Origin of the sequence: Rhizobium sp. CCGE531 (assembly GCF_003627795.1) — a bacterium.
Classification (GTDB): Bacteria; Pseudomonadota; Alphaproteobacteria; order Rhizobiales; family Rhizobiaceae; genus Rhizobium.
On the sequence record NZ_CP032688.1, the window covers coordinates 229989 to 287659 of the forward strand.

Consider the following 57671-nt stretch of genomic DNA (forward strand, 5'->3'; position numbering starts at 1 on the left):
CTTACGCCCGGCACCTTGTTCGCCGAAATGCAGACGCCGATCCCGGTGCCGCACAACAGGATGGCCTTGTCGTAGGTGCCGTCGAGCACGCCGTTGGCGACCCTGTCGGAGAGGTTCGCATAGAAATCGTCGAGACCGGCGTCCGTTCGGGAGACTTCGAATACCTCGAAACGGTCCTTGAGATAATCGGCGATGACCTTGGCGAGGCCTTCGCCCGCGCTGTCGCCTGCTACTGCAACTTTCATCTTCATCACTCCTCAGATTTTGGCCGCGCACTTTGTCAGGATGTCGAGGTAGCCCTCGATCTTCCAGGCCGAGCGGCCGATGAACAGCCCATCGACATGAGGGCAGGATATGAGCTCTTCGCAGTTGCCCGCGTTGACCGAACCGCCGTAGAGGCAGGGAATGCGCCGGCCGAGCACGGCTTCCGCGAACGCTATGATCTCGGCCTGGCGGGCGTCGGCGTAGTCCGCTGTCGCGGGGATCCCATTGACGCCAATGGCCCAAACAGGCTCGTAGGCAAGCAGTATCGGTTTGTCCTTCTGGTCGGTGGAAAGGCTTCCCAACGCGCCGCGAACCTGGCGCTCGAGAACGTCGTGGGCTCGCCCGGCCTCGCGTTCGGGAAGTGTCTCCCCTATGCAGATGAGCGGGATCAAGCCGTGGCGAACCGCCGCCTCGACTTTCAGCCCTACCGTCACGTCCGTCTCGCCGAAATGTTCACGCCTCTCGGAGTGACCAAGTTCGACGATGTCGACGTTGCAGTCCTTGAGCATCAGGGGGGAAATCTCGCCCGTCCAGGCGCCCTCATCGTCCCAGTGCATGTTCTGCGCGCCGACCTTCACCGACGTGCCCGCCAACGTGGTCTTCACTTCTCGGACAACAGTGAAAGGAGGGATGACAAAGCGCTGGATGCGCGGATGGGACGTGATGTCTGCGGCCCTGAGACCGTGTGCAAATTGCGCGGCATCGGCAAGCGTCTTATTCATCTTCCAGCTGGTGCCAATCCAGAGGGTTTTCTTCTCGGTCATGTCTCACTTCACCACGTTTGCGTTCGAATTGCTGTGGCCGACCTAGAGCGAGCCGGCTCGATACCGCTTCGCCATTTCCGCGAGCGGCACAACGTTAATGGAGCTTGCGCGCCCTGCCGTTCCGAAAGCTTCGAATCTTTCGCGGCACAGCTTTGAAAGCGCCGTCATCGCAGGCTTCAAGTACTTGCGGGGGTCGAATTCTGTCGGATCTTCGGCCAGCACTCGGCGCACCTGCCCCGTCATTGCCATGCGGCAATCCGTGTCGATGTTGACCTTTCGTACGCCATGCCGAATGCCGCGCAAGATTTCCTCCAACGGCACGCCCCAGGTCGGCTTCATCCGCCCGCCGAAGCGATTGAAGATCTCCTGCAACTCCTCCGGCACGCTTGACGAACCGTGCATGACGAGATGGGTATTCGGAAGTTTCCGGTGGATCGCCTCGATAACATCCATTGCCAGCACGTTACCGTCCGGCCGGCGTGAGAACTTGTAGGCGCCATGGCTGGTGCCCATCGCGACGGCAAGCGCATCCACCTTGGTCTCCGCGACAAACTTCGCGGCCTCCTCCGGATCGGTCAGAAGCTGATGCGGATCGAGCTTGCCTTCGACACCGTGACCGTCTTCCGCCTCGCCCGTACCGGTCTCAAGCGAGCCCAGAACGCCAAGCTCTCCTTCCACCGAAACCCCTGCCCAATGGGCCGTGTCGCTCACGCTTCTCGTGACCTTGACGTTGTAGTCCCAGTCCGCCGTGGTTTTCCCGTCAGCAAGGATCGATCCGTCCATCATGACGGACGTAAAGCCGTGCTGGATCGCAGTGACGCAGGTGCTCGGTTCGTTTCCGTGGTCAAGATGGACGCAAACGGGGATATTGGGATAGATCTCCGTCACCGCATCCATCATGTGCTTGAGCATGATGTCGTTGACATAGGCTCGGGCCCCACGGCTCGCCTGGAGGATGACAGGCGAATCCGTTTCATCGGCCGCTTCCATGATGGCAAGTGCCTGTTCCATGTTGTTGATGTTGAACGCCGGAACGCCGTATCCGTGTTCGGCGGCGTCGTCCAACAATTGGCGGAGAGTGATCCTGGCCATGTAATCTCACTCGCTGGATGGGTTGGAATTGAGATAGCTCGCGATCAGGTCGACCTCGGCCGCCGAACCGAAGACGAGCGGCGTGCGGCAATGGTGCGAGGTCGGGACCTTGTCCAGGATCGCCGAAGCGCCGTCCGTCGCCCGTGCCCCCGCCTGCTCCATCAGGAACGCAATCGGGTTTGCCTCGTACACCAGGCGAAGGCGCCCATTTTCAAAGCCCGGTCGCTTGTCGCCGGCGTAGAAGAACACACCGCCCCTGAGCAGAATCCGGTGGAGCTCTCCGACTGCCGATCCGAGCCAGCGCATGTTGAAATCGCGGCCGCGCGTTCCCTCCTTGCCGTCCAGACAATCCTGAAGGTACCGGCTCATAGCAGGGTGAAGGTGACGGTGGTTGGAAGCGTTATATGCAAGCTCGGACGTGTCGCGAGGTATCTGTACCTGCCTTTTGACGATCAGGAACTCGCCGGTTTGGGGATGCATCGTCGCAAGCAGCACGCCATCTCCGACCGAGAAGCCCAGATCCACGGTGTTGCCGAATGAGACATAACCGGCCGCGGCCTGTCGATTTCCAGGGGCTAAAAAGGGATCATCAGCTTCGCTGAAAGGCATGATCGAGAAGATCGTGCCGACGGCGGTGCCCAGCCCGACATTGCCTGAACCGTCGATCGGATCGATTGCGACCGCAAAACGCTGGCCATTGAGCATAACTGGCGCGTCGGCCTCCTCGGACAGGACCCTGGCAGCGCCTGCGCGTGCGAGTGTTTCGATGAACAACTCGTGCGACGCGATGTCGATTGCCTTTTGCGCATCACCGTCGGCATTTGATCCGACAAGGCGGGCCGGATCGCCCTCCAGGGAACCCGCTGCGATGCGTGCGGATAAAAGACAGGCGGCATCCAACACACCGTTGATTAGAGCCGCCACCCCCTGACGGGACAAATCCTCACCAGCCCAGGTCGAGAGGTACTCATCGACAGAACCATACTGGACGCGCGCTTCGTCATTTCCGAGTGTCGCCGGCGCGCTCATTGCTTGCCCCTTATCCTTGCTAGGGCGCGCGTGACGATTGCGTTACGCGTGATCCCGAATTGCTCGTACAGCGTCTCGGCCGGCGCTGACGCCCCGAAGCCGGACATTCCGATTACGTCGTCTTCGCTGTCGACATACCTGGTCCAGCCGAACTTCGAGAGCGCTTCCACGGCAATGCGTGGAGCCCTCCCGAGGACCGAGCTGCGGTAGTCCTTGGGCTGCTGTTCGAAGAGATCCCAGCTCGGCATCGAGACGACCGCGGCCGGAAAGTTTTCCGCCTCAAGCTCTTCAGCCGCCTGGATCGCAAGCGCGACCTCCGTTCCGGTGGCGATGATTGTGATGGCACGTTCGCTGCTGGCTTCCCGCAGCAGATAGGCTCCCCGTGCGCAGCGATTGATGCCGTCATGCTCGGTGCGCAGTTGTGGGACATTCTGCCGCGAGAGCGCCAGAACCGACGGCGTGTTCTTGCTGGTTATTACAAGATCCCAGCATTCCAGCGTCTCGATGGTGTCCGCGGGCCGGAATACATGCAAGTTCGGCATTGCCCTGAGGCTGGCAAGATGCTCGACGGGTTGGTGGGTTGGACCGTCTTCGCCGAGACCGATCGAGTCATGCGTCATCACGAAGATAGAGCGGACGCCCATCAGAGCCGCCACACGAATGGCATTGCGGCAATAATCCGAGAAGACGAGGAACGTGCCACCATACGGTATGACGCCGCCGTGAGCCGCCATACCGTTCATCGCTGCGGCCATGGCAAACTCTCTGACGCCATAGCTGACATACCGCCCGCTTGCAGCGGCGGTGAAGTCGCTGTCGACGGACGGAACCCGGGTCAAGTTTGAGTGGGTGAGGTCAGCGGAACCGCCGATCATTTCCGGAAGCAGCTCCGTCAGCGCTTCCAGTGCGATCTGGCTTGCCTTACGCGTTGCCACTGATTGCGGCTTGTCGAGCAGCTTTGCCTTGGCGGCGTTCACCGCTTCTTCGTATCGCGCCGGCAATGAGCCGGCGGTGCGGCGTTGAAACTCACTTCTGACATCTGTTTCCGCTGTCTCGAGCCGCGCTTGCCAGTCCTTGCGCGCCTTGGCGCCCTTCGCGCCGACTTCGCGCCAAGTTTTGAGGATCGGAGCAGGAATCTCGAAAGCGTCCGCCGTCCAGCCATAGGCTGCCTTTGTCGCGGCGGCTTCGCTGGCGCCGAGCGGTGCACCATGTACGGAGCTTGTTCCTGCCCTTGACGGAGAGCCGTATCCAATGATGGTTTTCAGGGCTATGAGGGATGGTCTGGATGCTTCCGCCTTCGCTTGCGAGATCGCCGCGTCGATCGCATCCGGATCATGACCGTCAACGCGCTGCGTGTGCCATCCGTACGCGTCGAACCTCGCGAGCACATCTTCCGAAAACGCGATTGCAGTCGAGCCGTCGATGGTGATGGAGTTGTCGTCGTAGAGGACGATCAACTTGCCGAGCTGAAGATGGCCGGCCAGCGAAGCAGCTTCCTGACCAACACCTTCCATGAGACACCCATCTCCACAGAAGACGTAGGTCCGGTGATCGACAAGTGCTGTGCCAAATTCCGTTGATAGGCGTCGCTCCGCGATAGCCATTCCGACAGCAGACGCGATCCCCTGTCCCAGCGGCCCGGTGGTCGTCTCGACGCCAGCGGTATGCCCGTATTCGGGATGACCTGGCGTTTTGGAGCCCCATTGGCGGAAGTTGCGAACCTCCTCAATCGTCATGTCTTCGTACCCGGTGAGGTGCAGAAGGCTGTAGAGCAGCATCGAGCCATGGCCGTTCGACAGGACGAAACGATCGCGGTCCGGCCAGCCAGGTTCGCTCGAATCGAACTTGAGGTGCCGGCCGAACAGCACCGCCGCCGCATCAGCCATGCCCATGGGCATTCCGGGGTGCCCGGACTTTGCGGCCTCAACCGCGTCGATTGACAGGACTCGGATAGCGCTCGCGAGATCGCGGATGGAAACTGCTGCTGTCAATTCTTCCTCCCTCATAAACCGCGACCATTGTGGCGCACCTTTTTGGATATCACAATAAATAAATCACAAAATCACGCACTCGTCGTGATAAACGCAACAATATCACATTTTCTTGTCGAAAATGCGCTATGTATGCGTCATACCTCATACCTCATACCTTATACCTCCGTGTATGCGCAATATCTTTTATGGACCGCCACGTCGAACGCTAGCCGCTCAGGCCAGATCGCATTTATGGGGCGATCTGCTTCGATCCGTTTGGTGGCGAACGGACCACATGATCACCGTAATCGCTACCGCCTTGGGCATTCGAGGATGATTGAAACCATCCCAAATCCGGGATGGCCGAGTCGGTTCGCAATGCTTCTGGACATTTCTTCAGTTGACACATCCTATAAATGCATTACCGTATACGTTATTGAATTTGAGGAACTCAATAGGCCTTAATGGGAGGAACCAAGATGCCTTTGACGATGCGCAAGTCCCTACAGATGATCGCCCTTGCCGCCGCCCTCGGCGGTAGCGCAGCCTATGCGCCAAGCGCTTTCGCGGTCGATATCGATAAACAGATCAAGGATATTGAAAGTCACCCGGCAAGCGGGCCCAACGGCGAGAAAGCGACCCTCGCGAGCGACCTGAAGCTATCTGCCGAAGAGATCGAAAAGATCAAGACGAAGCACGCCAAAGCGGCGATTGTGATGCACTACACGGCGTCTGACTGGGCCAAGGCCCAGATGGCCGGGCAAAAGAAGGCTCTGGAAGAGCTCGGCGTCGAAATCGTTGCGACGACTGATGCTGGATATCGCGCGGAGCAGCAAGTTTCAGACATCGAAAGCGTCATGGCGCTCAAACCTGACGTTATGATCACCGTTCCCGCCGAACAGTCAGCCACCGCCGCAGCATACAAGAAAGCTGCTGCCGCTGGCATCAAGATCATCTTCCTCGACCAGACCGGCGCCGGGATGAAGGCTGGCAAAGACTATGTGAGCCTCGTCTCTTCCGACAACCGTGGCATGGGAAAGGTCGCGGCACTGCTCATGGCCAAGGCGCTCGACGGCAAGGGCGAAATCGGTCTCATCCCGCATGCGTCCGACCTTTTTGCTACGAAAGAACGAGTTGTCGGCTTCAAGGAAGCGATCAAGGATTATCCCGATATCAAGGTCGTCCAGGAGACCGGTGTCGGAGGCCCCGATTTCTCAAGCGAATCCGAGCGCGTCGCCTCCGCAATGCTGACGGCGCACCCGAACCTCAATGGCATCTGGGCTGTGTGGGACGTTCCAACGGAAGGCGTTCTGTCAGCGGCGCGCGCAGCGGGCGCGTCCAAGAACCTCGTCATCACCACTTGCGACCTTGGCGTCAACATCTCGATCGACATGGCTAAGAAGGGTTACGTCAAGGGAACGGGCTCCCAGCGTCCGTACGGCGCCGGCTATGCCGAGGGCATCCTTGCGGGATACGCCCTTCTCGGAAAGGACGCACCTCCCTACGTCGTGCTCCCGGCCCTTGCCGTAACCCGCGATAACCTGATCGAGGCGTGGCCGCAGTCGAACGGCGACCAGGCTCCGAAGATTCTCACCGACGCAATGAACTGACGGTGCGCGGGAGCGGCTCCGCCCGCTCCCCGTCCCAAAGCGGCGGACAACGACCATGAACACTCAAGCAGTCACCGAAACCCTCGCCGCCGTCAGGATGAGCGACGTGAGGAAATCGTTTGGCGGCGTGCACGCACTGCGCGGTGTCAGCCTGACGATCCAACCCGGGACAATCCATGCGCTGGTCGGCGAAAATGGTGCCGGCAAGTCTACCCTGTTGAAGATCCTGCAGGGTGTGGTCACACCCACGGAGGGATCCATCGAGGTTTTTGGCGAGTACATGTCGTCAAGCTCTCCGGAGAATTCCCGTAGGCTCGGCATCGAGATGATCTTCCAGGACCTCAGCCTGATCCCCACCCTCTCGGTCGCCCAGAACATTTTCCTGAACCGGGAGCCCCGCCGCCTGTCGATCTTGGTCGACGAGCGCAGGGAAATCGCACAGGCAGCCGAGATCATCGGCCAGCTCAACCTCAGGGTTGATCCGAGGACACCTGTTTTTGAACTCAGCCCCGGCCAGGCCCAGCTGACCGAAATCGCCAAGGCCATCCACCAGGACGCCAGGATCCTTATCCTCGACGAACCAACCTCGTCGCTGAGCGCACAGGAAGCCGATACTCTGTTCGGCATGTTGAATAAGCTCACTGCGGCGGGAACAGCCGTGATCTACGTTTCGCATCGCATGACCGAGATCATGACCATCGCCGACGAGATTACAATACTGCGCGACGGTCAGAACGTGACCTCCGGGAAGACATCCGAATTCACGCTCGACTCGATCGTGCAGCACATGGTCGGCAAGCGTGTCACCGGCTTCCAATACCAGGCGCGCCCTATTGATCGCAGCGGCAAACCCGCGCTGAGCGTACGTGGCCTTTCGGGCCCCTCGGGAAAACCCAGCGATGTCAGCTTCGACCTCCACAAGGGCGAGATTGTGGGAATAGCAGGCCTCATGGGCGCGGGCCGGAGCGAGCTTGCCCGCCTCCTTTTCGGCGTCGATAAGAAAACTGCGGGAACCGTACAACTCGGAGGCACTGCCGTTGAGTTCAAGTCGCCTTCGGATGCCATTAAGGCGGGCATCGTGCTTGTTCCGGAGAGCCGCCACGAGGAAGGTCTGGTTGTCGAGCACAGCGTCGGCGATAATCTTGGACTGCCGCAGATCGGTCAGCTCGTCCGCGGTCCCTTCATCGACCGTCGACGCGAGGGAACGCTGACCTCCGATCTCATCAAGCAATTGCGGATCAAGACGCCGTCCGCTGACAACAAGGTCAGGAACCTTTCCGGCGGCAACCAGCAGAAGATCGTTATCGCCAAATGGCTGGCGGTTGATCCCTCGGTTGTCATTCTCGACGAACCGACAGCAGGCGTCGACATCGGTTCAAAGGCCGAGATCGTAGAACTCATTCGGACCGTCGCCTCCTCCGGGAAGTCCGTCATCGTCATCTCGTCGGAACCTGCCGAGCTTCTGGCAACGAGCGACCGCATCCTTGTCATGAACAACGGACGACTCGCGCGCGAAATCGAGCGCGACGAAATCGAGAGCTGGGCCACGATTGCCGGCGACGAAACTCAATCTCCGCTGATCCGCACCGAACTCGGTCTGCAGGTCGCGATTCAGAAGGCAACCCAAAATGTCCACTGAAGCCAAGACATTGAACACAGAGGCGGATGCAACCCACATGCGGCCGTGGCACAGCAACTGGCGCGACTACGTCGTCTACATCGGCTTCGTCGTCATCTTCATCGTCTTCGCCATCCTGCTGCAGGATCGCGGATTCCTATCTTCAAACAACCTGCTCAATATCCTGCGGCAGACTGCGATCGTCGCCATCGTTTCCATGGCAATGTCGTTCGTTCTCTCGGCGGGCGAGATCGACCTCTCCGTCGGAGCCATTGCCGGACTGTCGTCCGTGGTCGCTGGCCTGGTGCTGAGCCAGTATGGTCTGTTCCCCGGCATTCTCGCGGGCTTGGCCCTCGGGCTGCTGGTAGGCGCCATAAACGGCGGCCTAACTGCCTATCTCAACATCCCGTCGTTCTTGGTGACGCTCGGCATGATGGGGATCGCGCGAGGGGTCGGAATGTGGGTGAGCGGCACCTCGCCTGTTCCGATCATCAACGACACGTTCATTTTCGTCTTTGGTTCGGGCAACATCGGCCCTGTTCCTGTCCTCGTTATCTGGGTCGCCGTTCTGGGCATCATCGCCCATATCGCGCTCCGCAAGACACCGTTCGGCCGCAAGGTAATGTCGGCAGGCGGAAACTCGATCGCGGCTCGCTACAGCGGCGTCGATGTCCGGAAAATCAAGTTCCAGGTGCTGCTACTGACGGGGATGGCCGCTGCAATCGCGGGCATGCTCTATGCTGGACGCCTGCAGTCTGGACGCTTCCAGCTTGGCGAAGGCGACGAGCTGTCTGTCATTGCAGCCGTGGTTCTCGGCGGCACCAGCCTATTCGGCGGACGCGGCACCGTGATCGGTTCCATCGTCGGTGCCCTGCTCATCGGTGTCATCAACAACGGTCTTATCCTTGGCGGCCTCGACTACAGCCAGCAGCTCATCGCACGTGGAATGCTCATCATCCTGGCCGTCGCGGTCGGCCGAAGCCGCTAACGAGGAAGGTTCTACGGAGGTATTACAATATGAGAGTTTTAGTAACAGGCGGCAGCGGCAAATTGGGTAGAGCCACGATCAAGCATCTGATTGAAAGTGGCCACGACGTCATCAACGCGGATACGATCGCTCCGCCAGAAAACCTCTGCCCCTTCGTCAAGGTCGATTTCGAGGATATGCGCGCCACGATCGAGGCGATCAGTGGCTTTGATTGGGACCACAATCGCAACACTGAAGCCGTCGTCCATCTAGCCGCTGTGCCGATGCCGGGACGAGTTGCTCCTGCTGACGTTTTCCGGGTTAACACCATCTCGACGTTCAATGTTTTCGAGTCATGCCGATTGCTCGGCATCAAGAACATCGTGTGGGCGTCGAGCGAGACCCTGCTCGGCATCCCTTACGAGATCAAGCCTGACTATCTGCCGGCGGACGAGAATTACCAGTCGCGCCCGGAAACGTCCTATTCCCTGTCAAAGCATCTCGGCGAGGAGATGGCAAAGCAGTATTGCCGCTGGGACAGCCAGCTCAAGATTGTTTGCCTACGCTTCTCCAACGTTATGGACGAGAGCGAGTATGCCGACTTTCCGGCCTTCGAGAAGGACCCTGGCAGCAGGCGCTTCAACCTTTGGACCTATATCGACGCCCGCGACGGGGCACAGGCGATCCGACGCTCGCTCGAGTGGAGCGGCAAAGGTGCCGAGGTCTTCATCATCGCAAACGACGATGGGGTCATGACCACCTCCAACGAGGAACTCGTCAGGAAGTGGTATCCGGGGGTGCCGTTCAGGAAGCAGATCGGGAAGAACGAAACCTTGCTGTCCATCGACAAAGCAAAGAGCGTTCTCGGATACCAGCCTGAACATAGCTGGCGAAAATATGTAGGCTCCTGAGAAATCAGCCAGCTTGAAGGGAAAGAAAATGCCGACCAGGAAACAGACAGCACCGGTCTCAGAGATCAAAGAGGACGCCTTCGCGAAAACAATGACCGCGACAGCGCACCTTCGGTTGCGGCAGCTCATCCTGGATAACAAGTGGGCACCCGGTTACCAGGCGACCGAACAGGAAGTCGCGTCCCAGTTGGGAATGAGCCGGACGCCCGTGAGGGAGGCGCTCATGCGCCTCCAGCAGGACGGACTTGTCTCGGTTATCCCGAGGCATGGAATGCGGGTTCTGCCGATTTCTATTTCTGACATGAAAGAAATTTATGAAATCCTGACGTCGCTGGAAAGTACAGCCGCAGAACTGGCCGCCAGCCGCCAGCTTTCCGAGGATCAGCTCCGGGGTCTCGAAAAGGCCACGGCCGATATGGACCATGCGCTTTCGCAAGATGACTTGGAGCACTGGGCGCAGGCGGACGCGAGATTTCATGAGCAACTGCTCGAACTTGGCGGCAACCAGATGCTCAAGTCGGTCGTCCTCAATTTCATCGACCGCGCACATCGCGTCAGGATGGTGACGCTGAAGATGCGTCCCAAGCCGGTTAACTCAACCCGCGAACATGCAGAACTCGTGCAAGCGATCCGCGAAGGCGACCGCGAAAAGGCAAGAAACATTCACAAGGCGCACCGGGAACGGGCAGGCAAGGAACTGCTCGACCTCCTCGAGCGCCTCGGCCTCAACCACCTCTAGGACAGGTTTCAAATGTCATCGTTGAACAACACCCTCAAGATCGCGGTCCTTCCCGGCGACGGGATCGGCAGGGAAGTCATGCCTGCCTGCCTGGAATTGATCGACGCCGCCATCGGCCAGGCGGGCGCGCCACCGCTCGTGTTCGAGACGCATCAGGCCGGTGCGCAGTACTACGCGGAAACCGGCGAGGCCCTGCCCGCCGCCGCACTCGAGGCCTGCCGGACATCCGACGCAATCCTCTTCGGCGCGATGGGCTGGCCCGACATCCGCTTCCCGGACGGAACGGAAATCATTCCGCAGCTCGACCTGCGCATGGAGTTCGGCCTATTTGCGGGTGTCCGTCCGATCCGGTGGTTTCCCGGTCTCCCGAAAGTGCTTTCCGATCCTCGCGCCGAAGGAATTGACTTCGTGCTGGTCCGCGAGCAGACAGAAGGCCTGTTTTATGCGCGCGGCCGCGGCGAGGTCCTAAACGACCAGGAGGCCTACGACACGATGCAGATCACGCGGGCCGGCACCGAGCGCGTAACCGAATTCGCTTTCCAGCTCGCCGCCCAGCGCAAACGTCGCGGCAAGCCCGGCACGGTGACCTGCGTCGACAAGGCGAATGTCTTCAGTTCGATGGCTTTCTTCCGGAAGGTCTTCGATGAGATCGCCGCCAAGCACCCCGAGTTGCAGAAGGACTATGCCTATGTCGACGCGCTGGCGCTCAACATGGTGAAGAAGCCGTGGACGCTCGACGTGCTGGTGACCGAGAACATGTTCGGCGACATCCTTTCCGACCTTGCGGCCGGCCTGATCGGCGGCATGGGGATGGCCCCTTCGGCGGACATCGGTGATACCCACGGCCTCTTCCAGCCGGCACACGGGACCGCTCCCGATATCGCGGGCAAGGGCGTTGCCAATCCGGGCGCAATGTTCCTGTCGGGAGCGATGATGCTCGACTGGCTGGCGGTAAAGCACGGCGATCAGCGGCTTGCTGACGCCGCCGGGCTGATCGAGGCGGCGGTCGAATACACCTTGTCGACCAAGACCGCGGTTCCAATGGAGTATGGCGGAAGCGCCAATTGCGCGGAAATGACGCGCAGCGTGATCGGCGCTCTGGGTGCCGTTCGCAAGGAGGTCGCATGAGTCCGGCATCCACAGGCTTCGTCGTGGTCGTAGAGTTCGTCGTTCAAAGTCAGTTCGCCGATAATTTCCATGCGGAGATGATCGAGAATGCCGCGACGTCGCTACGCGACGAACCGAACTGCGAAGTGTTCGATGTCTGCCGCGATCCTGAGCGGCCGGAGCGCACCTACCTCTATGAAGTCTACGGTTCAAGAGCCGATTTCGACTTCCACCTGAAGACGCCGCACTTTCTGAGCTTTGATGCGATGGTTCGAGACTGGGTGGCCGAAAAGCGAGTGGAAACGTTCGAGCGCGTTTCGTCCCACAAGAAGGAGGGCGCTAGATGACTAGCGGCGTCAAGGCCATTGTCTTCGACACGTTCGGCACGGTCGTCGACTGGCGGGCCTCCATCATCCGCGATCTCACCGGCTGGGGCGCGGCGGAGGGCCTGCAGATCGACTGGGCCGGCCTCGTCGACCGCTGGCGAGACCGTTACAATCCCCAGAAGGCGCGGGTGCGCAGCGGCGAGTTGCCGTGGACGAACCTGGACGAACTCCACTTCGATGCCTTGAAGGCAGTGTTCGCAGAGATGGGACTGGCCGAACTCGACCACGACCGGATGATGCACGTCAACAGGGTCTGGCATCGCCTGGACGGCTGGCCCGACGCATCGCGCGGGCTGCACCGGCTGAAGTCGAAGTTTATCATCGGCCCGCTGTCCAACGCCAATGTCGCGATTCTCGTCAACATGGCAAAGCATGCCGACTTGCCCTGGGACAACGTGTTTTCCTGCGAGCTTTTCCAGCACTACAAGCCCGATCCGGAGACCTACCTCGGGGTCTGCAAACTCCTTTATCTGGAGCCCGGGGCCGTCATGATGTGCGCTGCCCACAACTACGACCTTGCCGCCGCGCGCAGCCTTGGCCTTAGAACCGCATTCATCGCAAGACCCACCGAATACGGCGAGGGTCAGACCACCGACCTCACAGCCGAGCAGGGCTGGGATTACGTCGCCGACGATCTCGAAGACCTCGCTCGACAACTCGGATGCTAGAAGAGAGAAAGACAATGCAGACCTACAAGATGTTCATCGACGGCAAGTGGGAAGACGCTGCCAACGGAGACACGTTCGAGACGAAGAACCCTTTCAACGGGCAAGCTTGGGCCGCTATTCCGAAGGGCGGCAAGCAAGACGCCGAACGAGCAGTCGAGGCTGCGCACCGCGCCTTCACGAGCGGTCCGTGGCCGAAGCTCACCGCGAGCGCCCGCGGACATCTTCTTCGGCGTCTTGGCGACCTGATCGCCGAGAATGCGGAGCATCTCGCGACGATCGAGGTTACGGACAACGGCAAGCTCATCAACGAGATGCTGTTTCAGCTCAAGTACATCCCGCAGTGGTACTACTACTTCGGCGGGCTGGCGGACAAGATCGAAGGAGCGGTCATCCCGATCGACAAGGCGGACACCTTCAACTTCACTCGAAACGAGCCGCTCGGCGTCTGCGTCGGGATCACGCCGTGGAACTCCCCTCTGCTGCTGCTCGCCTACAAGCTGGCGCCGGCTCTCGCCGCAGGGAACACCTTCGTGGCAAAGCCCTCGGAGTTCACGTCTGCTTCGACACTTGAGTTCGCAAAGCTTGTCGAACAGGCCGGCTTTCCCGCGGGCGTCTTTAACGTCGTCACAGGTTTCGGCGCGGATGTCGGCGAGACGTTGACCACCCACAAATACGTCGCCAAGATCGCTTTCACGGGAAGCGAAGCCACCGGGCGCAAGATCGGCGAGCTTGCAGCGCGCAACTTCAAGAAGGTTACGCTTGAACTCGGCGGCAAGAGCCCGCACATCGTCTTCGACGATGCGGAGATCGACAATGCTGTGAACGGGGTGATCTCCGGCATTTTCGCTGCCACCGGACAAACATGCATTGCGGGCTCAAGACTGCTCGTACAGCGCAAGATCCACGACCAGTTCCTCGAGAAGATTGTCAACCTCGCAAAAACAGCGAGAATGGGCGATCCGCTATTGACGTCGACGCAGGTTGGCCCCGTGACGACGCCGCCGCAACTCGAGAAGATCCTGGGCTATATCGACATCGCAAAAGGCGAAGGCGCTGAATGCGTTCTCGGTGGGGGGCGGCCGGACAATCCCGAGCTCTCCAGGGGCTGGTTCGTCGAACCTACGATTTTCTCCGGGGTCCGAAACGACATGCGCATCGCGCAGGAGGAGGTCTTTGGCCCGGTGCTAGCGGTCATCCCCTTCGACAGCGATGAGGAAGCCGTGCATATTGCTAATGACACCAATTACGGGCTGGCCGCGGGCTTCTGGACCCAGGACATGCGTCGTATCCTGAAGGTTTCGGCCGCCATCCAGGCTGGCACGGTCTGGGTCAACACTTACCGCGTCATCAGCTACATGTCGCCCCTCGGAGGCTACAAGCACTCCGGCATCGGTCGCGAGAATGGCATCGCCTCGATCCAGAACTACATGCAGACGAAGAGCGTGATGATCTCGACTGCTGAAGACGTCGCCAACCCCTTCATCATGAGGTGATCCATGGTGGTCGCCGGAAAGTTGCTGGTCGGCTGCGTGGCCGACGATTTCACGGGAGCGACCGACGTCGCGAACGTCTTCGCGCGGGCCGGCCTCAAAACGACGGTACTGATCGGCGTTCCTGAAGACGACCGGGACATTGACGCCGACGTGATCGTTGTCGCCCTCAAGACTCGAACGACGCGTCCGCAAATGGCGGTCGAGGAGTCCTTGGTCGCGCTGCGATGGCTGCGTGGCCGTGGCGCGCAGAAGTACTACTTCAAGTATTGCTCGACGTTCGATTCCACGGCCAAGGGCAACATCGGCCCGGTCGCCGATGCGATGCTTGCGGAGCTTGGCCAATCTATAACAATCGCCTGCCCGGCCTTCCCTGCCAACGGCCGGACGGTTTACAAGGGCAACCTGTTCGTCGGCGACGTGCCGCTGGACGAGTCCGGCATGCGCAATCATCCGCTGACGCCGATGATAGACGCGAACCTGCTGCGGGTGCTCGGGCCGCAGTCGCGGGCCGAAATCACCGGATGCTATTACGAGACGGTGAGGCAGGGGGCGTCCGCCATCGCCGTATGGGCCGCCCCCATTCACGGCGATGGCACGCGTATTGTCGTCGTTGACGCCCTGGCTGACGAGGACCTTGTCGAGATTGCCCAGGCGTTCAAGGATCTCGTGCTATTCACCGGGGCGTCGGGCCTGGCCTATGGGCTGGCCCGTGTTCTTCTTGCCGGCGGGAACAGTCGCGACGCTGCCGTTACGACTGACTTGGACGAAGGCTACAGAGCCGTCGTCTCCGGTAGCTGCTCGGTCGCTACCAACGGACAGGTAAAGGCGATGCTCGCCGACCACGAGGGATTTCGCGTCGACCTCTCGAAGCTGGCGGAGGGAGGCGACGTCGTCGGCGAGGCCGTCGAGTGGGCGTCTTCTCGCCTAGGCCGCAAGCCTGTTCTCATCTATGCGACGGCTCTGCCTGACGAGGTGAAGGAAAACCAACGCCAGCTGGGCGTCGCGCAGTCTGGCGAGATGGTCGAGGCCGCCCTCTCCTCAATCGCGCGAAGGCTCGTCGAGAAGGGTGTGAGTGATCTCATCGTCGCCGGCGGCGAGACGTCGGGAGCGGTGGTGAAGTCGCTCGGCGTCGACCAGCTCTCGATCGGCAACGAAATCGCCCCCGGAGTTCCGTGGGTACACGCAAAGAGCCAGGGGCGATCTCTGTCGCTCGCGTTGAAGTCCGGCAACTTCGGCGAACGGGACTTCTTCATGAATGCTTGGGACCGGCTACGATGATGGGCTCCATATCCGAAGAGACGAAGGTCCGCGACGAGATGGTCGAGGTCGGCCGCTCGCTCTTCGACCGCGGGCTAACCGCAGGATCGACCGGCAACATCAGCGTCCGTCTGTCGGACGGTCGCATTCTGATGACGCCCACCAACGCTTCGCTGGGCGTCCTCGATCCAGCGCGGCTCTCCTGCTTTTCGGCGGAAGGCGTGCATGTCGGAGGTGACAAACCCACCAAGGAGGCGTTCCTCCACAAGTGCATGTATTGCGGCAAGGACAATCGCCGAGCCGTCGTCCACCTGCATTCAACCTATTCGGTAGCCGTCAGCTTGCTGAAGCAGGTCAACGAGCGCGACGTTCTGCCGCCCCTGACCGCTTACTATGTAATGCGTGTCGGCTTCCTGCCGCTCGTGCCGTATTTTCCTCCCGGCGACGAAGCGCTGGCGGCGGCGGTGGGAGCCGCCGCCGCGAACCATCATGCGGTGTTGATGGCAAACCATGGACCTGTCGTCGCGGGCAAGTCCCTAAAGGACGCCCAGTACGCGACAGAGGAGTTGGAGGAAACGGCGAAGCTCTTTTTGCTCTTGCAGAACCACGAGATCCGGCCGCTCACCGCCGAGGAGAGGATCACCTTGATCAATCTCTCGAGCTGACAAGGGCGTCTTACGAACCAATAGGAATCCAGCGAGTCTGGGGCGCCGTAACCTGCACCCTCGTTCCTGCCATTGAGCGACCCACGAAAGGAGATATGTCATGAAACTTCTGGTCACTGGAAGCAGCGGACGAATCGGGCGCGCTGCGATTGAACGCCTTCTTGAAGAGGGGCACGAGGTCATCGGCATCGACGAGGTCCCGTCATCCGACATGAAATGCCCGTTCGCCCGCGTCGATATGCGGGATTACGGCCAGGTCCTTGATGCGGTTGCCGATATCGAATCCGGGATTGATGGCATCGTCCATCTTGCTGCGATCGTAGGCGCGAAAGTCGCTGCGAGCACGCACATATTTCACACCAATACCGCCATCAGCTACAATGTCTTTCAAGCGGCAAGGATCGCAGGCATAAAGAACATTGTTTTTGCCAGCAGTGAGACCTTGCTGGGCATCCCGTTTGACGAGCCGCCTGACTACTTCCCGGTCGATGATAAAGTGACTCCGAAACCTGAGAGTAGTTACGCCCTTTCCAAACTTGTGGACGAAGCCGTCGCAGCCGAGTTCTGCCGGTGGGATCCTGCGCTCAAGATGATCGGCCTGCGGTTTTCTTGGGTGAAAGAGCCCCACCAATATGATGAAATGAGAGCTTGCGGAGATAATCCCGACGTTCAGAAATGGAACCTGTGGTCCTATGTCGACAGCCGAGACTGTGCCCAGGCCATTTCGCTTGCGCTGAACGCAAGCCTCAATGGTTTTCATCACTTCGTGATCGCAGCAGATGATACCGTGTTGGCGCGGCCCACACGTGCCCTTATGGCCGCTTATTATCCCAATGTACCAGTCCAAGGACAAATTGGTGAACATGGCAGTCTTGTCTCAAGCCAAATGGCCCGAGAAGTCCTAGGATATCGCCCGAAGTACAGCTGGCGCGACACACCAGCGGGGGTCTCCTAGCTGCTTGAGCTGCTGTGACCCTTCAAAAGAAGGCCGAACGCGGACTAGCAAATTTATCATACCTGGGCGGGCTTCCAAGTTGCTTGCATTCGCTTCATAAAGTTCGCCGGTTTTTGCACTTCTGAAATGGGGAACATAGACGTGATTTCGAAGGGTGCGGAAGAAGAGGCGTCGGCAACGACGTCTCCTTGTGTACGGATCTCTCGTCCAACTGCTTTCAAACAGCGGACGGCAGACTTCAACTCCGAGCTTCACGCTCGACCGTCGATCTATTTCAACGGTCCGGCAATTGTTGAGCAGGTTGCTTTCATGCCCATAGACGGTGTGATCAAGGAGTTCCACGACAGTCTCGAAGCTGACGGCACGATTTCAGTCAGAGTCGAACGGCACACTGAATTCGTGACGGTTACGCGCGTCCGGAAACTAGACAGCGAGCCCGGGGGCTGGCCGGAATCTGACCTCCTTGAAAGTGATTTTGCCAAGCTCGCAGGATTGAGCTCTCCGCTGCTCGTTTGCCGCGTCAGTATCCTTGTCCTCGGGAACCCTCCGGACAAGCTGGGACCGGTGCTGAAAAACTTCGACTTCGGCGATACCGCCGCCTCATCAATCGGCGGCGGGGCGGCGCAGGTTTGCTCCGATTTTCGCGTTCGAGAGGACAATTCAAGCAGAGTTATCCTGTTCAACAAGGACCTGAACGCACATCGCCTGGGGCGCATGGTACGCCGCATCTTCGAGATCGAAACCTATAGATCGATGGCGCTTCTCGGATTGCCGGAGGCGCGTCGTCTCGCCCCGCTTCTCGGCGAATATGACGCGGAACTCGTTCAGCTCACCAATCGTAACTTGAGTACGCCCACACATCAGCATAAGCAATTGCTCGAGGAGATCACCGCTCTCTCATCCCATGTCATCTCGGCCACCGCCGAGACCAGAAACAGGTTCGGCGCAACGGCAGCCTACGCCAAAATCGTTGAGGAGAGGATCGCGCTTTTAAGGGAAACTCATGTCGCCGGCTTCCAACGCTTCGGTACCTTCGTGGAGCGACGGTTCAAGCCAGCGGTGCGTACCTGCGAAGCAACCGCGTTGAGGCTTGAGCACCTATCGAGGGCTGCGATGCACCTCCTCGACCTGCTGCAAACCCGAATTCAGGTCGAGATCGAGTTCCAGAACGCGACACAGATCCAGGCGATGGCTGATCGCGCCGCGACGCAGGTCAAGATCCAGCGCGCGGTCGAAAGCTTTTCGATCATTGCAATCAGCTACTATTTGTTGAGCCTGCTGAAGTTCGTATATGAAACGGCAGACCACGCAGGGTTCCATATCGACCCGGTGATTATGCTCGTTGCTGTTCCGGTAGTTGTGGGAGCTGTTGCTATCACCATCCTCCGCGTTAAGCATGCTTTGAAAGCAGAGAGCTAAGTTCGGGCCCTAGTCGCGGTGGGTATTAGTGAGGCTATGGCAGGCACCAACATTTTCGCGTGAAAGCCATCGTAGTTGATGTTGACCGCCATATCATTCGCCCTGCGGAATTGGCCGTCACGCGGGCGGTAGGCCTACGTAACGGTTTAAATCAAATCCTATCTTGAAGATGCATCAGCGGTTAACACAGATGCCCTGCGTGGACGAACCTCACGCAGCCGTCGCTAGCTTTTTTGTAACGATCGTCTGTGCGTTAGTGAATTCCAAAAGCCCTTGGATCGCATTCTCCACACCAATACCGGACTGCTTGTGCCCTGAGAAAGTAGCGTGCGGCGAGAAGGCATGGATTTCATTGATCCACACCGTTCCGCATTCTAACCTCTCGGCTATCTTGCGAGCAGCGGAGGGGTCGGACGACCAAACTGATCCTCCGAGCCCGTAGATTGTGTCATTGGCACGCATAACCACATCGTCCAGATCCGAGAACTTGAGCAAGGGTAATACGGGCCCAAATGCCTCCTCTACGACGACCCGAGAATCATCGGGGGGATTGTCAACTATTGCAACGGGCACGAAATAACCTTTGCCATCCGGTACATCGCCCCCGAGCAGGAACTTGAGTCCCTTGTCGCGAGCATCGGCAAGAAGATCTTTTACTTTCTCGAACTGCATTTTATTTTGGATCGGGCCGAGATCGACGCCCTGCTCTGATCCGTCTCCAAGCTTCACCGTCTTGGCATACTCAACCAGTTCGTGACTCAACGCGTCATAAATGTCGGCATGAACAAATAGTCTCTTCGCCGCAACGCAAAGCTGTGCGCTATTTTGAAAAGCCGCCCAGAATATTTCCTTGGCAACGACCTTCGGATCGACATCTGGCAAAACGATCGCCGCATCGTTGCCGCCCAGTTCCAAGGTGATGCGTTTCAACGTTCCGGCTGCTCTTTCCATGATACGCTTGCCGGTTTGGGTGGAACCTGTGAAGGAGATTTTGCCAATGTCGGGATGATTGGTCATCAATTGCCCAAGTTCATTTCCGCCGGATACGACGTTGAGAACTCCTGGAGGCAAGACATCACGCATCATCTCACCGATCTTGAGCGTGGCGAGTGGTGTATATGGTGATGGTTTAACGATGATGGTGTTGCCTGCAAGAAGTGCAGGGAGTACCTTCCAAATGGCCAAAAGAATTGGGTAGTTCCACGGTGTGATCGCTCCAACCACACCAATTGGAACGTGCCGCGTTTCGACGGTGCGTTCCGCCGAATCCTCAGCGATGTGAATAGGCAATTCCTGCTTGGCAATCTCGCGGCACCAGATAATTGCGCCGGTTAATTCCCATTCGGCTCCCGAACGAGGCTTGCCTTGTTCGCGGGTTAGAAGGCGCATAAGCTCCTCCTTGTGCTGTTCTAGCCTCTCGCCAATTGCCGCCACAAGCGCCTGGCGTTCGGCTGGCGGCCTCTTGCTCCATGTGGGAAATGCCGCGCGGGCCGCTACGACTGCCGCGTCGAGTTCTTCGCGGCCTGCAGAGGGGACATTGGCGATGATCTCCTCGGTCGCCGGGTTGACCACAGCTGCGGTCTTGTTGGCGGAAACGGCCACGCCGCCGATCGTCATTGTATAATCACTATCAAAATTCATAGCGTCGCTCCTATTCAATGAAGAGGGAATCAGGCGGATTTCCGCGGGCGCAGGACAGGCTTCAGTACTTTGCCGCTCTCCGAGGCAGCACAAGCTTCGTTGATTTCGTCGAGGTCATAGAACTCGATAAGCTTGTCGAAGGGGAATCGCCCCTGCTTCCACAACTCGATGAGCTGAGGGATAAAAGTGTCAGGTACACTTTCTCCTTCAATCACCCCGCGAATGGTGCGCCCAAACAGAATGCTATTCATGTCGAAGGTCACTTCCGTGCCTAGAGCAGCGGCGCCGACCAGGGCGCAAACTCCGGTTAGCCGTAAGCAGTCTACGGCCTGTCGGAAAACCGCTGGGATAGAAGTGCACTCGAGTGAGTAGTGGACACCTAGACCGCCAGTCAATTCTTGTATGGCTTTTACGACATCGCCGGTTCGGCCGTTGATGACATGAGTTGCCCCTAACTCCTTCGCCAACTCGAGCCGCTCATCATTTATATCGACCGCTACGATCGTCGTGCAGCCAACAACTTTGGCAGCCATAAGGGCGGAGAGGCCGACCGAGCCTGCCCCAAATATTGCGATGCTTGTCCCGGCAACAGGGCGAAGCGCATTCATAACCGTGCCGGCGCCCGTTGAGATGCCACACCCCAAGGGGCCCATGATCTCCAACGGAACACTCTTATCGATCTTGACGACGTTGCGTTCCGTAGCGAGTGCATGCGTTCCAAAGGAAGACTGGCGGAAGAAGCAGCCGCTGACGCGCTCACCGTTGCAGCAGTGATAAGGCGTCGAGCCGTCACTCCGGCCACCGCCAAAATTATAACCGAAGAATTCGAGACAGTAGCCCGCCTCACCTTTCTGGCAGTTCTCACACTTGCCACATGAACCAAATGCTAGCACCACGTGATCGCCGGGCACCACTTTAGTTACTGCGGACCCGACCTTGAGCACAACGCCCGCACCTTCGTGTCCAAGGACAGCAGGCAACGGTGTCGGGTAGTATTGGTCTCGGACAACTATGTCAGTGTGACATACGCCAACCCCGACGACTTCAATCACAACCTCATCGGGTCGCGGATCTTCGAGTTCCAGTTTTGTGATTTCGAACGGCTGCGATTTGCCTCTTACAACGGCCGATGTGCATTCGAACATGTTGCCTCTCTCCCAGTTGCAAACACAATTTCATTCCCGCGCACGACCCCTCCTCCGTGATGAGAAATATGACGCTTTTCGCCCACAAGACGGGCAACCTGCCCATCTCCACCTCTGGCGAAACGCGCAGAACTCTCCTCCCCCATTTGGATTCGCCTGATTGTCAAGCTTGTCGAGCGCCAAGAGAAGCTAGAACACAAAGTCCAATAGTGCAAGTTACTTTACAAAAATTATTCAATCGGAAATCGGAACTTTTGAAAGGCGGCCACAATTGTGTCAATGGCGCCAAAGTGCCGATCAGAAGTGACTCAGTGGCAACTCTGTGCGTTAAGCGGGGATTGCGAATTCATATTTCGGAATATTTTTGGCGCTCATTAAGGCCTTTCCATATGCCTGCCGCAGCCAAATAAAGTTCATTAGCGCAATTGATTCCTACCAATTCGACAACCAAACGCAGCGTCGTTTCGGTGCGCTTCTTTTACGCCAACCCTGCCCTCGCCGAATCGGCCGAAGCAACAGGGGAAACGGACCTCCGCCTACGAGACGTGTTGCAGAGCTGGCGCGTGGGGGCACCCGCTCAGCGACACAGTTGTGGATGAAGGCTTCGTCAGGCTCTGAGACGGCGCAAGACATGGAGAGACCAATGTTCGGACTCCGTGAGCGCTCCGAATAGGGCGGCCCTGCGCCGAAGTCGTTCCGCCCAAGCCGGTTACGACCGCTCGGCGCGTCCTTCTTCAGGTATATCCTGCCAGGCGACCGTATTTCGCGTCTGGAATTTTGCAGTCATTCTGGCCGCGACGACGTCTGCGACGATCGACAATGCCAGAGAAGACGCACTTTTGGCTTTGCCGAAAATTCCGATTGGAGCCCTGATACGGTCAATGTCGGCCTCGCTGTAGCCGTAGTCCGCCAAAGCTTTGGCCCGCCTACCGTGCGTGCGTAGGCTTCCCAGAGCGCCGATATAGAAGGGCCGACTGTCGAGCGTGAGCCGCAAGAGCGGCATCTCCCGCTCCAGATCGTGATAGAGCAGTGCGACCGCAGTAAATGGGTCGATCAATGACTTTAAAGAACTCACCGTCATCTGCCCGTCGACGAGATGGCTGTCGAGCCCGGCGGCGCGCGCGACGTCTGCCGTTGCGGTCGCTTCGATCGAGCGGCCACAAACGAGCAGTCTAGTGGTCGGCTGATAGGCGATGACGAAATCCTCACCATCCCACTGCGACGCAACACGGAACTGACGGTCGACCGATAGTCGCTGCGAGGCGGGACTATATCTGAGAGCTGTTCCCCGTCTTAGCTCAAGTTCGCGGATCACTTCCTCCAATTGCTTGATGTTATGCAGCCGGTGGATAGCGAGATTGATCCCTCCTCCGCACGGAAGAACGATATCAAAAAACCGCGACCCTTCGCCGAGCCGCAGGAATCGATCATGCCCGGTTTGCAGGACCTCCAACGCCTCTGCTGCAACGGCGTTCTCTGTGCAGCCACCAGAAACGAAGCCGCAGTAGAGCCCATCCGCCCTGACGACCATTTGCGAGCCGAGCGGGCGTGCCGAGCCGCCCTGGATCTCAACCAAGGTCACAAGGGCAGTCCTTATCCCCGCCTGGACCGAGGCGCGAGCATAACGCAAAATTTCAAGAGGCTCGTCTGTCGAGAGGCCTATCGCGGGGACGACAGGGTCCATCATCGGGTTCCTTGCCGCCAAGGCTTCCTCCAGCGATAGGTCACTTTTCCCTCCTAAAGAGACGCTCACCCGCCTATGGTCGAAGCAATGGCGGCAGCGACTGCCTCGACGTCCTGCCTTGCGTCGATCCGGCGCAGAAGTCCGCGTTGCTCGTAAAATGGCGACAGCTGCGCCGTTGCGCGGATAAACTCCTCTACCCTTCGCTTTAACACGTCCGGATTGTCATCTGAGCGGCTGCCCCCTCCAGCCTCCCGTGACTGCTCTGCCCGCGTCTTGATGCGAGCTTCAAGCAGTTCGAAAGCAATGTCGAAGAGCATCACGTGATCCAGTGGCAGATTTTTCTCGGCGAGATGTACCTCTAGTGCGCTCGCTTGTGCGACCGTCCGCGGAAAACCATCGAGAATGTAGCCAGCCCGGCCGGCAGCATTTTCAAGGCCTTCCTCTACCAGGCCTATGACGACCTCGTCGGGCACGAGCCTGCCCGAATCGACAGCGGCTTTCGCCTGAACGCCAAGTGGGCTTTGTGCCTTGATCGCGTCGCGAAGCAAATCACCGGTCGAGATGTGCAACAGGCCTCGCTCTCGTATAAGCCGTTCGGCCTGGGTCCCTTTCCCTGCCCCGGGAGGTCCAATGAAAACAAGTCTCGCCACTCCTTACACTCCCATGCACAGATATTTGATCTCGAGATAGTCATCCATTCCGTACTTGGACCCCTCGCGCCCGTTTCCGCTTTCCTTCACGCCACCGAGCGGCGCCACCTCGGTCGAGATCATCCCTTCGTTGATCCCGACGATCCCGTATTCAAGCGCTTCCGCAACTCTCCAGACCCTGGAAATGTCGCGACCATAAAAGTAGGCCGCAAGCCCGAATTGCGTCTTGTTGGCGAGCTGGATAGCCTCGCTCTCGGTCTCGAAACGGAAGATCGGCGCGACCGGCCCGAAAATCTCCTCGCCGAAAATCTGCGATTCCGGCGAGACATCGGCGATCACCGTCGGCTGATAGAAGCTGCGTCCAAGAGGGTGCCGTCGACCGCCGGCCGCTACCCGTCCGCCGTGGCGAAGCGCATCCGAAACAAGCTCCTCGACCTTTTCGAGGGCCTTGTCGTCGATCAGCGGCCCGATCTGCACGCCTGGAGCAAATCCATCGCCGACATTCAGCCGGGATACGACCTCCGAAAGCCGGGTCACGAAGGCGTCGTAGATCCCACTCTGGACCAGGAAGCGGTTGGCGCAGACGCAGGTCTGGCCGGCATTGCGGTATTTCGACGCGATTGCGCCTTTGACGGCAGCCTCGACGTCGGCGTCGTCGAAAACGATGAACGGTGCGTTTCCGCCAAGCTCCATCGAGGTCCGCTTTACGGTCGCAGCACATTGGGCCATCAGCACCTTGCCAATTTCCGTCGAGCCGGTGAAGCTGAGCTTGCGCACGATCGGATTGGAGGTCAGCTCCTCGCCGATCTCTCCGGCCGATCCGGTGACGCAGGAGAGCACGCCCTTCGGTACCCCTGCGCGCTCGGCAAGAACACACAACGCCAGCGCCGAGAGCGGCGTTTGGCTCGCCGGCTTTATGACCATGGTGCAGCCGACCGCCAGCGCCGGACCGGCCTTGCGGGTGATCATCGCCGCCGGGAAGTTCCAGGGCGTGATCGCGGCGCAGACGCCGATCGGCTGTTTGATGACGACGATCCGCTTGTCGCTTGCCGGAGCCGGAATGGTATCGCCGTAGATCCGCTTCGCCTCTTCGCCGAACCATTCGATGTAGGATGCCGCATAGGCGATCTCACCCTTGGCCTCGGTGAGCGGCTTGCCCTGCTCAGCCGTCATGATGGCGGCAAGGTCGTCCTGGTTCTCGATCAGAAGCTCGAACCATTTCCGCAGGACGGCAGCGCGTTCCTTTCCGGAAAGCGCCTTCCATGCGGACTGCGCTTGTTCGGCACTCTCAATGGCGCGCTGCGTTTCACCGGCCCCCATTCGGGGAACGCTTGCAACAACGGAACCGTCAGCGGGATTGGTGACATCGATCACCCTGCCGTCGTCGGCGTCGCGCCATTCTCCACCGATGAAGCACTGGCTGCGCAGCAGCGATGGATCTTTGAGAGTGGGAACTGCCATGGGGTTATCCTTGTTTGAACAAAGTTATGCTTCGACCAGAAGCGGCTCAAGCAGCTCCCTGGCCTTGTCGCCGAACGGAACCGGTCGGCGCGATAGGCGGTCGACGTTGACATGGATGAAAAAGCCTTCGGCTGCGGCCACGTCTTCATCGTTACGGAACAGGCCGATCTCGTAGCGAACCGACGAACTGCCTAGCCTCGCCACCCGAATGCCTGCCGTCACCTGATCGGGAAAGGTCATTTCGGCATGGTAGCGGCAGCCCGTCTCCACGACGAGAAACACCTCGGTGCCGGCCTTGATGTCGAGCACGCCGTTTTCGATGAGAAAGGCATTCACCGCGGTATCGAAGAGCGTGTAATGCACCACGTTGTTCATGTGTCCGTAGGTGTCGTTGTCCGCCCAGCGCAGGCCGGTCGTGCGGAACACCTTGTAATCAGAGCGTCGTGAGGGAGTTTCGCGCTTCGCCATTACCAGGCCGCCCTGTAGATCGAGAGCGCATCCCTCTCGCTCACCTCGCGGGGGTTATTGACGAGGAGGCGCGTCTGCTTCATGGCGTCGCGCGCCATCACCACAAGATGCTCCTCGCCGATGCCGACGTCGCGAAGCCGTGACTGAAGCCCGAGCTTTTCCGACAGTCCGGCAAGCCGCTCGATGAAGGCGGCGCAACGCCCCTCATCCTCCCGTTCCGACACAAGATCCGGAAATGCATCGGTAGCGATTTCCGCGTAAACCGAGGCTGCATCGGGTGCATTGAACCGCAGAACATGCGGAAGAATCAGCGCGTTGGATAGGCCATGGGGGATATGGAAGGTCCCACCGATCGGATAAGCCAGCGCATGCACTGCGGCCACTGGCGAATTTGCGAAGGCCTGCCCGGCAAGCATCGAGCCAAGCAGCATCGCACCGCGCGCGGCGCGGTCTTGACCGTCGAACACGGCCCTCTCAATATTCCCGGCTATCAGCTGAAGCGCCTGGCGCGCCAGCATCTTCGACAGCGGATTGTTGTTGGCGCTTTTCGAGGCATAGGATTCGATCGCGTGCACCATGGCGTCGATGCCGGTGGCCGCCGTGATATGGGCGGGAAGGCCTATCGTCAGATCGGCATCGAGGATCGCGATATCGGGCAGGATGATCGGCGACGACACGCCGCGCTTCTCGTCTCCGCCGACGGTGATGATCGAAACCGACGTGACCTCGGATCCGGTCCCGGCAGTCGTCGGCACAAGCACCAGAGGCAGGCGAGGCCCCTTCGCGTTGCCGACACCCCAGGCCTCGTCGATGTCCTCGCCCGATCCGCAAAGAAGAGCCACGACCTTGGCAACGTCAAGCGAAGACCCACCGCCGAAACCGATAATGCCGGTAACACCCGCAGGCCTCGCCATGTCCGATGCCGCCCTCACGGTCGCAAGAGACGGATCGGCCTCGACACTGTCGAACACGGTCACCTCGATACCCGAGGCTGCAAGCGAGGCCAGAGCCGGGTCGCAAAGCCCGAGCCTGCGCAGACCGGCGTCGGTCACGAACAGGACGCGCTGACCGAGCTTCTTCTTGACGATGTCGCCGATCCCGGCAGCTGCACCCGGCCGGAAAACGATCTGCGGCGTCGTGGTGAATATGAAAGGGTTCATACAAATCTCCTCTGTCACTTCCCGCACGCGGCAGGCAGGCTGTCGCGCAGCTTCACGCGCAGGATCTTGCCGGATCCCGTCCGAGGTATTTCTTCGACGATGTAGATGCGATCAGGAACCTTGTAGGCAGACAGGCGCTCCTTGCAGTGGGTAAGGAGGGCTGCCTGATCGAAAGCCTCGGCATCCTTGAGAACGACACAGGCCACCGGAACCTCGCCCAGCATCGTATGCGGCATGCCGATGACGGCGCAGTCTATGACGGCGTGATCGAGCAGGATCGTCTCCTCGACCTCGGCTGGCGCGATGTTCTGTCCGCCGCGAATGATCAACTCCTTCAGGCGGCCGGTGATCGTCAGGAAGCCGTTCGCATCGGCCTTGGCGAGATCGCCTGTGCGATACCAGCCGTCGACGACGGCTTTTCGGGTCTCCTGTGGTTTGTTGTGATAGCCCTGCATCAGGTTCGGCCCCTTGCAGATCAGCTCGCCCTCGCTGCCGACCGGAACGTCGAGGCCGGTTTTCGGATCGACCAGCCGGACCGTGACGCCGGGAAGCGGAAGGCCGCAGGAACCTGGCACACGCCAGCGGCCGGGCCAGTTCATCGTCACCATCGTGGAGGTCTCGGTAATGCCGTAACCGTCGAGCAGGGCGACGCCGAAGAATTCCTCGAAGTCGTTGTTCAGCGTGCCGGGAAGGATCGCACCTGCCGACACGCAAAGCCTAACCGACGACAACAGTTTCTCGCCGCTTGTTTGGCATGCGGAGAGGAAATAGTGGAAGACGGTCGGCACGCCGGGCATGAACGTGAAGCGTCCCGACCGTAGCAGTTCGATCGCCTGCGTAGTCGAGAATTTCTCCATGATGTATTCGCTGGCGCCAAGCGCGATGATGGAGAGGACCGCGATGTTGAGCGCATAGGAATGATAGAGCGGAAGCGTATTGAGGACGACGTCGTTCTCGTCCAACCCCGCGATCGGCGCCCAGCAGGCGGCAGTCACCCACAGCATGGATCGTGTCGAGAGAAGCACGCCCTTGGGCTGCCCGGTCGTTCCCGACGTGTAGACGATATAGGCCGGCCGATCGACATCCCGGTCGTCCTCGAAACCGGACGACTGCGGCCGCTCCATCCCTAAAAATCCGGAGGCCGGGTCCGCATCGATCACGAGGACAGGCCTGTCTAGCCGCGACAAGACCGCGTCCGCCATCGTCCGTTTCTCCGGCAGGGCAACGAGCACCGCGCATCCGCCATCGATGATGCGGTATGCAAGCTCGGCTTCGGTGGAATCAATGCTTACCGGGACGCAGATGCCCCCGGCGCGCACGACGGCGAGACAGGCGACCACCCAGTTGACGGAATTCGGCAGGAATATTGCGACGGCTTGCCCCTGCCGAAGTCCACGAGCGACGAGGTGGGAAGCCAGGGCTTCAGTCTCCGCATCGAGCTGCGGATAGGAAACCGAACGCATCCTATCCTCGAACGCCATTTTTTCAGGATAAAGGCGCGCATTTCGCCGAAGGATTTCGCCGACGGGCGCGATCAAATCGTAACGTATCATCTTGGCTCCTCCCAATCCTCCCGTTAGACCATGCAAAAGCCGCCGTTGACACTGATCACCTGCCCCGTCACCCAGGACGATGTTTCCGAAGCGAGGAAGGTGACCATTGGGGCGATATCGTCGGGCCTGCCGATACGGCGCAACGGGTAGGCCTTGACGATCTTCTCCCGGTTCTTCTCGAGGAATTCCGGGTCCGAATGGGAGGTCTCGATCAGGCCGAGCGAGACCGTGTTGACGGTGACGTTGTTGCGGCCGAATTCCCGGGCCAGCGACTTGCCGAGCGCGATCGTGCCGCCGCGCGCGGCGGCGGCAAGTGCAAGGTTGGCTTCGCCGATACGGGAGCTGTCGCCGACGAGATTGATGATGCGGCCGGAGTTCTGCGCGATCATCAGCGGCGCCACCTCATGGCAACAATTGATCGCGCCGTAGAGACACACGTCGATCTGCTGCTTCCAGTCTTGCGGGGTCGAGTCCACGAACCGCTGGTACTTCACGTAACCGGCATTGTTGACGAGAATGTCGACCGTGCCAAAGTCCGCCTTGACGGCGGCGATCATCGCCTTGACCTGGGCATTGTCGCTGATGTCCGCTTGGTAGGCTTTTGCCTTTCCGCCGCCCGCCTCGATGGATGTGACGACGGCCTCAGCTTCATCCCTGGAACGGCTGTAGTTCACCGCGACGACGGCGCCTTCGGCAGCGAGAGCGCGTGCGATATCCCCTCCGACATCCCGGCCACCGCCCGTGACCAACGCCACCTTGCCCTTGAGATTGGTCTCCATTGCATTGTCTCCTTGATACTTGAATTACTGCCTTCGCAGCGAATTGGTGAATGAGGCCAAAAACCGTTATCGGCCCAGAAACCGCGGCGAGCGCTTCTCGCCGAACGCCTTGCGTCCTTCGGCGTAGTCGTGGCTTGAACTCGCCTTGTCGATCAGTCTTTCCGCCTCGACACGGTCGAGATCCCCCCGAGCACAGCCGTTGAGGATGAACTTGGCACCCCTGATCGTCAGGGGAGCGTTGGCGGCCATGGCATTGGCACGTTCCAGGGCCGCAGAGTGCGCATCCGCTGCAAGCTCGTCGATGAAACCGGTGGCAAGCGCGTCGCGCGCGGTGAATCGACTTGCCGAGTATAGAATTCGTTTTGCCTCGCTGACGCCGACCAGCGAAAACAGTTTGCGGGTCGCGGAGACGCCATAGACGATCGACAGACGGGCGGCGGGAATGCCGAAGGTGGCACTCTCTTCCGCGATCCGAAAATCGCAGGACATGGCAAGATGCGCAGCACCACCCAAGCAATAACCGCGCACAACCGCAACCGTGGGCTTGGAGACCTCGTAGATGGCGTCACCCGCCGCATCGACGGCGACCTCGTAGCGTGTGCTTTCCTCCACTCCCCCCCGGACCGTCTCGAACTCGCTAATATCAGCGCCGGCAGAAAAATCGCTTCCCGCACCCATCAGCAGAATAGCGCGAATATCCGTATCACCGTCGAACTGACGAAATAGCTCCGCGAGCTCGCACCACATCGAAAAGGTCACAGCGTTGCGCTGCATGGGCCGATTCAGTGTGACGGTGGCTATACCGTCGGATTTCTCCACTAGAATATCACTCATTTCTGCTCTTCTCTTCCCTGCTGACCCCGGACTAGCGGGCCCATGCCATCGCGGTGGGCGTGCCCGGCGCAAGAAAGCCGGGCACTCTATTTCGTTCAGTTCTTGACCAGAGGGCATTGGCTCTCGGAAAGCGGGCGGAACGCCTTGTCGCCGGGAATGGTCGTGACAAGCTTCAACAGGTCCCATTCGCTCTTGGATTCGGCCGGCGTCTTTACCTGGTAAACGTACATGTCATGCACCATCCGGCCGTCCTCGCGGATCTTGCCGCCCTTTGCGAAGAAATCGTTGATCGGCGTCTCCTTCATACTCGCCATAACCTTCTTGGTGTCCGTCGTGCCGACGGCCTTGACGGCCTGCAGGTAGTGCATGGTCGAGGAGTAGTCCCCTGCGTCGCCCATATGCGGCGGACGACCGACGCGCGCCTCGAACTTCTTGGCGAAAGCCCGGGTCTCGTCGTCGCGATCCCAGTAGAAGGCATTTGTCAGGATCATGCCCTGCGCCGTTTCGAGCCCGAGCGAGTGGACGTCCGTATCCCAGACAAGCAGGCCGGCAACTGTCTTGCCTGACGAGGCAAGCCCGAATTCAGCGGCGGATTTGACCGCATTCACGAAGGTCGTACCGGAACCGGCCATGGCTACGACATCGGCGGGCGATGCCTGCGCCTGCAACATGAAGGCACTGTGGTCGGCAGTCTCGATCGGATAGCGGACGGCGCCGGAAACGGTTCCACCGTTTGCCTTGACGATCTGGCTTGCATCCGCCTCGAGCGCGTGGCCGAAGGCGTAGTCGGCAGTTAGGAAGTACCAGTTCTTCTTGCCTTCCCGGATCAGTTCGTTGGCGGTGCCGTTGGCGAGCGCATAGGTATCATATGAGTAATGGATGCTGTTCGGCGTGCAGCCGTCGTTCGTCAGGCGTGACGAACCGGAGCCGTTGACGATGGCGATCTTGTCCTCATCCTTGGCAACCTGCGTGACAGCCAGAGCTATGCCCGAATTGATCAGGTTGTTGATCATCGTCACGCCCTGCGAGCCATACCATTCGCGGGCCGTGGCCACGGCCACCTCCGGCTTATTCTGATGGTCGGCGACGACGACCTCCAGCGGACGGTCGAGGACCTTGCCGCCGAAATCCTCGACCGCCATCTTGACGGCGGCAATCGCGCCCTCGCCGGCCTCGTGCGAGAACTGGCCGCTAACGTCGGTCAGGACGCCGATCCGGATCGGCCCTGAATCTTGGGCCTGGACCTGAACGCACATGGCGCCGATAGCCCCGGCGCAAGACAGCAAAATTCGTAGACGCTTCAACATTCCATCCTCCCAGATCCGGCGCTGCAGCTCCTCCGCGAGCGCTTTAATTAAACTTGCGCTATCATACTTATGGTCAGCGAGACGCCGACATATGATCCGCCACTGTAGGGTGCTATGGTAAAATAGACAGAATTTGCACAGTTATGCAAGCTTGCATTATTAGACTTTGTGTGTTTTTCTGAAACTGCCTTTTGCGAGGAGAGGCGCGTGGCAGTCATCGTCTGACGCCACTGGAGGAAATCGAGCAGATAGGGAGGATCCGTGCCGGAGAACGCACCCATAATCGAGGCGCGCAATTTGACGCGCTCATTCGGCGGCTTCGTCGCCGTGAACAACGTCGATATCCGGATCAGGCGGGGACAGATCCACGCGCTGATCGGCCCTAACGGAGCCGGCAAGAGCACGCTGTTCAACCTGCTGACCAAGTTCCTTTCCCCGAGCTCGGGGCAAATCTTCTTCAAGGGCCGCGATATTACTGACATGGCGCCTGCCGACATCGCGCGGCTTGGCCTCGTCCGCTCGTTCCAGATCTCGTCGGTGTTTCCGTACCTGAGCGCGCGCGAAAATGTGCGGGTGGCGCTTCAGGCCCGCGAGCGTGAGACGTTCTCGTTCTGGAAGTCCAACCGGTGTCTGAAGCGCTTTGACGAGGAGGCGCTGGCGCTTCTCGACAGCGTCGGTCTTGCCGAAAAGGCGCGGACGAAGGCGAGCGAACTGTCCTACGGACGCAAGCGCGCCCTTGAATTGGCAACTACGCTGGCGCTGGAACCGGAAGTTCTCCTGCTCGACGAACCGATGGCTGGCATGGGAACGGAAGACATTGGTAGAACGGCATCGCTGATCCGACGCGTCGGCAAGGGCCGTACCGTACTGATGGTTGAGCACAATCTCGGCGTCGTTGCGGACCTATCCGACACGATCACGGTCCTGCGCCGTGGCGAGGTGATTGCGGAGGGAACCTATTCAGAGGTTTCGACCAATACCGAAGTTCGCAAAGCCTACATGGGAGGCACCCATGGCTGAACCTACACTCTTGAACGTCAGCAATCTCGAAGCCTGGTACGGCGAGAGTCATGTTCTGCACGGCGTTAACTTCAATGTCAGAAGAGGCGAGGTCGTCACCCTGATCGGCCGCAATGGCGCGGGCAAGACAACTACACTGCGAAGCCTGATCGGCGTCGTCGGCAAACGTACCGGCGCGAGCACCTATAAGGGCACCGACCTCCTGAAGGTCCCGGCCCACAAGGTCGCTCGCCTTGGCATCGGCTACGTCCCGGAGGAGCGCGGAATCTTCTCGAAGTTGAACGTCATCGAAAACCTCATGTTTCCGCCCGCCTGGCAATCGGGAGGAATGAGCGTGGACGAAATCTACACCCTCTTTCCGAACCTGAAGGGGCGCGACAGCGCGCCCGGAACGCGTCTTTCAGGCGGCGAGCAGCAGATGCTGGCGATCGGCCGGATTTTGCGCACCGGAGCGGATTTCATCCTTCTCGACGAACCGACGGAAGGCATTGCTCCCGTGATCATCGAGGAGATCGGTGCCGCGTTGCGCGTTCTCAAGGACCGCGGCATGACGATCATTCTGGTCGAACAGAATCTGCGCTTCGCCGCGTCGGTTGCCGATCGCCACTTCGTGCTCGATCAGGGCACGGTCGTCGACGAAATCTCCAATAGCGCGCTTGACGCCAACATGGACCGGCTCAACCGGTATCTAGGGGTTTGACGGTGACACGTTTCATTCAACAGGTACAATCCGATGACTGATTTTCTCGGGGTGCCGCTGCCCGTCCTTCTCGGCCAATTGCTGCTTGGCTTGATCAACGGCTCGTTCTACGCGCTGCTGAGCCTCGGTCTCGCGATCATCTTCGGCATGCTTAACGTGATCAACTTTGCACACGGTGCGTTCTATATGCTTGGCGGCTTCGCTGCCTGGTATCTTTTTTCCCGCCTGGGGCTTGGATACTGGGGCACTCTGATTGCCGCTCCCATCTTGGTCGGGATTTTCGGCGTCGTCGTCGAACGGCTGTTGCTAAAGCGGCTCTATCGGATGGATCACCTCTACAGCCTTCTCCTCACCTTCGGCATCGCGCTGATGCTGGAAGGGCTGTTCCGCCATGTTTTCGGTGCGGCAGGCAAGCCCTATCCCGTTCCTGCGGCGTTGACCGGCGGCATCAATCTCGGCTTCATGTTTCTGCCGATGTATCGCGCATGGGTCATCGTGGTTTCGCTTGTCATCTGCCTCCTGACATGGCTTGCCATCGAGCGCACGAAGCTCGGCGCCTACCTGCGGGCTGCCACCGAGAACCCGGCCCTGGTTCAAGCTTTCGGGATCAACGTGCCCCTGATGCTCACCCTGACCTATGCCTTCTGCGTCGGCCTTGCAGGCTTTGCGGGCGCACTTGCAGCGCCACTTTATCAGGTAAGCCCCGGCATGGGCTCCAGCATCATCATCGTCGTGTTCGCCGTCGTCGTCATAGGCGGCATGGGATCGATCGGTGGCGCCATCGTGACGGCCCTCGGCCTCGGCATCATCGAGGGCCTCACCAAGACCTTCTATCCCGCAGCATCCTCGATCGCGGTCTTCGTGGTCATGGTGCTGGTAATTCTCATCCGGCCGGCTGGCCTGTTTAGTCGCGAGGCGTGAAGATGAACGGTACCACTCTGTCCAGTCCCGCTGCCGCACACAGATTTGCTAGACCAACATGTTTTCTCATCTTGGTCGCGGTCGCTGCGATCCTGATAATCGCCCCGCTGGTGACGTATCCGCTATTCCTGATCAAGATCCTGTGCTTCGTGCTTTTCGCAGCAGCATTCAATCTGGGGCTCGGCTACGCAGGCTTACTGTCCTTTGGCCACGCGGCATTTTTCGGTGGCGGCGCCTATATCGCGGCTCACGCCGCAAAAGTCTGGCACTGGCCCTTCGAACTGGCCGTGCTTTCTGGAACCGCATTTGCTGCCGTGCTTGGCCTAGTGTTCGGCGCGCTGTCCATCCGGCGGCACGGGATCTATTTTGCAATGATCACGCTGGCCCTTGCACAACTCGTCTATTTCATGGCCGTGCAGATGCCGTTTACCGGCGGAGAGGACGGCATTCAGGCTGTGCCACGTGGCTACCTGCTCGGCATGTTCGATTTGCGAAACATCACGGCCATGTACTACACCGTGCTCGGCGGTACGGTCATCGGTCTCGTGATCATCTGGCGGGCGGTCAATTCGCCCTTCGGCCACACCCTTTCAGCAATCCGCGAAAACGAAACTCGCGTGACCTCGCTTGGCCTCAAGCCAGACCGTTACAAGCTCATCGCCTTTACCTTGTCTGCTGCGCTGTCGGGCTTCGCCGGGTCGATGAAGGCGATCGCTTTCCAGCTTGCCTCTTTGGTTGATGTCACCTGGCATATGTCCGGCGAAGTCATTCTCATGACCCTCCTTGGGGGCATGGGAACGCTGATCGGTCCGATCGTGGGTTCGACCCTCGTCGTTGGCCTGGAGCACTTCTTGTCGACCAGCGGCCTGCCTATCACCTTCATCATCGGCCTGTTTTTCGTGATCTGCGTGATGATGTTCAGGCGTGGCGTTTTTGGCGAGCTGAAGCTCTTCCTGGAGCGCCGGAGCCAGTGATAGGCGAAGTCTTCTTGTGCAAGTTAAATGAAAAAGGCCGGAACGACAGTTCCGGCTTTTTTGTGCCCAGACGTCCGTTCCTGTTATCGAGCTCGGGCGCCAAAGAGGTAGCCAATCGCCGCAGCCATTATCAACTGCACGGCGCTTGCCAGATCCGGAGACATTCGACCGCGGTCATCACCTGCCGGCAGAAGGCTGGGAAGCAGGCCGCCATAGACCGCCCACAACGCAGCCAACACGGAAACGAACACCACAAACGCTAGGACTGGAATCGAAGGACCCGCGCGCGCGACTGCAACCGCAGGCGCCGGCCCGGGACTAAAGGCTGCCTCTAGCCGCGCGCGATCCCTGCCAACGGACCTTTCGTCCTTCTGGGAGACACCTTCGGATTTCGGCGGGGTCAACCTGCCTGGTTCACCAGCCGCGTTTTGCCGCGCCTGGATCTCTTCCGCGAACCGCTTGAAGAATTGGCCCGCCATCTGTTTCGCAGTAACATCAATCAGCCTGCCACCAAGCTGCGACAGCTTGCCACCGATCTGCGCATCGACGGTGTAGACAAGTACGGTGCCGCTGTCAGCCGGTTCCAGTTTCACGGTCGCGACGCCCTTCGCAAAACCTGCGACGCCGCCCTGTCCCTCACCAGTAATCCTGTACCCGTTAGGCGGATCAAGTTCGGAGAGCGTTACCGCTCCTTGGAAACGTGCTTTTACCGGGCCGACCTTCATAACCGCAACGGCGGTCATTTCCGTGTCTGAAGACTTTGCCAGTTCCTGGCACCCAGGAATGCAAACTCTGAGCACGTCTGCATCGTTGAGTGCGGCCCATACGTCTTCCCTTGTCGCCGGAATTAACTGCTGGCCTGACATTTCCATGGATACATCTCCTCACCTGACGATTGGGTGTTGCCGCCCTCGGGCGGCGAAATCACATTGCTTGACATTCCTATCTTAAGTCTAATAATGCAAGTGAAAATTCGAGCTTCGCGTTGAGCCGCCATGAGGGAGGAACAAAACGTGCCGAGAAAGTTAGTATCGCAGGTGAGGTCGCAGACGCCATGAAGCCCGCGCCGTTTGACTACATCGCTCCCACCACGATCGATGAGGTTGCCGCGGCACTTGGCGCTGCCGAGGGAGACGGTAAGATCATCGCCGGGGGCCAGAGCCTCATGCCGATGATCAACTTTCGATTGGTGAAACCGACCATTCTTATCGACATCAACCGGGTGGCCGGCCTTGATCGGATCGAACTGCACGGAGATCGGGTGAGGATCGGCGCGACGGTACGCCATCACATGACCGCGACAGACGCGATCATCCGCCAACACTTGCCGATCGTGCATGAGGCGATGCATCACGTCGCTCATATGACGGTGCGCAACCGCGGTACCTTCTGCGGCAGCGTCGCGCATGCGGATCCGGCGACCGAGATGCCGATGATGACACGGTTTCTCGATGGGACAGTCATCGCCTACTCTCAGCGCGGTGTACGCGAAATACCTGCAGCCAAATTTTTTGTCGGATCGCTGGTCAATTCGCTCGAACAAGATGAGTTCGTGATCGGCGTCGAGCTCGATGCGATGAAACCAGATGCCGGATGGGGCTTTGAGGAATTTGCAAAGCGCCACGGGGACTTCGCGCTCGCCTGCTTTGCGACGACGCTGCGTTATGTAGATGGCATGGCGTCTGACGTTCGCGTTGGCATGATGGGTGTTGGTGAAACCCCGCTGCGGCTCGAAGAGATCGAGGACATCATCGAGGGGACGGATGTGTCCGAGCCGGTTCTCGATGGGGTGGCGAACCGCCTGGCTGGAATTCTCACCCCCAACACGGATATCCATGCCTCTGCAGATTACCGTAGACATCTCTCCGGCGTCCTCGCCAAACGAGCCCTTCGCGCCGCCTGGAGCCGCGCGAACCACGAAAGGCTTCAAGCAAGATGAGTGAGAAGACGATCACCGTCAGCGTCAACGGAGTGTGTATGACGCGCACGATCGAAGCACGAATGCTGCTGAGCGACTTCCTGCGCCAGGACCTTGGCCTGACCGGAACCCATGTCGGGTGCGAACATGGCGTTTGCGGTGCCTGCACCGTCAATCTCGATGGAAGGAGCGCACGCTCCTGTCTGACGCTTGCAGTGCAGGCGGACGGGATTGAGATCGAAACCATCGAAGGTCAGGGAAGCGTCGATAAGCTCGGACGGATCCAAGAAGCGTTCCGCCAGCATCATGGCCTGCAATGCGGTTTCTGTACGCCCGGTTTCATCATGGCGATCATCGACCTTCTTCGCCACCATCCGCTGGAAACCGATGAGGAGATCAGGGAAGCGCTCTCAGGAAACATCTGTCGTTGTACGGGCTATGAAAACATCGTCAATGCCGTCCGCGAACTGGCTAGGGAGAGAGGACCTCTAAGATGAAGATGCAATTTCTTGACGGCGGCCGGCTCCGTATGCGCCGGTCCATTTACGTCCCCGGGGCGCCGAAGGAAGAAGCGATGGAATTGCCGGTTCACGCCACCCTGGTGCGCCATCCCCAAGGCAACGTGCTGTTCGATAGCGGATGCAATCCGGAGGCCGCCATCGATCCAGGCGCGCGATGGGGCGGGTTGAGTAAGGTTATGACCCCGATCTTTTCACCAGAGCGGACGGTCGTTCATCAGTTGATGACTCTTGATCTCGATCCCGAGGACATAGATGTTGTGATCTGTTCACATCTCCATCCCGATCATTGCGGCTGCAACTCGTACTTTCGGCGCGCAACGATCCTCTGCCACGAAGCGGAGGCGCAGGCCGCCACAGCAAGCGGTGCAGAAAATCAAGGCTATCTTCGAGGAGAATGGGACCAGCCCCAGGGTTTCCAGACCTTCAATGCGGAGCATGACGTCTTTGGCGACGGGCGCATCGTCTTACTGCCCATGCCGGGTCATACCCCCGGAATGACCGTCGCCCGTGTCGAGCTGGAAAAAGATGGTTCCTTCATACTCGCTTCGGATGCTGCGCCGCTCCAGTCGAACATCGATACCGGTATCGCTCCGAAAAATACGTGGAACATTGAACTGGCCGCAGAGGCACTCGCTCGCCTGAAAGCTCTTCGGGAGCGGGGAGCTACCATCATTTCCGGCCACGACGACACGCAGTGGCAAGGGTTGCGAAAGGGTGTGGAGTTCTACGAATGAGCCATCAGGACCACTCCGTCGAGCTGCGGCCCAAACTTGTCGGCAAGCGGGTCAAGCGCACCGAAGATCCACGTCTGCTGACGGGTGTTGGTCAGTATGTCGATGACATGGCGCCGGCCGGTATGTTGCATATCGCATTGCGGCGCTCCGACCAGCCACATGCCCGAATCCTGAACATCGATGTCGGCGATGCGTTCTCGGTGCCCGGCGTCGTCGCGATCTATGACGCAAGCGACCTGGAAGGAGAGATCAAACCGGCCATCCCGACCTCGCGCATGCCTGGTTACTACGCCACACCCATATGGCCGCTCGCACGCGGAAAGGTTCGATATGTAGGTGAGCCGGTCGTCGCCATTGTGGCCGAAAGCCGGTACGCGGCGGAAGACGCGCTTGAACATATCAGTATCAAGTACGAGCCACTGCCCTTCGCTATCAGACAGGTCGATGCGGTCAAGGACGATGCACCCCTCCTGCATGAGGAGGCCGGCACTAACACCATCATCCGCCGCGAGTTCAAGCGTGGCGACGTGGACGCGGCGTTCGAGGATGCAGCCGTCACCGTGAAAGGCAGGTTCCGGATGACGCGGAAGACCGCCGCTGCCATGGAGAACCGGTCCTATCTCGCCGAATGGGACAGCCGGAAACAATCTCTCACGCTTTACACATCCTCCAATATTCCAGGCGTGATCCGCGATGTGCTTTCGGGCTGCCTCGACCTCCCAGGAACACGCATGCGCGTCGTCGCCCCCGATGTGGGAGGCAGCTTCGGCGGCAAGGGGTCGCTCTACGGCGAAGAAATTCTTGTCTGCGCGCTGGCTCGAAAGCTGAAGCGGCCAATCAAGTACATCAGCGATCGGCTGGAAGATCTTTCGGCGACCAGTCAGGCCTTCGACGAACTGATCGAGGCTGAGCTGGCGGTAACCAAGGACGGCATGTTGATCGGCCTGCGTGCAGACGTGATCGGCGATGTCGGAGCCTACTCGATCTACCCGTGGACCGCCGCACTTGAGACGGTGCAGGTCGTCAGCTTCCTGCCCGGGCCTTATCGGATGGAGCACTACCGAGGCCGGATCCAGGGTGTCCTCACACCAAAACCCCCAACCGGTCCTTATCGCGGTGTTGGCCGCCCTTCCTCGACCTTCGCGATGGAAAGGCTTATCGAGATGGCGGCCCGCAAGCTCGGCATGGACCCGGTCGAGTTCCGCCGCAAGAACCTCGTGAGGCCCGAAGAATTCCCCTATCGCACTGCTTCCGGTATCATCTGGGACAAGTCAGCCTTCCAGGAATGCCTCCAAGGAGCCTGCGATCATGTGGATTACCCCGCTCTCCAGCGCGAAAGAGACAAAGCCAGGAAGGAGGGCCGATGGATCGGAATCGGCTTGGCGAGCTATGCCGAGTTGACCGGCATCGGCTCACGTATTTCAGTGGCGCCGGGGATGCCGATCAACACAGGAACGGAAACCTCGAAGATCGAAATCGACGCCACCGGCGCAATTACCGCGGCATTCGGCATCTCCTCGCACGGTCAGGGGCTTGAGACGACACTGGCGCAAGTCATCGTTGACGAGCTCGGCTGCAAGCTCGAGGATATTGAGATCAAGCATGGAGATAGTTCTCTGGTCCCTATGTCCAGTGGGACCTACGCTAGCCGTTCGGCGGTCCTGGGCGGCGGCGCCGCCACGCTTGCAGCTCGCAATGTGAAAGCCAAGGTCTTGCGCGCTGCCGCCTACCTGATGGAGCAGAGTGTCGAGGATCTCGACATACATGATGGCATCGTTACAAGTAGAAACTCAAACCTGACCACGACGCTTAAGGAAATCGCTTCTGCGGTCTATACGCAGATGGGGCGTATTCCAAGAGACCAGCGTGAGGATCTTACGGCTTCTGAAACCTACGATCCCTATCTCGGAACCGCCTGCTCCTCGACGCATCTTGCGATGGTCGAGGTCGATCCGGAAACCTACAGCGTGAAAATCCTACGCTATGTCGTGGCGGAGGATTGCGGCAAGATCATCAATCCGATGATCGTGGACGGACAGGTCCAAGGTGCCGTAGCCCAAGGTATCGGTGCTGCGTTGCTTGAGGAAATCGTCCACGACGACCAGGGACAGGCAGTTACCGCGAGCTTTGCGGACTATCTCGTCCCGGTTGCCAGTAGCGTTCCCGATATCGGTATCGTCCATATCGAAGCAGATCTGCCGAATAATATCGGCGGCTTTCGCGGCATGGGCGAAGGCGGCACGATCGGCGCGCCCGCGGCGATCGCGAACGCCGTCTCAGACGCGCTTTCTCACCTCGGCGTGTCGGTGGAAACGCTGCCGGTTACCCCAGAGCGCATTTTCCAGATGCTGCGCCGGAAGACGCGTGCTCCGGACGCATCAGTTCGACCCTGAGGGTCGCTTTAATTTCGGCGATGCCTTATCGGACGGCAAAAGCCTTCAAAGATCAAATGGATACCTCAGGATATAGTCGGTGTCCTTGGCGGAGATGGGCTTCTTGCACTCGGAGCAGACCACGATGGCGGAAAAATCCTGCCCGCAGGCCTTATGCCGAAGCCGCATTGGTGGCTTACCGTCTGCGAGCCACCTGTCTCCCCAAGCCATCATGACGAGCATGGGCCTGTACAGATCGAGCCCCATTTCCGTAAAGCGATACTCGAAGCGTTCGCCCGCATTATAGGGAACTTTACGCAATACCCCTGCCTGTACGAGCCGGGCGAGACGGTCCGCAAGAATGTTGGTGGCAATTCCGAGATTCTCCCGCATTTCCTCGAAGCGGCGAACACCGAACCAGCCTTCTCTCAGAATGAGGAAGCTCCAACGATCGCCGATGATCGCCAGCGTCCGCGCGACGGAGCACGGCCGCACTCTTTCCAAAAGTGTCGAATCTGAGCTTCTGCGAGATGTTGGGCGCGTCTCGACCGGAGCATATCCCGCGCCCGGTCCGTCGCGGGGGGCAACTTCTTTAGCCGTAAAAGGTTCGAGACACTCGCAGCAGACAGTAATGGGATGGCATTCACACCCACAACTTTTATGAATCAGCTGTAGCGGGGCTTCGTTGCCCCCCGTCAACCACTTGTCGCCGAACTCCATGAGCGAAAGCATCGTCGGAAAAAGATCTTTACCTCGGAGCGTTAGAAAATACTGTTGCCCCGGCTCGTTGGGCCGCTTTCCGGTGCTGAGGATCTCATTTGCCACAAGGCTCGAGAGTCGGGACGAAAGCGTTTGCCGTGGAATTCCCAGACGCTGCTGAAATTTGTCAAACCGGCGCACACCGAAATAAGCTTCTCGAAGTATCAAGAAGTTCCAGGTCTCGAATACAATCTCCATCGTTCGCCGAACTGATGATTGTCGCTGCATTAGCAAGGGCTTTTCAGCATCGGGTGAGGACGCAATGTTCATGGGCATCTTTATAATCTTGTTCATCGGATAGCGGCCGATAACGAGCTCGAACGGGTGAGAATCATATTATATATAAGACATCAGGTCTAATATTGAAAGCTTCTTCGCCATCCGAAGTGGCCGCTTAGACCAGTCAGCCTTTCAGCCCGAAGGCCTCATTAATCCGAAGACCACTACCTCAGTTTCCTCCCGCGAATCCCATCAATAATCTTTTCATGGCGTCGATCGGGCTCCGTCTTCCGAGCATCGAAGATCTGCAGCCCCGCTGGCGCTCACCTTCTTGATGGCGTCGGTCAATCGGCGTGGACTTCGCATGAATTCGGCATCATGAGAGGCGAACTCGCCGGTGAAGCCAATGCCGGTCAGAACCAAGACAAAGCCCCGACCCCTACGCCGATAGTCGCTGACTTCTTCATCGGACGAAGGACAACCCGCGATTATCCGCCGCAACTGCATGATGCCGACGCCGCGTTTAAATTCAATTCGATAGAAGCTGAGCCATTCTTAATCTCAAGTGATATAGTAGTGGTCAATGTGATTGCGCCTTGAGACTGGGAGGCAATATGGAAAGGATTGCGGACCCTTCAGAGGTGGCCGTTGTACTGCTCGCGGCGGGACAGGCACGTCGCTATGGGAATGCCACAGATAGTAAGCTTCTAGCGGTGTTCGATGGAGTTCCACTTGTCAGACAAAGTGCCATGCGCGCTTGTAAAAGCATGGCTCATTCCGTTACTGTAATTGTCGGTTTTCGAGCCCCCGAGTTGATTTCGGCTCTCTCCGGTCTTCCAATCAGTATTTTGCACAACCCCGATTTCGCCAGTGGGATGTCGAGTTCTTTGATAACCGGGATGACGACGCCCCAAGTTCGATCGGCTGAAGGAACACTAGTCATGCTGGCCGACATGCCGTCGGTTTCAACGGCTGATATAAACTTGCTTATTGAGGCTTTCGTTGCTCATGGTGGTCGATCGATTATCATCGCAACCTGCGGGAACGTTCGCGGGAATCCAGTGATCCTTCCCAGGTCACTCTTAGGCGAGGTCGCCAGGCTTAAGGGCGACCTGGGAGCACGAAATACTATCCCTGCTTCCAATGTGCCCGTCGTAGAGGTCGATATCGGCCCCTCAGCATTGCATGATGTCGACACACTGGAAGCATTGGTCGCAGCTGGCGGTATCGTATCCTGATCCTCAGCAACCGCGAAAGATTGCTTATCGCCAGCCCTTCAGTGGCTTGTGCCGGAACTCGCGTATTGAGAGGAGCCGAGGGACATCACGATAGCGGCGACGGCCAGATCTACCGCGCTTTGTCGATGTCGGCGCGACTTGATTGCCATCATCTTACACGATCTGTCCCGGGGGGGCGGGACCGTGTTTTTTCGAGTTCCCGCCGACGCAAGCCAGTTCCTTCTTCAGCCGTCGGTCACCTCGAGAAGAGTCGACCGCTGCCGTTAACAATCTCGCGAAAGAGACAGCCTCGCTTTTCGAGATGTTATCCAGGTTCCAGATGGCGGACCGGCCGGCAAACACCAAACGCGTAGAAGAGCCCGCGTTCTCTGTGGCCGCGGCATAGTCGGCGTCGATACTGCAAAGCAGGATTTCCGAGTTCATGGCGTTACCTGCTGCCGAGTATCTCCTCCAGATGGATGGAACCGGTCCCAGGCTGACGCATGAAGAAGCAGCAATCTACGGAAACGCAGATTAGCGGCGCGGAAAAAGCCGAAGGCCGCCAATCTGTGCCGTAAGAACACGGTTTTTGACGGAACCTTTTATAAACGTCAAATAAATTGGCCTCCCATCGTCTTGGGCTCTGCGGCTCAAGCCCTCGGGCTTTTCGCCGCTCTTAAAAGGCCTCCGGACGGCGTCGATCCAGCACCATTCACTAGCCCCGGGCATTCGATCTCGATTCAGTGCGACGTGCTCGGCGTGACCCGTTAGAGCGCGATGCCTCGACCTCGGCGCACTCAAATCTCGCTTCGTCTTCACTTAAGTCAGAAAAAAGCGCTTGTCATCGTGGGTATGACATCATACCTTATGCCTACGCGCGGGGAGCGTGGCGCGGTTCATGGGAATGCACCTTAGAGGATGCTGCGAAAGCGAGTCGGCTTTCCCGCAGGAATCGGTGCGCCCGCGCGAACGTGGGAGGATACGTGGTGATGAATACGCGACTGCGCTGCACACGCACGAAAACGAGCAGGCTTGGCCGAATGGGGAGGCCACTATGACTGTTCACGGAACCATCGAAGATGTTGTAGCAAGCACGTCGAACCTGGCTGCAATGGCACGCAGGATTGAGCACGGCTTGGTAAAGTGCCTGGAGATACCGGTAGCACTTCTAGTGCTTTGCGAAATTCTTCTGCTATTCTCGGCCGTCGTCGCTCGGTATGTGTTCCACGTGCCACTGGTTTGGTCGGACGAGCTAGCCTCAATCCTGTTCCTTTGGCTTGCCATGTTGGGTTCGGCCGTCGCGTTTCAGCGGCAGGAACACATGCGCATGACGGCCCTGGTTACCGCGTTGAAGGGCGATACGCGCCGCTTCGTTGAACTGGTTTCGGTTGCGGCGGCACTTGCCTTCCTCGTACTGATCCTGCCCGCATCTCTGGAATACGCCATCGAGGAGGCCTACGTCTGGACACCGGCGATGAATATTCAGAACTCTTGGCGCGCTTCGGCGCTACCGACGAGCTTCGCCTTGATGCTTGTTTTCGCGGTGTTGCGGCTTCTGCAGAGTTCGAATCTCCGTCTCGCACTCGGCGCCGTTGCTGCCATAGCAGTGGTCTTCTGCTTGTTTTGGGCGCTGAAGCCGGTGCTCGTTGGTCTTGGGAACCTCAATCTTCTCATTTTCTTCGTCGGCGGCGTTGCTGCCTGTGTCTTCGGCGGCGTGCCAATCGCCTTTTCATTCGCGATCGCCACATTCGGCTACCTCATTCTGACTACCAGAACGCCGCCTCTGATCATTGTCGGCAGGATCGATGAGGGTGTCAGCCATCTGATCCTTCTCGCCATCCCTCTGTTTGTGTTTCTCGGCCAGCTCATCCAGATGACGGGTATGGCGCGGGCGATGGTTGCATTCCTCGCCAGCCTTCTTGGTCATGTCCGTGGCGGGCTTCATTACGTGCTTGTGGCTGCGATGTATCTCGTGTCAGGGATTTCAGGATCGAAGGCTGCCGACATGGCCGCTATCGCGCCCGTCTTGTTCCCGGAGATGAAGGCGCGCGGCGCAGACGAGGGCGATCTTGTCGCGCTTCTCTCGGCGACGGGTGCACAGACAGAAACAATCCCGCCTAGCATCGTCTTGATTACGGTGGGATCGGCCACCGGGGTGTCGATTGCCGCGCTGTTCACCGGTGGCCTTCTCCCGGGGCTCATTTTGGCGATAACCCTTTGCTTCTTGGTCCGCTGGCGCTGCCGTAACGATGACCCGAACCAGGTTAAGAGGGCAAGTCGACGGCAGATCGGCAAGCTGCTTCTCGCTGCACTACCTGCCCTTGCGCTTCCGTTCGTTATTCGCTCAGCCGTCATCGAGGGTGTCGCTACGGCGACAGAAGTTTCGACTATAGGCATTGCTTACTCAATTCTCGCGGGTCTGGTGTTCTACCGTCAGTTCGACTGGCGCCGGCTCAAGCCGATGCTTGTCGAGACGGCGAGCCTATCCGGTTCGATCCTTCTGATTATCGGCGCGGCCACGGCGATGGCTTGGGGCTTGACGCAATCAGGCTTCTCGACAGCGCTGGCTCAAAACCTTTCAACGCTTCCGGGCGGTGCGGTAACATTCATGATCGTCTCGATCGTCATATTCATCATCCTTGGCAGTGTGCTCGAAGGGATACCTGCGATCGTCCTGTTCGCACCCTTGCTCTTTCCAGTTGCTCAACAGTTAGGCATCCATCAGGTGCACTACGCCATGGTCGTCGTGTTGGCGATGGGTATCGGCCTCTTCGCGCCGCCCTTCGGTGTTGGCTACTACGCTGCCTGCGCAATCACCCGGGTCAGCCCCGATGCGGGCATGAAACCGATCGTCGGTTACATCGTCGCCATGGCCATTGGTCTTGCCGTTGTTGCGGCGATTCCGTGGCTCTCGATCGGCTTCCTGTAGTCCGGCATCGACCAGCCAAAATTCACAGAGTTATATGGAGGAGAACGCAATGGTAAATCTGACAAGACGCGCATTTGCGATGACGACGACGCTAGGTCTAAGTGCCACCGCGCTCGGCTTTTCGATGAAGCGAGCTGCCGCAGCCGAATATTCCCTGAAGTTCGCGTTTAACCTGGCCGAAACCCATCCAATCACCACGCGCGCAAGGGAGGCGGCAACGCGCATCCACCAGGAGACGAACGGGCGGGTGGAGCTGCAGGTCTACCCGAACAACCAGCTTGGCAGCGACACGGACATGCTGTCGCAAGTGAGAGCAGGCGGCATCGATCTGTTCCTGAACTCTGGTATCAATGTACTGTCCACGATGGTTCCGGCGGCCTCGATCTATGGTCTCGGTTTCATTTTCCCGGACTATGATACGGTTTGGAAAACGATGGACGGCGAACTCGGTGTCGCCCTGCACAAGCTCATCGAAAAGGTGAACCTCCTTCCGATGGAAAAGATGTGGGACAACGGATTCCGGCATATCACCACCAGCACGCATCCAGTCAACTCGCCTGCGGATCTCGCAGGCATGAAGATCCGCGTACCGGTAGGAGCGCTATGGACCTCCATGTTCCAGACGTTCGGGGCAGCTCCGGCGTCCATTAATTTCAACGAATTGTATTCTGCACTTCAGACGAAGGTCGTCGATGGACAGGAAAATTCGCTGGCCAACATCAAGACCGCAAATATTGTCGAGGTTCAGAAATTCTGCGCATTAACCGGGCACATGTGGGACGCGTTCTTCTGCGTTGCCAACAAGCGCAACTGGGCAAGCCTGCCGGCGGATGTGCAGGAGGTCGTGAGCCGCAACATCAATCAAGCCGCGCTCGATGAGCGCCAAGATATGGCCAAGTTGTCGGAGTCCCTGAAAGACGTCCTAGCCAAACAGGGCCTAGTATTCAATCAGCCCGACACTGAGGCGTTCAGGCAGAAACTTCGCGACGGCGGCTTCTACACCAGCTGGCGCGAAAAATATGGCGAGGAATTGTGGGCGGTTCTCGAAAAGACGGTCGGAAAGCTCACCTAGCCCCTAATACCAGAGCTTGATGAGGACGACTCACGCGATTGAACTAAGCCGCTGATCGCGGCGATTTGCGGCAGGCTTTGACGAGAGCGCCCTGACTGAGAGGATGGTTGTGTTGCAACCCACCCTTCAGACAGGAGGCCCCGATGGCTGAGATGAGCCCTCTTCGCCGCCGGATGATTGAGGACATGACGGTCCGCAATTTGTCCCCGGCGACCCAACGATCCTACATCAGTGCAGTCCGGAAGTTCAGCCGCTATTTCGCCCGATCGCCTGATCGGCTCGATCTTGACGATATTCGTAGCTTCCAGGTTTACCTCGTCTCAACCGGGATATCCTGGGCATCGTTGAACCAGATTGTATGCGCTCTTCGGTTTTTCTATGGGATCACTCTGGGTCAGGACGATGTCCCCGAGCGGATCCCGTACGCGCGCGAGCCACGGAAACTTCCTGTTATTCTGTCGGCGGACGAAGTGGTGCAATTTCTTGAGGCCGTCTCCAGTCTGAAGGCGCGCGTGGCGCTGACTACGGCTTATGCTGCTGGCCTCAGGGTCGGTGAGGTCTGCGGACTGAAGGTCGAGGATGTCGACAGCTCCCGCATGGTGATGCATGTTCGCCATGGTAAAGGCGCCAAAGCCCGATACGTTATGCTGTCGACAGAACTGCTCGGCATCCTGCGCAGCTATTGGCGTCTATCGCGCCCCACGGCATTCCTTTTTCCAGGGCGTGATGCCGACAAACCGATCGAACCGACAGTCTTGAATGCCGCTTGCCGATCGGCGGTTGCCGCAACGGGTCTTTCAAAACGCGTCACCGTTCATACGTTGCGGCATTCCTTTGCCACTCACCTACTGGAGAATGGCACTGACATCCGGATCATCCAGGTCCTGCTCGGCCATGCCCATCTGTCGAGCACGGCACACTATACGCAGGTTTCCACCGACACGATCCGATCAACAGCCAGCCCACTTGATCTGTTGCAGCTGGAGGTGACGCCGCCGGGATCGTAAATCGGTTGCGCCCGACCTTCGAAGTCGCCGACATCTTCCGGCGACATGGGGACTCTTATAGGTGGGAGAACGTCGGTCATCTTGGCCGCGGCGAACGACGCGTCATGGGCGCGATAGAAGCTTGCCGGACACCCAGGCTCGGGGGTCACGTCGATGCCTGCGACGAGTGCGGCAAGACCCGCATCTCTTACAATTCCTGCCGTAACCGCCACTGCCCGAAGTGTCAGGGCGCGGCTCGCAAGGAGTGGGTCGACGCACGCGTCGCCGATCTCTTGCCAGTCCCATACTTCCATGTGGTCTTCACGCTACCGCGTGGCGTCGCCGAGATCGCCTTCCAGAACAAGGCGGTCGTCTATGCATTGCTGATGCGGATCTCAGCCGAGACGCTGCAGACCATCGCGGCCAACCCCAAATGGCTGGGCGCCGAGATCGGCGTCACCGCCGTCCTTCACACTTGGGGCCAGGCGATGACCCACCATCCCCATGCCCATTGTCTCGTGCCGGGCGGCGGTCTTTCACCAGACAGATCAAGGTGGGTCGCGTGCCGACCGGGCTTCTTTCTACCCGTTCGGGTGTTGTCACGCCTGTTTCGGCGACTCTTTCTGACCGCCCTCGCTGAAGCTTTCGCCCAAGGTGAGCTGCACTTCGTCAACGAACTCGCTCATCTCAACGACGACAACACATTCACCTGCCATCTCTCGCGCGCTCGCAGCATCGAATGGGTCGTCTATGCCAAGCCGCCCTTCGGTGGGCCGGACCAGGTGCTTGCCTATCTCGGCCGCTACACCCATCGTGTCGCTATCGCAAACAGCCGTATCGTTCATGCCGATGGCGACCACGTCGCCTTCCGATGGAAGGATTATCGTGGCAATGGTCGCGACCGTGACAAGATCATGCGCCTTCGTCCCTACGAGTTCATTCGGCGCTTTCTCCTTCATGTAATTCCGGATGGTTTCCACCGCATGCGCCACTTCGGCTTTCTCGCCAATTGTCATCGGCGGGATCGTATCAGTCTCTGCAGAAGCCTCCTCGGCCAGCCATCACCAACAGGCGGGCAACCCCATTCAGCCAAATCGCAGCAAACGCACTCCTACGAATGCCCCGACTGCCGGCGCCCCATGCGTAGGACAGGCGTCAACGTTGCACCAGTTGCGCCCCTCCGACCTTCATCCTTCCGGTGCGATACATCATGACGCCCGACAATCCGCGCCACGTTATACGACCACAGACCCAGCGCATCTCCAGCGTGCGATATCGCTTGACCTTAGCCAGGTCAAAAGACCGCCGGTACCGACCCATTTCGCAAATAGATCCCCGAAACGTACGGCAAACCGCTCCTGAAAGCGTACATTCGACCTATCTTCCCGATGGACCGGCCGTGGCTAAATTGTTCCCGGTACCGCTCCGGCGGGCGTGCTCTAAAATTCCCCATAGCAGCGTCAAACTACCCGCGCCTTAGTTCAATCCGGCTTACATGAGGTCGCCCGAATTCGCCGGACCGCCTGATGCGCCCTCAAATAACCCTCCAGATTCCATTTTCCGGCAAATCATGATTCAAGATGGCGAAAGGAGATTTCGCCATGGGAACAGCGCTGACCATTCGTGGAGATTATACGGCTGATGATCTGCGTCGGCTGGCAAGGCAGAGCCGTGACGCGGATTGGTCGCGCCGATTGTTGGCCTTGTCGATCATTTACGAGGGTGGTTCGCGCAGCCAGGCAGCATCGATGGGTGGGGTCGGTTTGCAAATTGTCCGTGACTGGGTCGAGCGTTTCAATCTGCATGGTCCAGATGGCCTGAAAACGGGAAAGGCGAAGGGACGTGAGCCCTTGTTGAACGATCAGCAGCGGAAGGCGCTGGTCGAGGCGGTTGAGAACGGTCCCGTTCCCTATCTCGATGGCGTCGTGCGCTGGCGGCTGGTCGATCTGGCGCAATGGCTTTGGCAGGAGCATCGTATCTCCATCAGCCGCCAGACGCTTGGGCGCGAATTGAATGCCCTGGGCTATCGCAAACTCACTGCCCGACCGAAGCATCATGCGCAGGACCCGCATGCGATTGAGGAATTTAAAAAAACTTTCCCGCCGCAGTGGGAGAAATCGCCGCCGGGGCCGCTAAAGGCAAGCGAATAGAAATCTGGTTCCAGGACGAGGCCCGCATCGGCCAGAAGAATAAGATCGCCAGGCGATGGGCCAAACGAGGGACACGGCCCTCGGCTCCGCATGATCAGCGAACGAGATCCGCTTATATCTTCGGCGCGATCTGCCCGAAATTTGGCAAGGCCGCCGCCCTCGTCATGCCATGGTGCGATACCCATGCCATGAACCAGCATTTGATCGAGATATCCGGCCATGTTGCCAATGACGCCCACGCCATCCTCGTCATGGATCAGGCGGGTTGGCATTTATCGAACAATCTCATGGTGCCCGAAAACATCACCATTCTACCGCTGCCAGCGAAGTCACCCGAACTCAATCCGGTCGAAAATCTCTGGCAGTTCATGCGCGAAAACTGGCTCTCTAACCGTGTGTACACATCCTACGAAGACATCGTCGATCACTGCTGCGATGCCTGGCGCAAGCTTCAACGTCAGCCTTGGCGCATCATGTCGATCGGGCGCAGAAAATGGGCCAATGAGTTCTAGTCATCAAGCCTTGGTATAAGACGGCACATGTTCTCCCAGAGGCCGGCTGTCCGGCCGACTTCCGGGTCTCGTGAGGAACATCACGGGACCCGGCTTTTTTCGTGACTTTGTGGCAATCGCGTGCAGCGGGTCGCGCCGGCGGATCATGCTCGGGCGCCTTGAACAGATACGAACCGACGGTCCAATAATACACAACATACCCGTCGCAAAACGCTTCAGCTGCGAGCGCCACCGGAGCACGATTTTTTCAATAGCCCGTGCCAATGCGAAACCTGAATGCATCGACAAATGTCGAGAACGCCGGGGAATGATTTCGCTTGTTGGGATAGTAGAGATGATAGCCTTGAAAGGTCGGGCACCAGTCCTTGATGACCTCTCGCAGATGGCCGTCATCGACATATCCGCGAATGAGATCGGTTGGGGCGTAGGCAAGACCAACCCCGTCGAGGGCTGTGTCGATCGCCGAACCGATATTGCTGTAGACCAGTTGGCCTTCGACACGGACGCTGAACTCGCGCCCGTCCTCCTGGAACTCCCACGCGTAAAGGCCACCGGATGTGGGAAGCCGCAGGTTGACGCAATTGTGCACCGTGAGATCCTGCGGGCTCTCCGGTTCCGGATGGCGCTTAAAGTATTCAGGCGATCCGACGACGGAATAGCTGATATCAGGACCAATGCGAACAGCTACCATATCTCTGGCAATGGCCTCGCCCAGCCGCACCCCTGCATCGAACTGGCGCTCGACGATATTGGTGAAACCGTTGTCAACGATGAGTTCAACCTGAATGTCCGCGTATTCGCGCAGGAACGTCTTCAGCTTTTTTCGAAACACTAACTCGATGGCATCATCGGGACAGACGATCCGGACATGGCCAGAAGGCTTGTCACTGAGCGCCTTCAGCGCTGCAACCTCGGCACTGATCCCCTCGAAATGATGCTCGATACTCTGCACCAGCCTCTGCCCCATGGCAGTAGGCGCGACATCGCGGGTCGTGCGCGCAAGAAGGCGCACGCCAAGCCTCTCCTCCAGCGCTCGGATGGTGTGACTAAGCGCAGATCGCGTCACCCCAAGCTTGACTGCCGCGCGCGTAAAGCTGCGTTCTCTCGCCACCTCAAGAAAGGCCCGCATCTCGGTAAATTCATCTCGGCGCATTGTTGAATCTCTCTCATCACGACATGCAGTTTATGCCGTCTAGTGGCACGACTTCAACACCGTTATCTAATCTCGCAACGAGAGCGAGTACGATATGACCGAACTGACCGTAGAAGATGGATTTAGCGGCCTGCACCAGGCGACGCCCTGGAGCGCCATTGCCTGTCTGTCGCTCCTGACATTCCTTCTGGTAGGGCTGGAGTTCATGCCCGTCAGCCTTCTGACGCCGATTGCCCAGGACTTGTCGATCACGGAAGGTCAGGCAGGACTGGCAATCGCGGTCTCGGGCTTCTTTGCAGTCGTGACCAGCCTGTTCGGAAACAGGGTTTTGGGCCAACTGGACCGGAAAACGGTCGTCCTTTTCTACACGTCCATCCTGACGCTCTCCAGCCTCACGGTTGCCCTTGCCCCAAGCTACCTCATCTTCCTGGTAGGGAGAGCCATGGTTGGTATGGCTATCGGCGGCTTCTGGTCACTGTCGACCGCCATTCTTGCGCGTCTCGCATCTGGCCGCGATCTTCCCAGGGCAATTGCGCTGCTTCAGGGCGGAACGGCATTGGCAATCGTGGCCGCCGCACCGTTGGGCAGTTTTCTCGGCAGCCTCATTGGTTGGCGCAACACGTTTCTCGTCACTGTCCCTATCGGCCTCGCGGCGCTGGTATGGCAAAAGGCTGTCCTGCCGGACATGCCATCTGCCAAAGCTGCATCCGTTGGGACAATGTTCAGATTGCTCCGCAACCGCACCTTCGCGATCGGCATGGCGGCGACTGCGCTGACGTTTATCGGTATGAATTCGCTCTCGATCTACCTGAGGCCGTTCCTCGAGCATGTGACCCGGCTCGATATCAACACACTATCCATGGTACTGCTCGGCCTGGGTGCGGGCGGACTGGCCGGACTGTTCGCGATCGGGTTTGTGCTCCGTCGGCATCTCGGTGTCGCTCTTGTCGGCATGCCCGTCGTCCTTGCCGTCATCGCCCTCCTCCTGATCGCAGCCGGACCATTCCAGTGGCTGACGGCAGCCCTGCTTGTTCTCTGGGGTATCGTGTCGACACCGGTGCCCGTCGCCTGGAATACCTGGATGGCACGTATCATCCCGGACGATCTCGAAGCCGGCGGCGGCCTGCAGGTCGCCCTGATCCAGCTCGCCATAGCAGGCGGCGCGTCCGTAGGCGGCGTCCTGTTCGATACCGTCGGATGGTGGAGCGCCTTTGTCCTCTCCGCAATCCTGCTCGTCGGGTCGGCGGTTCTGGCCGCCCTCGCCCGGCCTCGCAACTGACTTCTCACACTCAAAGACTGGAGACCGTTATGTCACATGGAATCGAAGACAAGGTCGTCGTTATCACCGGGGCCAGCAGCGGCCTCGGCGAGGCAACCGCACGCCATCTCGCCGAGCGCGGCGCGACCGTGGTCATCGGCGCGCGGCGGGTCGACCGTATCAAGGCTTTGGCTGCAGAACTTATTGCGACGGGCTCCGAGGTCGTCGCGGTGCAGACTGACGTGACCGACCGGGATCAGGTCAAGACACTCGTCGATACCGCTGTCGAACGGTTCGGACGGATTGACGTCCTGCTCAACAACGCCGGCCTCATGCCGCTTGCCCCGCTTGAGCGTTTGAAAATCGACGAATGGGACCGCATGATCGACGTAAACATCAAGGGCGTGCTCTATGGTATTGCTGCGGCCCTCCCTCACATGAAGGTCCGGAAGTCAGGACACATCATCAATGTCTCCTCTATTTACGGCCATGTCGTCGATCCGGGTGCGACTGTCTATTGCGCCACAAAACATGCCGTCCGCGCCTTGTCCGAGGGCCTGCGCAAGGAGGTGAAACCCTACAACATCCGGACAACGATTATCTCCCCCGGCGCGGTCAGTACCGAACTCCTCAATCATATCAGTGAAAAGGATATCCAGACGGGCACCAGAGATTTCGTCAGCAAGATCGCCATCGGACCAGGTACATTCGCCCGGAGCGTCGCATTCGCCATCAGCGAGCCTGATGACGTCGATATCAACGAAATCCTCTTCCGGCCCACAGCGCAGCCGGTCTGACGGAACTGCCATGTCTCGTCCGATCAGCCGACGACAGGTTCTGGGCACGGCGCTGGCTGCTGCGGCAATTCCACGTGTCGCCATTGCACAGCAAGGACGCGACCCAAGCAACCAGGTGACCACCGACGTTCGCATCAGGTTGACCTTCAACGGACTGGTGCTGACAGCGACGCTCTACGACAACCCATCGGCGCGCGACCTTGCGTCCCTGCTTCCGCTTGAGCTCAAGATCGAGGACTTCGGAGGCAACGAGAAGATCGTTCGCCTACCTCGCAAGCTCACCGAGGAAGCGAGCGGCCCCTTCACCAACGAGCAACCCGGCGACCTCTGCTACTTCAAGCCCTGGGGCAACCTCGCTCTCTTCTATGCGGACTATCGCTGGGACGGGCTGATCCGTCTCGGCCGGTTTGACAACAGTTTCGACGCGCTGCTGGTACGCGGCGAATATCCCGTTCGTATCGAACGGATTTGACAGATCCTCTACCTCCGGCCACCCAACAAAGGACATTTCGATGAACAGTTTAAAGATCTTGGCTGCAGGACTGATGCTGGCGTTCACCTCCCCGGCGTTCGCCAGCGATGCAAAGTCTCCGATCATCGGCACCTGGCGCATGACCACACTGGAGGTCGGCGCTGCGGGCAGTCTTCAGGCCATTCCATATTCAGGCGAGCTCGTGTTCACCCAAGCGGGCACCTTGTCGGTGCAGGCGATGAACCCCGATGCGAATGCCGCGGACACGCCCTACACCACGAAAGCATACGAGGCCTATTACGGCCCAGTTGAGATCGACGATGCCAAGAACATATTCGCGATCACCGTGGAGTCCTCTCTGGTCCGCGACCTGATCGGTCAGAGACTTGAGCGCAAGTTCGAGGTCACAGGTGACAAGCTGGTGATTTCCCCGGTCGATGCTGCAGAAGGTTGGCGCGTCAGCTACGACCGCTTCTGAAAGCTCGAGCCCTGCAGACGTTCTTCAGGAACCACCGTGTCTGATCGCATAAATTGCCCGCCCCGGATGAGGCGGGCAATTCATATTGAGGTCCAGTAACCTCGCAGGCCTAGCTGACGCCGTCGATGATGAAGACTGACTCTATGACAGCGTCTTACATTTGGGAAAACGGGGTTGTGTTCGAGTACTCCTAGACGCCTTGAAAGGATGCGAACCAGCGACCACCGAATTTCCTCGCTATTCTCAATCTCGATTGTATAGGGTAGTCAGTGGGTTAGCCATATAGATAGCTCTTTGATGGCTGGGTGGTTCAGTTAACGGTTACCTGCGTGCGAACGCTAAGGTGCGCCTGCAAAAGCCAGTGAGCTCTTGATCGTTGATGACGGCGGTTTGCCAAGCAGGGTTGCTGTCGTGGTGAAACCGGTTGCCATAGTCTTTTAGGGCTTCCAGCTCGGTGATATCAGCCTGCGACAGGATTTCATCCGCAGTTCCCACGCGCTGCCGGCACAGACCCAGGAAGGGACCGAGCAATGTCTCCGGCGGATAGTGGTCCGGAAACGCGACACGCATGAAGGCCTCTAGGATCGGGCGGAGTGCTTGAGCTGCTTCACGTTCAGTCGCAGGTCCACCGTTGGCGATATAGTCGCTGACAAGGGCATGCCGACGATCATGCTCTGTAACCGAGTCCTGGGACACGTCCCAGGCGGACAGAGTCGAGCCGGCGCCCTGCCGGGCGATCCGGATGGCGGTGCGGCTTGCTGCCCGGTCGGCGCCGTTCCAAACACCAAGAAGGAACGGCTTGGAGTGCGAAAGCACAATCATCTGGCTGACGCGGTCGTGGAGCGCCCGCATTTCGTGGACGGTGGTCAAAGAGCGATGCTCATCAAGGCTCGTCATGGGGTCGTCGATCACGACGATCTTGTCGGCGAGCGACGGGTCGCGATCGAGCGAGGCAAAGAAGAACGCGAGCGCCAGCGTGTTGCGATCGCCGGCACTCAGGGTGTTGCGGAAAGACGGACCGTTTCCGGTCAGTGCGACCGAGGCGTTGTTGATCACAACGTTGTAGTTGGCCGACGAACCACTGCGGCTGTTGATAGAAGCAACGGCGCCGATGCGGAACCCCGCATTGAATCTTTGAAGGTAGTCGTTGATGGCCGTCTGGTAGGCCGGAAAGACTCTCTGACGATACTGGTCGAGTGCCTCCCGGGCATTGTCGCGCAGCGTTTCTGTTGCGGCCTTGGCCTGCTTTTCGGCCAGATAGGCCGTGCAGAGATCCGTCGCGGGTTGTGTATGGCGTGTCCGCACCAGAACAAGCCGCTGTAAGTCGGCCATGAGGGCTGCAAGGTTGGCGCCGGCCGCACGCTCCTTAACAATGGCGATATTTGTGTTGGCGGCCTGCAGGCATGCGGAGAGCGCCTCGATATCGCGACGTGCGGCTTCATAGGCATCGATCGCAGCCTGCGCCTCAGCCGAAAGCGCCGACGGCTCAAGCGGGGAAGCCTGCTTGAGACGTAGCACCGCTACAACAGCGGTACGCGCCGCGTTCCAGACGCGGGCAATTGCAGCTGTATCCACCCCGACCGCAGGGACGTCCTGGGCGAAGCGATTCCAGAACTCGCTGGTTTGCGCGGCAGTGCGGATGCCGCGCTCGAAGGCGGCCGGGATGTCGCCGGCATGGGCGGTATTGACGCCCGATATCGCGGTAGCGATGTCCGTTTTCAGTGTCTGATATTCGGCGCTGAAATACGCCTGATAATGTGCAATGAGCGGCGAACCTCTCAGATCCTGCGCACAGAACGGACAGACCTCGTGGTCTTCGCCCGCCGAAGCCGGTCCGATGCGGCCGATGCCTTGGCTCACCCAAGCTTCTCCACCTTGGCCGAGCACGCCGAAATGCGCCTGAAGGCGGGCGGCCGCGGCGGCTTCCAGAGCAGGGAGATCTCGCGCTAGCAGGCTGTTGATAGCTGCCGGGTCGAATGCCGGCAGGCTCACAAGCTGGAATGCGTCCTGGTGCTGGACCGCGTCGGCAGCCCGCGCAGCAGCCAACCGGCGTTCTGCCTCCTCAATCTTGCCGTCCACCTCCGTATCGGCTTGAAGCGCGCAGAACGCATCGACCGTCAGCGCCCCGCGCGTGGCTACGGGAATGGCGTCGGTCCGCTCCTTCAGCGTGCGGTTATGCTGCTCGATCGCAGCGATATGCTGAAGCACCATGGCATTGAGCTGGACCCCCTGCCCGCCGAGGATCAATTCATGCAAGTTCTGGCGATGTGCCGTTTCTATCTCGATGCCAGAACAAACATTCTGCGCCACAAAGGCATCGTCGAAGACTGCAATATGCGGAAGCGGCTGGCTCCAGGCGCCGTTTTGAAACATATGTGGTGCCGTGCCCTGTCGGCCCACGATGATATGCGGCGGGTGTTGGGATCCGAGGCGCTGGCGTTCGTTGACAAGAACCGCATCGCCCGAGCTCAGCGACCGCAGGATGGTCGCCACCGTCGTCTTGCCGCGGCCGTTCTCCGCATAAATTAGTGTAAGCTTGCCGAATGACAGCTGCGCTCCAGTGGCGACATTGTCGAATTGCCCGACATTGCGCAAAAGTTGAATTCGATCGACGAACATGTCGCCCCCCTGAGTTGCATCAAATGTGCACAACTAGGGTTCGGTATTGCAAGCAAAATCGGTACGTTAATCTTCGAGATCAGCGTACGTGGTCGGGCGACCACCAATGGACCACCGATCTAATACGACAGGTGGATACTTTACGGGCGGCATTGACCACGCGTGCGGAACCCAGCGACAATTCACTCTACAATTGGATCCACCGCATCGTCCGCGGATATGGAAGAGACACGGAGTTACAGCATGTTGGAGGGAGGACAAAAACCAGCAACAATCGAGAGCTTGCCGCTC

The 57671-nt window shown here is 59.0% G+C and carries 53 protein-coding genes and 1 pseudogene (2 of these 54 cut by a window edge); 32 read left to right on the top strand and 22 right to left on the bottom strand.

Going from position 1 to position 57671, the window contains the following annotated elements:
* The 5 genes in view from CCGE531_RS33755 to tkt are tightly spaced (at most 42 nt apart) and all read right to left on the bottom strand, a layout consistent with a single transcriptional unit that may run on beyond the window.
* On the bottom strand, positions 1–245 hold the 5' portion of the coding sequence (locus CCGE531_RS33755) for an RpiB/LacA/LacB family sugar-phosphate isomerase (RefSeq protein ID WP_120671264.1). 211 nt of this gene lie to the left of the window's left edge; 245 of the gene's 456 nt are visible here — the first part of the coding sequence; its start codon is at positions 243–245; its stop codon lies beyond the left edge, outside the window.
* A 12-nt stretch (positions 246–257) separates the two neighbouring features.
* Entirely contained in the window at positions 258–1028 is a 771-nt protein-coding gene (locus CCGE531_RS33760) for a triose-phosphate isomerase (RefSeq protein WP_120671189.1), read from the bottom strand.
* 42 nt (positions 1029–1070) lie between these two features.
* Entirely contained in the window at positions 1071–2120 is a 1050-nt protein-coding gene (fba, locus tag CCGE531_RS33765; RefSeq protein WP_120671190.1) for a class II fructose-bisphosphate aldolase, read from the bottom strand.
* Positions 2121–2126: 6 nt separating this feature from the next.
* A complete protein-coding gene (locus CCGE531_RS33770; protein ID WP_120671191.1) occupies positions 2127–3149 on the bottom strand; it encodes a class 1 fructose-bisphosphatase in 1023 nt (340 codons plus the stop codon).
* Positions 3146–5155 carry a transketolase gene (gene tkt / locus CCGE531_RS33775; RefSeq protein WP_120671192.1) on the bottom strand — a complete coding sequence of 670 codons (2010 nt, stop codon included), beginning with the start codon at positions 5153–5155 and terminating at the stop codon, positions 3146–3148. Before tkt ends, CCGE531_RS33770 begins: the two co-directional genes overlap by 4 nt.
* A 446-nt stretch (positions 5156–5601) precedes the next feature.
* Between tkt and CCGE531_RS33780 the strand changes: the two genes are divergently transcribed.
* From CCGE531_RS33780 to CCGE531_RS33840, 13 genes are all read left to right on the top strand, one after another.
* Positions 5602–6732: a substrate-binding domain-containing protein gene (locus CCGE531_RS33780; protein WP_120671193.1), complete on the top strand. Its 1131-nt coding sequence runs from the start codon at positions 5602–5604 to the stop codon at positions 6730–6732.
* 55 nt (positions 6733–6787) lie between these two features.
* Entirely contained in the window at positions 6788–8371 is a 1584-nt protein-coding gene (locus CCGE531_RS33785) for a sugar ABC transporter ATP-binding protein (protein WP_120671194.1), read from the top strand.
* A complete protein-coding gene (locus CCGE531_RS33790) occupies positions 8361–9338 on the top strand; it encodes an ABC transporter permease (protein WP_054185504.1) in 978 nt (325 codons plus the stop codon). Before CCGE531_RS33785 ends, CCGE531_RS33790 begins: the two co-directional genes overlap by 11 nt.
* Before the next feature lie 29 nt (positions 9339–9367).
* Entirely contained in the window at positions 9368–10228 is an 861-nt protein-coding gene (locus CCGE531_RS33795) for an NAD(P)-dependent oxidoreductase (RefSeq protein ID WP_120671195.1), read from the top strand.
* A gap of 28 nt (positions 10229–10256) precedes the next feature.
* On the top strand, positions 10257–10967 hold the full coding sequence (locus CCGE531_RS33800) for a GntR family transcriptional regulator (RefSeq protein ID WP_120671196.1): 711 nt from the start codon (positions 10257–10259) through the stop codon (positions 10965–10967).
* Between the two features lie 12 nt (positions 10968–10979).
* Positions 10980–12095 carry an isocitrate/isopropylmalate dehydrogenase family protein gene (locus CCGE531_RS33805; protein ID WP_120671197.1) on the top strand — a complete coding sequence of 372 codons (1116 nt, stop codon included), beginning with the start codon at positions 10980–10982 and terminating at the stop codon, positions 12093–12095.
* The gene (locus CCGE531_RS33810) at positions 12092–12421 is read left to right on the top strand and encodes an antibiotic biosynthesis monooxygenase (RefSeq protein ID WP_120671198.1); all 330 of its coding nucleotides are present in this window, start codon (positions 12092–12094) and stop codon (positions 12419–12421) included. Before CCGE531_RS33805 ends, CCGE531_RS33810 begins: the two co-directional genes overlap by 4 nt.
* Entirely contained in the window at positions 12418–13128 is a 711-nt protein-coding gene (locus CCGE531_RS33815; protein ID WP_054185500.1) for a haloacid dehalogenase type II, read from the top strand. The genes CCGE531_RS33810 and CCGE531_RS33815 overlap by 4 nt, the downstream gene beginning before the upstream one ends.
* Positions 13129–13142: 14 nt before the next feature.
* The gene (locus CCGE531_RS33820; RefSeq protein WP_120671199.1) at positions 13143–14621 is read left to right on the top strand and encodes an aldehyde dehydrogenase; all 1479 of its coding nucleotides are present in this window, start codon (positions 13143–13145) and stop codon (positions 14619–14621) included.
* A 3-nt stretch (positions 14622–14624) separates the two neighbouring features.
* Positions 14625–15899, top strand: coding sequence for a 3-oxo-tetronate kinase (otnK, locus tag CCGE531_RS33825; RefSeq protein ID WP_120671200.1), 1275 nt, complete (start codon positions 14625–14627; stop codon positions 15897–15899).
* On the top strand, positions 15896–16543 hold the full coding sequence (otnC, locus tag CCGE531_RS33830; RefSeq protein WP_162944180.1) for a 3-oxo-tetronate 4-phosphate decarboxylase: 648 nt from the start codon (positions 15896–15898) through the stop codon (positions 16541–16543). The genes otnK and otnC overlap by 4 nt, the downstream gene beginning before the upstream one ends.
* A 100-nt stretch (positions 16544–16643) precedes the next feature.
* On the top strand, positions 16644–17498 hold the full coding sequence (locus CCGE531_RS33835; protein ID WP_120671202.1) for an NAD(P)-dependent oxidoreductase: 855 nt from the start codon (positions 16644–16646) through the stop codon (positions 17496–17498).
* Between the two features lie 141 nt (positions 17499–17639).
* Positions 17640–18917: a DUF3422 domain-containing protein gene (locus tag CCGE531_RS33840; RefSeq protein ID WP_120671265.1), complete on the top strand. Its 1278-nt coding sequence runs from the start codon at positions 17640–17642 to the stop codon at positions 18915–18917.
* Positions 18918–19127: 210 nt separating this feature from the next.
* Here the strand turns inward: CCGE531_RS33840 and CCGE531_RS33845 are convergent, their stop codons facing one another.
* From CCGE531_RS33845 to CCGE531_RS33895, 11 genes are all read right to left on the bottom strand, one after another.
* On the bottom strand, positions 19128–20558 hold the full coding sequence (locus tag CCGE531_RS33845) for an aldehyde dehydrogenase family protein (RefSeq protein ID WP_120671203.1): 1431 nt from the start codon (positions 20556–20558) through the stop codon (positions 19128–19130).
* A gap of 29 nt (positions 20559–20587) precedes the next feature.
* Positions 20588–21703 carry an NAD(P)-dependent alcohol dehydrogenase gene (locus CCGE531_RS33850; RefSeq protein ID WP_120671204.1) on the bottom strand — a complete coding sequence of 372 codons (1116 nt, stop codon included), beginning with the start codon at positions 21701–21703 and terminating at the stop codon, positions 20588–20590.
* A gap of 709 nt (positions 21704–22412) precedes the next feature.
* Positions 22413–23408 (bottom strand): XdhC family protein, encoded by a 996-nt coding sequence (locus CCGE531_RS33855; protein ID WP_120671205.1) that lies wholly within the window; start codon positions 23406–23408, stop codon positions 22413–22415.
* Between the two features lie 44 nt (positions 23409–23452).
* Positions 23453–24037, bottom strand: a complete 585-nt coding sequence (locus CCGE531_RS33860) for an adenylate kinase (RefSeq protein WP_120671206.1) — start codon at positions 24035–24037, stop codon at positions 23453–23455.
* A gap of 3 nt (positions 24038–24040) precedes the next feature.
* Positions 24041–25498: an NAD-dependent succinate-semialdehyde dehydrogenase gene (locus CCGE531_RS33865; protein ID WP_120671207.1), complete on the bottom strand. Its 1458-nt coding sequence runs from the start codon at positions 25496–25498 to the stop codon at positions 24041–24043.
* A gap of 24 nt (positions 25499–25522) precedes the next feature.
* Complete coding sequence (locus CCGE531_RS33870; RefSeq protein WP_120671208.1) at positions 25523–25966, bottom strand: thioesterase family protein; 444 nt, start codon at positions 25964–25966, stop codon at positions 25523–25525.
* Positions 25966–27126 (bottom strand): iron-containing alcohol dehydrogenase, encoded by a 1161-nt coding sequence (locus CCGE531_RS33875; RefSeq protein WP_120671209.1) that lies wholly within the window; start codon positions 27124–27126, stop codon positions 25966–25968. Before CCGE531_RS33875 ends, CCGE531_RS33870 begins: the two co-directional genes overlap by 1 nt.
* 14 nt (positions 27127–27140) lie before the next feature.
* Positions 27141–28679 (bottom strand): class I adenylate-forming enzyme family protein, encoded by a 1539-nt coding sequence (locus CCGE531_RS33880; RefSeq protein WP_120671210.1) that lies wholly within the window; start codon positions 28677–28679, stop codon positions 27141–27143.
* Between the two features lie 23 nt (positions 28680–28702).
* The gene (locus CCGE531_RS33885) at positions 28703–29458 is read right to left on the bottom strand and encodes an SDR family oxidoreductase (RefSeq protein ID WP_120671211.1); all 756 of its coding nucleotides are present in this window, start codon (positions 29456–29458) and stop codon (positions 28703–28705) included.
* A gap of 66 nt (positions 29459–29524) precedes the next feature.
* Positions 29525–30277 (bottom strand): enoyl-CoA hydratase-related protein, encoded by a 753-nt coding sequence (locus tag CCGE531_RS33890; RefSeq protein ID WP_348633862.1) that lies wholly within the window; start codon positions 30275–30277, stop codon positions 29525–29527.
* 110 nt (positions 30278–30387) lie between these two features.
* Positions 30388–31596, bottom strand: coding sequence for an ABC transporter substrate-binding protein (locus tag CCGE531_RS33895; RefSeq protein WP_120671266.1), 1209 nt, complete (start codon positions 31594–31596; stop codon positions 30388–30390).
* A gap of 264 nt (positions 31597–31860) precedes the next feature.
* Here CCGE531_RS33895 and CCGE531_RS33900 point away from each other — a divergent pair, with 264 nt between their 5' ends.
* Genes CCGE531_RS33900 through CCGE531_RS33915 form a run of 4 tightly spaced genes read left to right on the top strand, consistent with a single transcriptional unit; the run spans position 31861 to position 35214 of the window.
* Entirely contained in the window at positions 31861–32619 is a 759-nt protein-coding gene (locus tag CCGE531_RS33900) for an ABC transporter ATP-binding protein (RefSeq protein WP_120671213.1), read from the top strand.
* Positions 32612–33319 (top strand): ABC transporter ATP-binding protein, encoded by a 708-nt coding sequence (locus CCGE531_RS33905; RefSeq protein WP_120671214.1) that lies wholly within the window; start codon positions 32612–32614, stop codon positions 33317–33319. The genes CCGE531_RS33900 and CCGE531_RS33905 overlap by 8 nt, the downstream gene beginning before the upstream one ends.
* Positions 33320–33352: 33 nt before the next feature.
* Positions 33353–34240, top strand: coding sequence for a branched-chain amino acid ABC transporter permease (locus tag CCGE531_RS33910; protein ID WP_120671215.1), 888 nt, complete (start codon positions 33353–33355; stop codon positions 34238–34240).
* Positions 34241–34242: 2 nt separating this feature from the next.
* Positions 34243–35214: a branched-chain amino acid ABC transporter permease gene (locus tag CCGE531_RS33915; protein ID WP_245459637.1), complete on the top strand. Its 972-nt coding sequence runs from the start codon at positions 34243–34245 to the stop codon at positions 35212–35214.
* Between the two features lie 83 nt (positions 35215–35297).
* On the opposite strand, the gene CCGE531_RS33920 is transcribed toward CCGE531_RS33915, so the two are convergent.
* Positions 35298–36086 (bottom strand): carbon monoxide dehydrogenase subunit G, encoded by a 789-nt coding sequence (locus CCGE531_RS33920; protein WP_120671217.1) that lies wholly within the window; start codon positions 36084–36086, stop codon positions 35298–35300.
* 182 nt (positions 36087–36268) lie between these two features.
* Between CCGE531_RS33920 and CCGE531_RS33925 the strand changes: the two genes are divergently transcribed.
* From CCGE531_RS33925 to CCGE531_RS33940, 4 genes are read left to right on the top strand one after another with little or no spacing between them, the layout of a single operon-like run.
* Entirely contained in the window at positions 36269–37153 is an 885-nt protein-coding gene (locus CCGE531_RS33925) for an FAD binding domain-containing protein (protein ID WP_120671218.1), read from the top strand.
* On the top strand, positions 37150–37629 hold the full coding sequence (locus CCGE531_RS33930) for a (2Fe-2S)-binding protein (protein ID WP_120671219.1): 480 nt from the start codon (positions 37150–37152) through the stop codon (positions 37627–37629). The genes CCGE531_RS33925 and CCGE531_RS33930 overlap by 4 nt, the downstream gene beginning before the upstream one ends.
* Positions 37626–38387 carry an N-acyl homoserine lactonase family protein gene (locus CCGE531_RS33935; protein ID WP_120671220.1) on the top strand — a complete coding sequence of 254 codons (762 nt, stop codon included), beginning with the start codon at positions 37626–37628 and terminating at the stop codon, positions 38385–38387. Before CCGE531_RS33930 ends, CCGE531_RS33935 begins: the two co-directional genes overlap by 4 nt.
* Positions 38384–40780 (top strand): xanthine dehydrogenase family protein molybdopterin-binding subunit, encoded by a 2397-nt coding sequence (locus CCGE531_RS33940; protein ID WP_120671221.1) that lies wholly within the window; start codon positions 38384–38386, stop codon positions 40778–40780. Before CCGE531_RS33935 ends, CCGE531_RS33940 begins: the two co-directional genes overlap by 4 nt.
* Positions 40781–40825: 45 nt before the next feature.
* Here CCGE531_RS33940 and CCGE531_RS33945 read toward each other — a convergent pair whose 3' ends face one another.
* A complete protein-coding gene (locus tag CCGE531_RS33945; protein ID WP_245459624.1) occupies positions 40826–41788 on the bottom strand; it encodes a helix-turn-helix domain-containing protein in 963 nt (320 codons plus the stop codon).
* Positions 41789–42067: 279 nt separating this feature from the next.
* Positions 42068–42208: pseudogene (locus CCGE531_RS35155) on the bottom strand (NADH:flavin oxidoreductase); the annotation flags it as partial.
* A gap of 143 nt (positions 42209–42351) precedes the next feature.
* Between CCGE531_RS35155 and CCGE531_RS33955 the strand changes: the two are divergent.
* Positions 42352–42975 (top strand): nucleotidyltransferase family protein, encoded by a 624-nt coding sequence (locus tag CCGE531_RS33955; protein ID WP_120671222.1) that lies wholly within the window; start codon positions 42352–42354, stop codon positions 42973–42975.
* Between the two features lie 153 nt (positions 42976–43128).
* On the opposite strand, the gene CCGE531_RS34635 is transcribed toward CCGE531_RS33955, so the two are convergent.
* Entirely contained in the window at positions 43129–43398 is a 270-nt protein-coding gene (locus CCGE531_RS34635) for a hypothetical protein (protein WP_162944184.1), read from the bottom strand.
* Between the two features lie 667 nt (positions 43399–44065).
* Between CCGE531_RS34635 and CCGE531_RS33965 the strand changes: the two genes are divergently transcribed.
* The 5 genes from CCGE531_RS33965 to CCGE531_RS33985 all read left to right on the top strand — a co-directional run bounded on the left by CCGE531_RS33965 (position 44066) and on the right by CCGE531_RS33985 (position 50603).
* The gene (locus CCGE531_RS33965) at positions 44066–45883 is read left to right on the top strand and encodes a TRAP transporter large permease subunit (protein WP_245459638.1); all 1818 of its coding nucleotides are present in this window, start codon (positions 44066–44068) and stop codon (positions 45881–45883) included.
* Positions 45884–45962: 79 nt separating this feature from the next.
* Complete coding sequence (locus tag CCGE531_RS33970; RefSeq protein ID WP_120671268.1) at positions 45963–46955, top strand: TRAP transporter substrate-binding protein; 993 nt, start codon at positions 45963–45965, stop codon at positions 46953–46955.
* Positions 46956–47098: 143 nt separating this feature from the next.
* The gene (locus tag CCGE531_RS33975; RefSeq protein WP_120662595.1) at positions 47099–47962 is read left to right on the top strand and encodes a tyrosine-type recombinase/integrase; all 864 of its coding nucleotides are present in this window, start codon (positions 47099–47101) and stop codon (positions 47960–47962) included.
* A 5-nt stretch (positions 47963–47967) separates the two neighbouring features.
* A complete protein-coding gene (locus CCGE531_RS33980) occupies positions 47968–49155 on the top strand; it encodes an IS91 family transposase (RefSeq protein WP_120662594.1) in 1188 nt (395 codons plus the stop codon).
* Between the two features lie 366 nt (positions 49156–49521).
* A protein-coding gene (locus CCGE531_RS33985; RefSeq protein ID WP_120669925.1) for an IS630 family transposase occupies positions 49522–50603 on the top strand; the annotation gives its coding sequence in 2 pieces (ribosomal slippage) (positions 49522–50058 and positions 50061–50603; 1080 coding nt in all).
* 247 nt (positions 50604–50850) lie between these two features.
* Here CCGE531_RS33985 and CCGE531_RS33990 read toward each other — a convergent pair.
* Positions 50851–51756, bottom strand: a complete 906-nt coding sequence (locus CCGE531_RS33990) for a LysR family transcriptional regulator (RefSeq protein ID WP_120671225.1) — start codon at positions 51754–51756, stop codon at positions 50851–50853.
* Positions 51757–51850: 94 nt separating this feature from the next.
* Between CCGE531_RS33990 and CCGE531_RS33995 the strand changes: the two genes are divergently transcribed.
* The 4 genes from CCGE531_RS33995 to CCGE531_RS34010 are packed head-to-tail and all read left to right on the top strand — an operon-like array spanning position 51851 to position 54761.
* Positions 51851–53035, top strand: coding sequence for an MFS transporter (locus tag CCGE531_RS33995; protein ID WP_120671226.1), 1185 nt, complete (start codon positions 51851–51853; stop codon positions 53033–53035).
* 29 nt (positions 53036–53064) lie between these two features.
* On the top strand, positions 53065–53811 hold the full coding sequence (locus tag CCGE531_RS34000) for an SDR family oxidoreductase (RefSeq protein ID WP_120671227.1): 747 nt from the start codon (positions 53065–53067) through the stop codon (positions 53809–53811).
* Positions 53812–53821: 10 nt separating this feature from the next.
* A complete protein-coding gene (locus tag CCGE531_RS34005) occupies positions 53822–54283 on the top strand; it encodes a cyclophilin-like fold protein (RefSeq protein WP_120671228.1) in 462 nt (153 codons plus the stop codon).
* Between the two features lie 40 nt (positions 54284–54323).
* The gene (locus CCGE531_RS34010) at positions 54324–54761 is read left to right on the top strand and encodes a lipocalin-like domain-containing protein (RefSeq protein ID WP_120671229.1); all 438 of its coding nucleotides are present in this window, start codon (positions 54324–54326) and stop codon (positions 54759–54761) included.
* A 321-nt stretch (positions 54762–55082) separates the two neighbouring features.
* Here CCGE531_RS34010 and CCGE531_RS34015 read toward each other — a convergent pair whose 3' ends face one another.
* Positions 55083–57380: an AAA family ATPase gene (locus CCGE531_RS34015; protein ID WP_120671230.1), complete on the bottom strand. Its 2298-nt coding sequence runs from the start codon at positions 57378–57380 to the stop codon at positions 55083–55085.
* A gap of 243 nt (positions 57381–57623) precedes the next feature.
* Between CCGE531_RS34015 and CCGE531_RS34020 the strand changes: the two genes are divergently transcribed.
* On the top strand, positions 57624–57671 hold the beginning of the coding sequence (locus CCGE531_RS34020; RefSeq protein WP_120671231.1) for a hypothetical protein. 738 nt of this gene lie beyond the right edge of the window; 48 of the gene's 786 nt are visible here — the first part of the coding sequence; the start codon lies at positions 57624–57626; the stop codon falls past the right edge of the window.

Bases quoted from the DNA above. Each gene is read 5' to 3' on its own strand.
- CCGE531_RS33970 (WP_120671268.1), top strand. From the start codon at position 45,963: ATGACGACGACGCTAGGTCTAAGTGCCACCGCGCTCGGCTTTTCGATG.
- CCGE531_RS33910 (WP_120671215.1), top strand. From the start codon at position 33,353: ATGACTGATTTTCTCGGGGTGCCGCTGCCCGTCCTTCTCGGCCAATTG.
- CCGE531_RS34015 (WP_120671230.1), bottom strand. From the start codon at position 57,380: ATGTTCGTCGATCGAATTCAACTTTTGCGCAATGTCGGGCAATTCGAC.
- CCGE531_RS33760 (WP_120671189.1), bottom strand. From the start codon at position 1,028: ATGACCGAGAAGAAAACCCTCTGGATTGGCACCAGCTGGAAGATGAAT.
- CCGE531_RS33835 (WP_120671202.1), top strand. From the start codon at position 16,644: ATGAAACTTCTGGTCACTGGAAGCAGCGGACGAATCGGGCGCGCTGCG.
- CCGE531_RS33790 (WP_054185504.1), top strand. From the start codon at position 8,361: ATGTCCACTGAAGCCAAGACATTGAACACAGAGGCGGATGCAACCCAC.
- CCGE531_RS34000 (WP_120671227.1), top strand. From the start codon at position 53,065: ATGTCACATGGAATCGAAGACAAGGTCGTCGTTATCACCGGGGCCAGC.
- CCGE531_RS33870 (WP_120671208.1), bottom strand. From the start codon at position 25,966: ATGGCGAAGCGCGAAACTCCCTCACGACGCTCTGATTACAAGGTGTTC.
- CCGE531_RS33965 (WP_245459638.1), top strand. From the start codon at position 44,066: ATGGCACGCAGGATTGAGCACGGCTTGGTAAAGTGCCTGGAGATACCG.
- CCGE531_RS33975 (WP_120662595.1), top strand. From the start codon at position 47,099: ATGGCTGAGATGAGCCCTCTTCGCCGCCGGATGATTGAGGACATGACG.
- CCGE531_RS33820 (WP_120671199.1), top strand. From the start codon at position 13,143: ATGCAGACCTACAAGATGTTCATCGACGGCAAGTGGGAAGACGCTGCC.
- CCGE531_RS34635 (WP_162944184.1), bottom strand. From the start codon at position 43,398: ATGAACTCGGAAATCCTGCTTTGCAGTATCGACGCCGACTATGCCGCG.
- CCGE531_RS33920 (WP_120671217.1), bottom strand. From the start codon at position 36,086: ATGGAAATGTCAGGCCAGCAGTTAATTCCGGCGACAAGGGAAGACGTA.
- CCGE531_RS33800 (WP_120671196.1), top strand. From the start codon at position 10,257: ATGCCGACCAGGAAACAGACAGCACCGGTCTCAGAGATCAAAGAGGAC.
- CCGE531_RS33945 (WP_245459624.1), bottom strand. From the start codon at position 41,788: ATGAACATTGCGTCCTCACCCGATGCTGAAAAGCCCTTGCTAATGCAG.
- CCGE531_RS34005 (WP_120671228.1), top strand. From the start codon at position 53,822: ATGTCTCGTCCGATCAGCCGACGACAGGTTCTGGGCACGGCGCTGGCT.
- CCGE531_RS33990 (WP_120671225.1), bottom strand. From the start codon at position 51,756: ATGCGCCGAGATGAATTTACCGAGATGCGGGCCTTTCTTGAGGTGGCG.
- otnK (WP_120671200.1), top strand. From the start codon at position 14,625: ATGGTGGTCGCCGGAAAGTTGCTGGTCGGCTGCGTGGCCGACGATTTC.
- CCGE531_RS33770 (WP_120671191.1), bottom strand. From the start codon at position 3,149: ATGAGCGCGCCGGCGACACTCGGAAATGACGAAGCGCGCGTCCAGTAT.
- CCGE531_RS33905 (WP_120671214.1), top strand. From the start codon at position 32,612: ATGGCTGAACCTACACTCTTGAACGTCAGCAATCTCGAAGCCTGGTAC.
- tkt (WP_120671192.1), bottom strand. From the start codon at position 5,155: ATGAGGGAGGAAGAATTGACAGCAGCAGTTTCCATCCGCGATCTCGCG.
- CCGE531_RS33940 (WP_120671221.1), top strand. From the start codon at position 38,384: ATGAGCCATCAGGACCACTCCGTCGAGCTGCGGCCCAAACTTGTCGGC.
- CCGE531_RS33815 (WP_054185500.1), top strand. From the start codon at position 12,418: ATGACTAGCGGCGTCAAGGCCATTGTCTTCGACACGTTCGGCACGGTC.
- CCGE531_RS33930 (WP_120671219.1), top strand. From the start codon at position 37,150: ATGAGTGAGAAGACGATCACCGTCAGCGTCAACGGAGTGTGTATGACG.
- CCGE531_RS33875 (WP_120671209.1), bottom strand. From the start codon at position 27,126: ATGAACCCTTTCATATTCACCACGACGCCGCAGATCGTTTTCCGGCCG.
- CCGE531_RS33780 (WP_120671193.1), top strand. From the start codon at position 5,602: ATGCCTTTGACGATGCGCAAGTCCCTACAGATGATCGCCCTTGCCGCC.
- CCGE531_RS33995 (WP_120671226.1), top strand. From the start codon at position 51,851: ATGACCGAACTGACCGTAGAAGATGGATTTAGCGGCCTGCACCAGGCG.
- CCGE531_RS33955 (WP_120671222.1), top strand. From the start codon at position 42,352: ATGGAAAGGATTGCGGACCCTTCAGAGGTGGCCGTTGTACTGCTCGCG.
- CCGE531_RS33915 (WP_245459637.1), top strand. From the start codon at position 34,243: ATGAACGGTACCACTCTGTCCAGTCCCGCTGCCGCACACAGATTTGCT.
- otnC (WP_162944180.1), top strand. From the start codon at position 15,896: ATGATGGGCTCCATATCCGAAGAGACGAAGGTCCGCGACGAGATGGTC.
- CCGE531_RS33795 (WP_120671195.1), top strand. From the start codon at position 9,368: ATGAGAGTTTTAGTAACAGGCGGCAGCGGCAAATTGGGTAGAGCCACG.
- CCGE531_RS33885 (WP_120671211.1), bottom strand. From the start codon at position 29,458: ATGGAGACCAATCTCAAGGGCAAGGTGGCGTTGGTCACGGGCGGTGGC.
- CCGE531_RS33805 (WP_120671197.1), top strand. From the start codon at position 10,980: ATGTCATCGTTGAACAACACCCTCAAGATCGCGGTCCTTCCCGGCGAC.
- CCGE531_RS33810 (WP_120671198.1), top strand. From the start codon at position 12,092: ATGAGTCCGGCATCCACAGGCTTCGTCGTGGTCGTAGAGTTCGTCGTT.
- fba (WP_120671190.1), bottom strand. From the start codon at position 2,120: ATGGCCAGGATCACTCTCCGCCAATTGTTGGACGACGCCGCCGAACAC.
- CCGE531_RS33925 (WP_120671218.1), top strand. From the start codon at position 36,269: ATGAAGCCCGCGCCGTTTGACTACATCGCTCCCACCACGATCGATGAG.
- CCGE531_RS33850 (WP_120671204.1), bottom strand. From the start codon at position 21,703: ATGTTCGAATGCACATCGGCCGTTGTAAGAGGCAAATCGCAGCCGTTC.
- CCGE531_RS33785 (WP_120671194.1), top strand. From the start codon at position 6,788: ATGAACACTCAAGCAGTCACCGAAACCCTCGCCGCCGTCAGGATGAGC.
- CCGE531_RS33865 (WP_120671207.1), bottom strand. From the start codon at position 25,498: ATGGCAGTTCCCACTCTCAAAGATCCATCGCTGCTGCGCAGCCAGTGC.
- CCGE531_RS33935 (WP_120671220.1), top strand. From the start codon at position 37,626: ATGAAGATGCAATTTCTTGACGGCGGCCGGCTCCGTATGCGCCGGTCC.
- CCGE531_RS33845 (WP_120671203.1), bottom strand. From the start codon at position 20,558: ATGAATTTTGATAGTGATTATACAATGACGATCGGCGGCGTGGCCGTT.
- CCGE531_RS34010 (WP_120671229.1), top strand. From the start codon at position 54,324: ATGAACAGTTTAAAGATCTTGGCTGCAGGACTGATGCTGGCGTTCACC.
- CCGE531_RS33880 (WP_120671210.1), bottom strand. From the start codon at position 28,679: ATGATACGTTACGATTTGATCGCGCCCGTCGGCGAAATCCTTCGGCGA.